General features: G+C 69.1%; 43 protein-coding genes. 27 read left to right on the top strand and 16 right to left on the bottom strand.

Annotation, left to right across the window (positions count from 1 at the left end; all coding sequences use genetic code 11):
- Nucleotides 1–830: YadA family autotransporter adhesin (locus tag ACV22W_RS30140; RefSeq protein WP_448023061.1), on the top strand; the 830-nt coding region annotated here is incomplete at its 5' end.
- A gap of 368 nt (nucleotides 831–1,198) precedes the next feature.
- On the opposite strand, the gene ACV22W_RS30135 is transcribed toward ACV22W_RS30140, so the two are convergent.
- Nucleotides 1,199–1,498 (bottom strand): EamA family transporter, encoded by a 300-nt coding sequence (locus tag ACV22W_RS30135; protein WP_448023060.1) that lies wholly within the window; start codon nucleotides 1,496–1,498, stop codon nucleotides 1,199–1,201.
- 31 nt (nucleotides 1,499–1,529) lie between these two features.
- On the opposite strand from ACV22W_RS30135, the gene ACV22W_RS30130 reads away from it, so the two are divergent.
- The 4 genes from ACV22W_RS30130 to ACV22W_RS30115 all read left to right on the top strand — a co-directional run bounded on the left by ACV22W_RS30130 (nucleotide 1,530) and on the right by ACV22W_RS30115 (nucleotide 6,386).
- Nucleotides 1,530–1,919 (top strand): hypothetical protein, encoded by a 390-nt coding sequence (locus ACV22W_RS30130; RefSeq protein ID WP_448023059.1) that lies wholly within the window; start codon nucleotides 1,530–1,532, stop codon nucleotides 1,917–1,919.
- A gap of 998 nt (nucleotides 1,920–2,917) precedes the next feature.
- Nucleotides 2,918–4,747 carry an acyl-CoA dehydrogenase gene (locus ACV22W_RS30125; RefSeq protein ID WP_448023058.1) on the top strand — a complete coding sequence of 610 codons (1,830 nt, stop codon included), beginning with the start codon at nucleotides 2,918–2,920 and terminating at the stop codon, nucleotides 4,745–4,747.
- 129 nt (nucleotides 4,748–4,876) lie between these two features.
- Nucleotides 4,877–5,857, top strand: a complete 981-nt coding sequence (locus ACV22W_RS30120; protein ID WP_448023057.1) for an NADPH:quinone oxidoreductase family protein — start codon at nucleotides 4,877–4,879, stop codon at nucleotides 5,855–5,857.
- A gap of 85 nt (nucleotides 5,858–5,942) precedes the next feature.
- Entirely contained in the window at nucleotides 5,943–6,386 is a 444-nt protein-coding gene (locus tag ACV22W_RS30115; protein ID WP_448023062.1) for a nuclear transport factor 2 family protein, read from the top strand.
- A gap of 26 nt (nucleotides 6,387–6,412) precedes the next feature.
- On the opposite strand, the gene ACV22W_RS30110 is transcribed toward ACV22W_RS30115, so the two are convergent.
- Both ACV22W_RS30110 and ACV22W_RS30105 read right to left on the bottom strand, forming a co-directional pair.
- Complete coding sequence (locus ACV22W_RS30110) at nucleotides 6,413–7,783, bottom strand: ATP-binding protein (RefSeq protein WP_448023056.1); 1,371 nt, start codon at nucleotides 7,781–7,783, stop codon at nucleotides 6,413–6,415.
- Nucleotides 7,784–8,512: a response regulator gene (locus ACV22W_RS30105; RefSeq protein ID WP_448023055.1), complete on the bottom strand. Its 729-nt coding sequence runs from the start codon at nucleotides 8,510–8,512 to the stop codon at nucleotides 7,784–7,786.
- 245 nt (nucleotides 8,513–8,757) lie between these two features.
- Between ACV22W_RS30105 and ACV22W_RS30100 the strand changes: the two genes are divergently transcribed.
- The gene (locus tag ACV22W_RS30100; RefSeq protein WP_448023054.1) at nucleotides 8,758–9,504 is read left to right on the top strand and encodes a MipA/OmpV family protein; all 747 of its coding nucleotides are present in this window, start codon (nucleotides 8,758–8,760) and stop codon (nucleotides 9,502–9,504) included.
- A 277-nt stretch (nucleotides 9,505–9,781) separates the two neighbouring features.
- Entirely contained in the window at nucleotides 9,782–10,117 is a 336-nt protein-coding gene (locus ACV22W_RS30095) for a hypothetical protein (protein WP_448023053.1), read from the top strand.
- 21 nt (nucleotides 10,118–10,138) lie between these two features.
- Here the strand turns inward: ACV22W_RS30095 and ACV22W_RS30090 are convergent, their stop codons facing one another.
- The 3 genes from ACV22W_RS30090 to ACV22W_RS30080 form a co-directional block, all read right to left on the bottom strand.
- Nucleotides 10,139–11,353 carry a transglycosylase SLT domain-containing protein gene (locus ACV22W_RS30090; RefSeq protein ID WP_448023052.1) on the bottom strand — a complete coding sequence of 405 codons (1,215 nt, stop codon included), beginning with the start codon at nucleotides 11,351–11,353 and terminating at the stop codon, nucleotides 10,139–10,141.
- 421 nt (nucleotides 11,354–11,774) lie between these two features.
- Nucleotides 11,775–12,935: a porin gene (locus tag ACV22W_RS30085; RefSeq protein ID WP_448023051.1), complete on the bottom strand. Its 1,161-nt coding sequence runs from the start codon at nucleotides 12,933–12,935 to the stop codon at nucleotides 11,775–11,777.
- A gap of 140 nt (nucleotides 12,936–13,075) precedes the next feature.
- Nucleotides 13,076–13,342: a hypothetical protein gene (locus ACV22W_RS30080; RefSeq protein WP_448023050.1), complete on the bottom strand. Its 267-nt coding sequence runs from the start codon at nucleotides 13,340–13,342 to the stop codon at nucleotides 13,076–13,078.
- Between the two features lie 12 nt (nucleotides 13,343–13,354).
- Here ACV22W_RS30080 and ACV22W_RS30075 point away from each other — a divergent pair, with 12 nt between their 5' ends.
- Nucleotides 13,355–13,948: a flavin reductase family protein gene (locus ACV22W_RS30075; protein WP_448023049.1), complete on the top strand. Its 594-nt coding sequence runs from the start codon at nucleotides 13,355–13,357 to the stop codon at nucleotides 13,946–13,948.
- Between the two features lie 40 nt (nucleotides 13,949–13,988).
- Here the strand turns inward: ACV22W_RS30075 and ACV22W_RS30070 are convergent, their stop codons facing one another.
- Nucleotides 13,989–14,885, bottom strand: coding sequence for a LysR family transcriptional regulator (locus tag ACV22W_RS30070; protein WP_448023048.1), 897 nt, complete (start codon nucleotides 14,883–14,885; stop codon nucleotides 13,989–13,991).
- A gap of 97 nt (nucleotides 14,886–14,982) precedes the next feature.
- Here ACV22W_RS30070 and ACV22W_RS30065 point away from each other — a divergent pair, with 97 nt between their 5' ends.
- From ACV22W_RS30065 to ACV22W_RS30050, 4 genes are all read left to right on the top strand, one after another.
- A complete protein-coding gene (locus ACV22W_RS30065; protein ID WP_448023047.1) occupies nucleotides 14,983–16,281 on the top strand; it encodes a CitMHS family transporter in 1,299 nt (432 codons plus the stop codon).
- 39 nt (nucleotides 16,282–16,320) lie between these two features.
- A complete protein-coding gene (locus ACV22W_RS30060) occupies nucleotides 16,321–17,682 on the top strand; it encodes an acyclic terpene utilization AtuA family protein (RefSeq protein ID WP_448023046.1) in 1,362 nt (453 codons plus the stop codon).
- Nucleotides 17,682–17,993, top strand: a complete 312-nt coding sequence (locus ACV22W_RS30055) for an AtuA-related protein (RefSeq protein WP_448023045.1) — start codon at nucleotides 17,682–17,684, stop codon at nucleotides 17,991–17,993. Before ACV22W_RS30060 ends, ACV22W_RS30055 begins: the two co-directional genes overlap by 1 nt.
- Before the next feature lie 317 nt (nucleotides 17,994–18,310).
- Nucleotides 18,311–20,140 (top strand): methyl-accepting chemotaxis protein, encoded by a 1,830-nt coding sequence (locus ACV22W_RS30050; protein ID WP_448023044.1) that lies wholly within the window; start codon nucleotides 18,311–18,313, stop codon nucleotides 20,138–20,140.
- Between the two features lie 181 nt (nucleotides 20,141–20,321).
- Here ACV22W_RS30050 and ACV22W_RS30045 read toward each other — a convergent pair whose 3' ends face one another.
- The 3 genes from ACV22W_RS30045 to ACV22W_RS30035 are packed head-to-tail and all read right to left on the bottom strand — an operon-like array spanning nucleotide 20,322 to nucleotide 22,288.
- Nucleotides 20,322–21,251 carry a phosphatidate cytidylyltransferase gene (locus ACV22W_RS30045; protein ID WP_448023043.1) on the bottom strand — a complete coding sequence of 310 codons (930 nt, stop codon included), beginning with the start codon at nucleotides 21,249–21,251 and terminating at the stop codon, nucleotides 20,322–20,324.
- A gap of 36 nt (nucleotides 21,252–21,287) precedes the next feature.
- Nucleotides 21,288–21,920, bottom strand: coding sequence for a lysophospholipid acyltransferase family protein (locus ACV22W_RS30040; protein ID WP_321851001.1), 633 nt, complete (start codon nucleotides 21,918–21,920; stop codon nucleotides 21,288–21,290).
- A complete protein-coding gene (locus ACV22W_RS30035) occupies nucleotides 21,917–22,288 on the bottom strand; it encodes a hypothetical protein (protein ID WP_448023042.1) in 372 nt (123 codons plus the stop codon). The genes ACV22W_RS30040 and ACV22W_RS30035 overlap by 4 nt, the downstream gene beginning before the upstream one ends.
- An 85-nt stretch (nucleotides 22,289–22,373) precedes the next feature.
- Here ACV22W_RS30035 and ACV22W_RS30030 point away from each other — a divergent pair, with 85 nt between their 5' ends.
- From ACV22W_RS30030 to ACV22W_RS30015, 4 genes are all read left to right on the top strand, one after another.
- The gene (locus ACV22W_RS30030) at nucleotides 22,374–22,979 is read left to right on the top strand and encodes a CDP-alcohol phosphatidyltransferase family protein (RefSeq protein WP_448023041.1); all 606 of its coding nucleotides are present in this window, start codon (nucleotides 22,374–22,376) and stop codon (nucleotides 22,977–22,979) included.
- 68 nt (nucleotides 22,980–23,047) lie between these two features.
- On the top strand, nucleotides 23,048–24,817 hold the full coding sequence (locus ACV22W_RS30025; protein ID WP_448023040.1) for a bifunctional alpha/beta hydrolase/class I SAM-dependent methyltransferase: 1,770 nt from the start codon (nucleotides 23,048–23,050) through the stop codon (nucleotides 24,815–24,817).
- Nucleotides 24,814–26,223 carry a phosphatase PAP2/dual specificity phosphatase family protein gene (locus ACV22W_RS30020; protein ID WP_448023039.1) on the top strand — a complete coding sequence of 470 codons (1,410 nt, stop codon included), beginning with the start codon at nucleotides 24,814–24,816 and terminating at the stop codon, nucleotides 26,221–26,223. Before ACV22W_RS30025 ends, ACV22W_RS30020 begins: the two co-directional genes overlap by 4 nt.
- Nucleotides 26,223–26,681: a hypothetical protein gene (locus tag ACV22W_RS30015; RefSeq protein ID WP_448023038.1), complete on the top strand. Its 459-nt coding sequence runs from the start codon at nucleotides 26,223–26,225 to the stop codon at nucleotides 26,679–26,681. Before ACV22W_RS30020 ends, ACV22W_RS30015 begins: the two co-directional genes overlap by 1 nt.
- A gap of 38 nt (nucleotides 26,682–26,719) precedes the next feature.
- Here ACV22W_RS30015 and ACV22W_RS30010 read toward each other — a convergent pair whose 3' ends face one another.
- The gene (locus ACV22W_RS30010) at nucleotides 26,720–27,742 is read right to left on the bottom strand and encodes a diguanylate cyclase domain-containing protein (RefSeq protein ID WP_448023037.1); all 1,023 of its coding nucleotides are present in this window, start codon (nucleotides 27,740–27,742) and stop codon (nucleotides 26,720–26,722) included.
- Between the two features lie 504 nt (nucleotides 27,743–28,246).
- On the opposite strand from ACV22W_RS30010, the gene bcsB reads away from it, so the two are divergent.
- The 9 genes from bcsB (at nucleotide 28,247) to ACV22W_RS29965 (ending at nucleotide 43,217) form a co-directional block, all read left to right on the top strand.
- Complete coding sequence (bcsB, locus tag ACV22W_RS30005) at nucleotides 28,247–30,556, top strand: cellulose biosynthesis cyclic di-GMP-binding regulatory protein BcsB (protein WP_448023036.1); 2,310 nt, start codon at nucleotides 28,247–28,249, stop codon at nucleotides 30,554–30,556.
- A gap of 3 nt (nucleotides 30,557–30,559) precedes the next feature.
- The gene (gene bcsZ, locus ACV22W_RS30000) at nucleotides 30,560–31,780 is read left to right on the top strand and encodes a cellulose synthase complex periplasmic endoglucanase BcsZ (RefSeq protein ID WP_448023035.1); all 1,221 of its coding nucleotides are present in this window, start codon (nucleotides 30,560–30,562) and stop codon (nucleotides 31,778–31,780) included.
- Nucleotides 31,765–35,688, top strand: coding sequence for a cellulose synthase subunit BcsC-related outer membrane protein (locus ACV22W_RS29995; RefSeq protein ID WP_448023034.1), 3,924 nt, complete (start codon nucleotides 31,765–31,767; stop codon nucleotides 35,686–35,688). Before bcsZ ends, ACV22W_RS29995 begins: the two co-directional genes overlap by 16 nt.
- Nucleotides 35,689–35,982: 294 nt before the next feature.
- Nucleotides 35,983–37,938: a cellulose biosynthesis protein BcsE gene (gene bcsE / locus ACV22W_RS29990; RefSeq protein ID WP_448023033.1), complete on the top strand. Its 1,956-nt coding sequence runs from the start codon at nucleotides 35,983–35,985 to the stop codon at nucleotides 37,936–37,938.
- Nucleotides 37,935–38,144 carry a hypothetical protein gene (locus tag ACV22W_RS29985; RefSeq protein ID WP_448023032.1) on the top strand — a complete coding sequence of 70 codons (210 nt, stop codon included), beginning with the start codon at nucleotides 37,935–37,937 and terminating at the stop codon, nucleotides 38,142–38,144. Before bcsE ends, ACV22W_RS29985 begins: the two co-directional genes overlap by 4 nt.
- A complete protein-coding gene (gene bcsQ / locus ACV22W_RS29980) occupies nucleotides 38,141–38,929 on the top strand; it encodes a cellulose biosynthesis protein BcsQ (RefSeq protein WP_448023031.1) in 789 nt (262 codons plus the stop codon). The genes ACV22W_RS29985 and bcsQ overlap by 4 nt, the downstream gene beginning before the upstream one ends.
- On the top strand, nucleotides 38,926–41,463 hold the full coding sequence (gene bcsA, locus ACV22W_RS29975) for a UDP-forming cellulose synthase catalytic subunit (protein WP_448023030.1): 2,538 nt from the start codon (nucleotides 38,926–38,928) through the stop codon (nucleotides 41,461–41,463). Before bcsQ ends, bcsA begins: the two co-directional genes overlap by 4 nt.
- Nucleotides 41,464–41,490: 27 nt before the next feature.
- Nucleotides 41,491–43,041 carry a cellulose biosynthesis protein BcsG gene (gene bcsG / locus ACV22W_RS29970; RefSeq protein ID WP_448023029.1) on the top strand — a complete coding sequence of 517 codons (1,551 nt, stop codon included), beginning with the start codon at nucleotides 41,491–41,493 and terminating at the stop codon, nucleotides 43,039–43,041.
- Nucleotides 43,023–43,217 (top strand): hypothetical protein, encoded by a 195-nt coding sequence (locus tag ACV22W_RS29965; protein WP_059691215.1) that lies wholly within the window; start codon nucleotides 43,023–43,025, stop codon nucleotides 43,215–43,217. Before bcsG ends, ACV22W_RS29965 begins: the two co-directional genes overlap by 19 nt.
- Nucleotides 43,218–43,278: 61 nt before the next feature.
- Here ACV22W_RS29965 and ACV22W_RS29960 read toward each other — a convergent pair whose 3' ends face one another.
- The 4 genes from ACV22W_RS29960 to ACV22W_RS29945 are packed head-to-tail and all read right to left on the bottom strand — an operon-like array spanning nucleotide 43,279 to nucleotide 46,491.
- Nucleotides 43,279–44,163, bottom strand: coding sequence for a pirin family protein (locus ACV22W_RS29960; RefSeq protein WP_448023028.1), 885 nt, complete (start codon nucleotides 44,161–44,163; stop codon nucleotides 43,279–43,281).
- A gap of 24 nt (nucleotides 44,164–44,187) precedes the next feature.
- Nucleotides 44,188–44,580: an OsmC family protein gene (locus ACV22W_RS29955; protein WP_448023027.1), complete on the bottom strand. Its 393-nt coding sequence runs from the start codon at nucleotides 44,578–44,580 to the stop codon at nucleotides 44,188–44,190.
- Nucleotides 44,581–44,639: 59 nt separating this feature from the next.
- On the bottom strand, nucleotides 44,640–46,220 hold the full coding sequence (locus tag ACV22W_RS29950; RefSeq protein WP_448023026.1) for a cation:proton antiporter: 1,581 nt from the start codon (nucleotides 46,218–46,220) through the stop codon (nucleotides 44,640–44,642).
- 10 nt (nucleotides 46,221–46,230) lie between these two features.
- Nucleotides 46,231–46,491 carry a DUF1427 family protein gene (locus tag ACV22W_RS29945; protein WP_448023025.1) on the bottom strand — a complete coding sequence of 87 codons (261 nt, stop codon included), beginning with the start codon at nucleotides 46,489–46,491 and terminating at the stop codon, nucleotides 46,231–46,233.
- A 284-nt stretch (nucleotides 46,492–46,775) separates the two neighbouring features.
- Between ACV22W_RS29945 and ACV22W_RS29940 the strand changes: the two genes are divergently transcribed.
- Nucleotides 46,776–47,462 carry a hydrolase gene (locus ACV22W_RS29940; protein ID WP_448023024.1) on the top strand — a complete coding sequence of 229 codons (687 nt, stop codon included), beginning with the start codon at nucleotides 46,776–46,778 and terminating at the stop codon, nucleotides 47,460–47,462.
- A gap of 18 nt (nucleotides 47,463–47,480) precedes the next feature.
- On the opposite strand, the gene ACV22W_RS29935 is transcribed toward ACV22W_RS29940, so the two are convergent.
- A complete protein-coding gene (locus ACV22W_RS29935) occupies nucleotides 47,481–48,404 on the bottom strand; it encodes a LysR substrate-binding domain-containing protein (protein ID WP_448023023.1) in 924 nt (307 codons plus the stop codon).
- A 113-nt stretch (nucleotides 48,405–48,517) separates the two neighbouring features.
- On the opposite strand from ACV22W_RS29935, the gene ACV22W_RS29930 reads away from it, so the two are divergent.
- Nucleotides 48,518–48,685 (top strand): DUF1427 family protein, encoded by a 168-nt coding sequence (locus ACV22W_RS29930; RefSeq protein WP_059691222.1) that lies wholly within the window; start codon nucleotides 48,518–48,520, stop codon nucleotides 48,683–48,685.
- Nucleotides 48,686–48,829 lie beyond the last annotated feature (144 nt).

Genomic DNA, 48,829 nt, shown 5'->3' with positions numbered 1-48,829 from the left:
ACTATGACGATGCGACGAAGGGAAAGGTGACGCTCGGCGGCTCGGTGGCGGCACCGGTGGTGCTGACGAACGTCGCGAACGGTGTGAACCAGTACGACGCCGTTAACTTCGGGCAATTGTCCGAGCTGAGCGACCGTATCGGCAGCATGGGTGACCGGGTTGTTCTGCTTGAGCAAGGCGGTGCCGGCTCGGGGGGCGACGGCGGCACCATCGTTTCGCCGAATCCGAGCGATGGACGTGGCAACGTGGCGATCGGTTCGGGCGCGAGTATTAGCCCGGGCGCGAGTAATAGCACGGCGGTCGGTGCGACCTCCAACGTCGGCGGAACGGGCGGCACGGCAATCGGTTCGGGCGCGAGCGCTGCGGCGGAAAGCAGCACCGCGATTGGCGAAGGTTCGAGTGTCGCCGGTGCCGCAGTCAAGTCGGTCGCGATCGGCCAGGGCTCGACGGCCACGGAATCGAACACGGTGTCGTTCGGTGCAGCTGGCAGTGAGCGTCGCCTCGTAAATATCGCGGACGGTATCAACGCGACCGATGGCGCGACGAAGGGCCAACTCGACCGCGCGGTCGGCGGTTTGCAAGAGCAGATCAATGACGTGTCCAGGAACGCATACTCGGGTATCGCGGCAGCCACCGCGCTGACGATGATTCCGGGGGTCGATCCAGGGAAGACATTGTCATTCGGAGTCGGCGGTGCGTCCTACAAGGGCTATCAGGCAATGGCCTTGGGCGGTGAAGCTCGCATCACGCAAAACCTGAAGGTGAAGGCTGGCGTGGGCCTCGCCAGCGGCGGCAACACGGTTGGCATGGGCGCATCGTACCAGTGGTAACGCACGGGTTGGGTTTCCCAGTCCGTCCCAAGCCGTTCCGATCTTCCAAACCCCTCATATGGCCTATCGGTCATTTTGTGGGGGAGGCATTTCATAAGGTGACAAAGTCACGGAAATGCCAGTGAAGAAGCGACGGACGGGTACCATCACGGGCAGCGGCCGGAGGGCCGCTGCCTTAACCGGGCCTACCCGTGAAGACGTGTTTGTTTACGCTGGTATGAGTTGGATGGACTTGCCGATCGGGCGCTGAGCACCGATAGCACGGATGTCTATTTCATATGGCATTTGGCATCCGTACGCCGACCGCGCGCCCGTGGACTTCCGTCGAGATGTCGAATTGACGTCCGAACGATAAGTCATCAAAGCGTTCATACGACACGGCGGCCCTGACCGGTAGCCTTCGCCGGGCTGCGCGCCGCGGACGCGCGTGGTTGCCTGCCACGTTGCAGCAGAAACACGCCACCGAGGATTGCGCCCATCGCGAACAGTTCGACTGCGTCAGTCGGTTCCTGCGCGAGCCACGAACCCATCAGCAACGCAACGACCGGCGGAATGTACGTCACGCTGGACGCGGCCACGGCCCTGAGCCGTCCGACGATGAAGTAATAAAGAATGTAAGTGATCCCGGTGCCCGTCAGACCGAGTCCCAGCACGAGGCCGATCAGCACTCGCGCATCGCTGCCGAGAGACGCCGAGATTATGGTCGCCATTGGGCACCGGAGTGATGACGGATGGGAAATCGATTATTCGGTGCTGGAAAAGGCGCCACCACAACAGACGCCGACACAGTCGGCGCCTGACGAAGACAGTATGGAGATGCTGTCCACCCATCCTGCTAAGCCATCGCGCTGGGACGACGATTTCCGCGAACCGGCGCTCGAGGTCGAATGTGATTCGGTGAAGATCCATCACGTGAACTCGGTTGAGGTCAACACAACGCCCTACCTGGTTCACCGTCACCGCTTTGAAATGCGGGAGCCCAAGTTCCAGCCGCTGCACGATGCTCGTAGTCTGCGCATCAGTTATCTCACGCGGGTTTCAATGACGGGAGTAATCTCAGAAACGACCGTTCGCTCAAAGCGACGCTGAACGGCCGGTGCGAGTGGCATCCGTCAGTCGGCCGTCATCGGTTCTGGCCGATGAACATTCGCCGACGCGGACGACTGTCAACGCGTGTGCCCACAGTGCGCCCGGGATGCTCGAAATTTGACGAAAATGGGTGCGAAAGCATAGTCGACTAAGGAATGGCTATCGCTGTAAGTCGTTGAATCGACTACGCTTCCGTCACCGTCAATTCTCGACCGGCCGTTCTTCTAAGCCGTAGGTCACACGTTCGAATCGTGTAGGGCGGGCCAGTCAAATCAAGTACTCGGCTTCGTTTCAGAGTTCTCGTCCAGTCGTGCGTCTTTCCGTGTAGGTGTGGTGTAGGTTTTTCTGTCAACGACGTCTCTGTTCCGGTGTCGGTTGAGAATTGAAAAACAACGTCGGTAACGTCGGACAACTCCCGGCGCCTACATGACTCTTCTCTAACGGTCGGAGAGTTCGCCCATGCTATCGACGCGACCCGCTCGCCATCCGCCACCATCCCCGTAAAACACGAGTGATGCGAAGGGACCAATATGGGCGGATGGACTCGTATCCGGGCGGTCTTGACGGTGGCAGCGGGCGCGTTGGCTGGGCCGGGTGTACGTGCACAACGTCCGCTACGCTGAGCAGCGCGCCAATGCCGATTACGAGAACGCGCTCATCGATCCGCATTGACCGATCTTCGCCTTCACATGCCGTCATCGCCCAGGTTCGCCGTCGGGGCGACTCGCCATTGTCGTTTTAGAACGACCGTGCTAAATTTCCCGCCAGCATTTGTAATCACCGACTCAATCAGCTGGTTCCGGCAACCGGCGCCAACGGGCGCGCCGTCGCGCCGTCCGACAGGAGACAGACGTGATGGAGCATGCATCGATCAAGCGCCCGTGGATCGACCGGGTCGCGGAAGACCGGGTCGCGGAAGACCGGGTCGCGCAAGAGCGGGCCATGCACGAGCACCCGCGGGCGACGCGGGGCGTGCGGGCCGCATGGAGGGCGTCGCGATGAGCCTGCTGATGTCGCGACGCGATCTCGCGTTTCTGCTGTACGACTGGCTCGATGCGGATGCGCTCGCTGCGCTGCCGCGCTATGCGGAGCACAGCCGCGAGACGTTCGATGCGGTGCTCGACACCAGCGAGCGGATCGCGGCCGACCTGTTCGCGCCGCACGCGGCGCGCGGCGACCGTGAGGAGCCGCGGTTCGATGGCGAGCGCGTGACGCTGATTCCCGAGGTCGAGCCGGCGGTGCGGGCCTTCGCCGACGCGGGCCTGATCGCCGCGGGCCAGGACGAGGCATTCGGCGGGATGCGGCTGCCGAAACTCGTCGAAGCCGCATCGTTCCTGTTCTTCCAGGCAGCGAACATCGCGACCGCCGCGTATCCGTTCCTCACCGTCGCGAACGCGAACCTGCTGCTCGCGCACGGCAGCCCCGCGCAGATCGACGCGTTCGCGCGTCCCGAGCTGGAAGGGCGCTTCTTCGGCACGATGTGCCTGTCCGAGCCGCAAGCCGGTTCGTCGCTGTCGGACATCGTCACGCGTGCCGACTTCGACTGCGCATCGCCGCTCGGCCCGCGCTACCGGATCACCGGCAACAAGATGTGGATCTCGGGTGGCGAGCACGAACTGGCGGAGAACATCATTCACCTCGTGCTCGCGAAGATTCCCGACGAGCAGGGGCGGCTGCTGCCCGGCACGCGCGGCATCTCGCTGTTCATCGTCCCCAAGTATCTGCCGGCCGACGACGGCACCGCTCGCGGCGAGCACAACGACGTGGTGCTTGCGGGCCTGAATCACAAGATGGGCTATCGCGGCACGACCAACTGCCTGCTGAACTTCGGCGAAGGCACGCGCCATCGTCCGCAGGGGCGCGCCGGTGCGATCGGCTATCTGGTCGGCGAGCCCAATCACGGCCTCGCTTACATGTTCCACATGATGAACGAGGCGCGCATTGGTGTCGGCGCGGGTGCGGTGGCGCTCGGCTACACCGGTTACCTGCATGCGCTCGACTACGCGCGCAACCGGCCGCAGGGGCGTCCGCTCGGACCGGCCGGCAAGGACGCGGCGGCGCCGCAGGCGCCGATCGTCGCGCACCCGGACGTGCGGCGCATGCTGCTTGCGCAGAAGGCGTACGTCGAAGGCGGCCTCGCGCTGATCCTGTACTGCGCGCGGCTCGTCGACGAAGCGCGCGCGCACGGCGATGCGGCGGTGCGCGCCGAGGCCGCGCGACTGCTCGACATCCTGACGCCGATCGCGAAAAGCTGGCCGTCGCAGTGGTGTCTCACGGCCAACGATCTCGCGATCCAGGTGCATGGCGGCTATGGCTACACGCGCGACTATCCGGTCGAGCGGTTCTATCGCGACAATCGCCTGAACCCGATCCACGAAGGCACGCACGGCATCCAGGCGCTCGACCTGCTGGGCCGCAAGGTGGGTCAGGACGACGGCGCGCTGCTGCGTGCGCTCGATGCGCGCATCGACGCGACGGTCGAACGCGCGCGGGCGGCGGATGGCGACGCACGTGCGCATGCCGACGCGCTGGCGCCGCGCTGGGCGCGGCTCGTCGAAGTCACACGCGCACTGGCCGCGCTCGGCGATCCGCAGGTGCGGCTTGCGAATGCGAGCGTCTATCTGGAGGCGTTCGGCCATCTCGTCGTCGCGTGGCTGTGGCTCGACGTGACGCTCGCCGCGCACGGCCGCGATGACGATTTCCACGACGGCAAGCGAGCCGCCGCGCGGTACTTCTTTCGCTGGGAGCTGCCGAAGGTGGATGCGCAGATCGACCTGCTGTCGAACGTCGATACGACGACGCTCGACATGCGCGACGCGTGGTTCTGAGCGTCGCGCCACACGGATGACGGTGTCGCGGGGCGGGCCGCCTGGCCTGCGCCGCGCGCCAGTCGCGCGGCCCGGACGGCCCGCTGCCGTATCGATGCGCGGTGACGTCGCGCAAGGAGAATGGAGAGCATGAAAGCCCTGTTGTGTACCGCATTCGGCCCGATCGACCGCTTGCGTATCGAGGACGTCGCGATTCCCGAGCCGGCCGTCGGTCAGGTGCGGATCCGCGTGAAGGCGGCGTCGCTCAATTTCCCCGATGCGCTGATCGTCCAGGGGCTGTATCAGGTGAAGCCGGCACTGCCGTTCTCGCCCGGCGCCGAATTCGCCGGCGTGATCGACGCGGTCGGCGACGGCGTGAGCGCGTGGCGGCCGGGCGACGAGGTGGTCGCGTTCACCGGCCACGGCGGCTTCGCCGAGCAGTGCGTGGCCGACGTGCACCAGATCGCCGCGCTGCCGCCGGGGATGACGTTCGAGCAGGGCGCGGCGCTTGTGCTGGCCTACGGCACGTCGCTGCATGCGCTGCAGCAGCGCGCGCGCCTGCAGCAGGGCGAGACGCTGCTGGTGCTGGGCGCGGCCGGCGGTGTCGGGCTCGCCGCGATCGAGATCGCGAAGGCGCTGGGCGCGCGCGTGATCGCGGCCGCGTCGAGCGCGGACAAACTGGCGCTGTGCCGCGAAGCCGGCGCCGACGATACGATCGACTATGCGACCGAGGATCTGCGGCGCCGCGTCGACGAACTGACCGGCGGACGCGGCGCGGACGTCGTCTACGATCCGGTCGGCGGCGCGTACAGCGAGGCCGCGCTGCGCGCGACCGCGTGGCGCGGCCGGTTCCTCGTGGTCGGTTTCGCCGCCGGCGAAATTCCGAAGATCGCGCTGAACCTTGCACTGCTCAAGGAACGCGACATCCTGGGCGTGTTCTGGGGCGACGCGGTGCGGCGCGACCCCACGCAGCATGCGGCGAACATGCGCCAGCTGGCGCAATGGTTCGCGGCCGGCAAGGTACGGCCCGCGATCACCGAGCGCGTGCCGCTCGCGGGTGCGGCCGACGCAATTGCGCGCATGGCGAACCGGCAGGTCAAGGGCAAGGTCGTGATCCTGCCGGACGCGTGATCACGCCGGTGCCGATTCACGCGGCGGTGGCCCGACCGGGCGCCGCCTTCGATCGAGGTTCTTTCGTGTCACGTTACCGGAGTCGCTGACCATGCAACCCCTGTCGAATCTGCAACCCGCCGTCGCGACCTCGCTTGCTGCGTGGCACGCGATGCTCGCCCGCAAGGATTTCAGCGAGCTCGACACGATCGTCCATCCGGACGCCGTGTTCCGTTCGCCGATGGCGTTCAAGCCATACGGGCCGGCGCCCGCGCTGTTGCTCGCGCTGCGCACGGTGCTCACGATCCTCGAGAACTTCGAATATCACCGCACGTTCGCCGACGACGACGGCACGAGCGTCGTGCTGGAATTCAGCGCGACGATCGGCGACAAGCGGCTGAAGGGGATCGACATGATCCGCTTCGACGCCGACGGACGGATCGTCGAATTCGAGGTGATGATCCGTCCGTTCAATGCGCTGCAGGCGCTCGGCGCGGAAATGGGCGCGCGGCTCGGGCAGCAACTGCCGGCATTCAGGACCGGCGGGTGAGGGGGGCGGCGACGCCCCGCCTGCATTCATTGACTCAGTGAAATCGACGATGCGCGGCCGGCCCGGCCGCGTGTCGTGCTCTCCGGTGCGTCGCCGAGGAAGTCCGGCAACGCCCGCGGCGGCAGCGAAATCACGAAGCGTGCGCCGCCGAGCGGCGAATCCTCGAGCAGCACGTCGCCGCCGTGCACGAGCGCGACGCGCCGCACGATCGCGAGCCCGAGCCCGAACCCGCCGGTCTGCCGGTCGCGGCTCGAGTCGAGCCGCTGGAACGGTTCGAACACGCGCGCGCGTTCGGCGACCGGAATGCCGGGACCGTCGTCGTCGACGCTCAACACCAGCGCGCCGGACGCATCGTGCGTCGCGGACAGCACGACCGTGTGCGACGCATAACGTGCGCCGTTGCGGATCAGGTTCAGCAGCGCACGTGCGACGAGCTTCGGATCGCACACGTGCGTGGCCGGGGCGCCGGCCGTCGACACGCCGAGCGTGAGGCCGCGGTCGGCGACGTCGTTCGCGACGTTGCCGGCCACGCTGTCGATCAATGCATCGACGACGACGTCCATCGGCGCGAGCTCGCTTGCGCCTTGTTCGAGCCGCCCGATCGTCAGCAGCTCGGTCACGAGATCGTCGAGTTCGCGCACGTCGCGTCGCAGTTCGTCGCGGCGTTCGCGCATCCGGTCGCTGTCGTCGGAGTCGGCGAGCAGCGCGAGGCCGAATTCGAGACGCGCGAGCGGCGTCTTCAACTCGTGCGAGATGCCGTGCATCATTTCGCGCTGCTGCTTGATCGACGCCTCGATCCGCTCGGCCATGTCGTTGAACTGCTGCGACAGCTCGTAGATGTTCGATCGCCCGGACAGCTTCACGCGCGTCGACAGGTTGCCCGCGCCGAACGCATGCGCGGCGGCCTGCAGCTTGCGCAGGTCGCGCCAGTGATACGAGATCCACAGCGCGACGGCGAACAGCGCGGCGAGTGCGGTCATTCCGTATGCGTAGATCTGGATGTCGAGGTCGGCCGGTGCGATCGGGCGGGCATGCAGGACCGAGCCGTCCGCGAGCGGCATGTAGTAGTTCCTGCGGTCGTAACTGATCGCGATCCGGCCGGCGTCCAGATCACGCAGCGGCGCGCCGCTTAGCTGCGCGCGAGCGTAGTCCATCGTCACGAAACCGAATCGCTCGTTGCCGTGCTGCGCGAGCTCGCGCAGCGCGAGGGAGCGCTTCGCGCCTGGATGACGTTCGAGGTAGTCGTTCAGCACGAACGCGTACGTGGTCAGCGCGTTGCGCTGCGCCTGTGCGACGCGCTCGTAGAAAATTCTGTTGAACGACCATTGAATGAATACGATCGATGCGGCACAGCACAGGATCACGATGAGGTACAGCTTGATCAACGAGCGCAGCATTCAGTCATCCCACGCAGAAGGGCTGAAGAGGTAGCCGCGGCCCCAGATCGTCTTGATCCGTTGCGGCTCCGACGAAGCGTCCTCGAAGCGTCGACGCAGCTTCGAGATGCCCGAGTCGACCGAGCGGTCGATTCCGTCGAATTCGATCCCGCGCAGCTGCTTCAGGATCGCGTCGCGACTGAGCACCGTGCCGGCCGAGCGGGCGAGGATCAGCAGCAGATTGAACTCGGTGGTTTTCAGGTCGACGAGTTCGCCGCGCCACGTGACCGTGCGGTTCGGCGGTGAAATCGCCAGTTCGCCGAACACGAGCTCGTGCGCCGGCATGTCGGCGTGCGGGTCCGATGCCGCGGGCTGCGCGCGACGCAACAGTGCGCGGGCACGCGCCACGAGCACACGCGGCTCGATCGGCTTCGTCACGTAGTCGTCGGCGCCGATTTCGAGACCGGCGACCTGGTCGTAGACGTCGGCGCGCGCGGTGAGGATCAGCACGGGAACGTTGGTGAACGCGCGCATGCGCCGGCAGACTTCCATCCCGTCGAGATGCGGCAGCATCAGGTCGAGTATCACGAGCGCGGGCAGGTGTTCGCGTACCGCGGCGACCGCGAGATCGCCTCGGCGCACGACCGTCACCTCGAACTCGTAGCCGTCGAGGTATTCGCGCACGAGACGCGCGAGACGGTCGTCATCCTCGATCAGCAGCACGCGATGTTTGAGCGGATTGTCGTTCATGGGTCTCCTCGAAATGCACGCGTCGTCCGTCGCGCTGCAGGCGGCACGGCGCGCGTCACGCGAATTCTATCCGCCGTTCCGAAGGCTCGGTGCGACGCACGACAATCGGGAACACTCGAACACAATTGAGCACACATTTTCCGCAGATTCCGGACAGTCGCGCCGAACGGCCGAACCTAGACTTCGAGCTCCTTCACTCTTGTCCAGATATCGTGCGCCCATCCCTCCGCTCCTTGCGCCATTGCATGCCGCTTGCCGGTCTCACGCTTGCCGCCATGGCTCACGCCGAAAACCAGTACGCGATATCGCTCGGTGGCGGCTTCGCACCGCGCTACCAGGGAAGCAACCAGTATCGCGCGGTCGTCGGGCCGTCGTTTTCCGCGATGTTCGGCAATGGCTTTTTCATCGATACCAGCGCCGGCGCCGGCTATCGCCTGAACCTGCCCAACGGTGCGTTCGTGTCGGCTGCGGTGGGCTACGACGCGGGCCGTGCCGACGAAGACCGCTTCGGTCTGTCGGGCTCTGACCACCTGAAGGGTATGGGCCGGGTTCCGGGATCGGTGCTCGTCGGCTTGCGCGCCGGCGTGAAGCTGCTGGATGGCGGCGAACTGAGTATCGCGGTCGACGCGCCCGTCACGCATACGTCGCGCGGCTTGTCCGGCCATGTCGATCTCGCGGTGCCCCTGTTCGAGACCGGACGGCATTCGTTCGTCGCGACGGGCAGCGTGCACGCCGGCACGGGACGCTACATGCAGACGTTCTACGGCGTGACAGACGCGCAGTCGCTGACGAGCGGGTTCAGGCCGTATTCGACGAGCGGCGGGGTCGACAGCGCGACGCTGTCGCTCGCATGGAACTGGGACGTGTCGCGGCACTGGTCGGTACGCGCGACCGGCGGCTTCACGCGCCTGCTCGGGCGTTATGGCGACAGCCCGATCGTGCAGACGCGCAGCAACTACTATGGAATGGCCGGCGCGACGTACAAGTTCTGAACGGGACGCCGGCACGCATCGCGCATGCGGGATGCCGGCGCCGCTGTCACGGTTGCTGCGGATCGCGTGCGGTAACATGCACGCGGGTCCGCGCGACGCCGGGCCAGCGACACAGGTAAGCCGAAGTGGCTTGACCGCGTCGCGCAGTGCCGCCGTTCGCTGGCCTGCATCTGCCGGGATGCGGCTCGTGCCGCGCGCGGAATCGATGACGCACGCAATGCCCGGTGGCTCACATCATGCGTCGCATGAACGGCCGGGCCGCGACAGGGAGAAACCGATGAAGAAAACGATCGCGATGCTCGTGGCACTCGTTGCGAGCGCAACCTTTGCAGGATGTGCGGACATGAACACGAAGCACCCGAACTCCACCGCTGGCGGCGCGGTAATGAATCCGGCGTCGTCGGACGCCGTGGCGGCGTGCAAGGCGGACGCTGCGCCGGACGATGCGCTGATCGGCAAGACCGAGGCCGAGGCGGCCGCGCTGCTCGACGGCTGCCTGTGGCGCGTGCTCGAGCGCGACGGCCGGTCGTTGCCGGGCACGATGGACTACCGCGCGGAGCGCCGCGACCTCGGCATTCGCGACGGCAGGGTGATCTGGGTGCGGCGCGGGTGACGCGGCGGGCCGGCGCGTGCGTTACTTCGAGATGTACCAGAGCGCGTCGGTGCTGACGCGCGCGGCCGGTTTCGCCGCAGCCGGCGCCTGAGGTGTCGCGACGGGGGGCGGCGTGTTCGACGTCACTGCGGTGGGCCAGGTCGCGGGGGGCTGCGACGTGGTCGATGCCGTCGAGGTATTTGCCGTACTCGAGGTCGTTGCCGAACCCGACGTCGATGCCGTATCGATATACCAGAGCGCGTCGGACGATGTGGTGCGCTTGGCCGACGCATCGGCGGTGCGCTTCACCGTCGGCGCCGTCCCTCCCGAACGCGGCGTTCCCGCTCCCGCCCCAGTCTGCGCGGTCGCGCCCGCCGCGCCGCGCTGCGCGCGCGCCTCGAACGGCCCGAGCTGGAAGATTAACGTTTGCGCGGGACGCGTCAGAACGGCATACGGAAACTGCAGCTCCCACGACATCAGCACGCGGCCCGACGACGTCTCGGTGAAGATCGCCGGCACGTGCTTCATGTCGCTGAATTGCACGTAGATTCGCGCGCCGTCGTCGAACACCTGGGTCGGCTTGGCCTGGTCGGCACCCGTGACCGTCCAGCCGAAGTTGTACGTGCCGGCCGGGCCGGCGGGCCCGCCTTGCGGCTGCGGCGGCGGGGCGGCCGGCGCGAGCGTGCGGGCACGCGCGGCCGGCGGCGCCGACACGCTCAGGCTGGCGAACGGGTTGTACGCCTGCACCTGCTGCGGCGGCGTGAAAGAGGGTGGCAGGATGGGCATGGGAGTATCCGGCGAATCCGGCATGGTCCGGATTGCATCATAGACCTTGCGCGCATACGCGAGGCGCTTGTCGGGCGACGCGGAGTTGTACGCGCCGATCGCGTTCCAGTTGGCGCCGAGCTGGCGGATGTTCTGCGACAGGATCCACGCGCCGACGTACGCGTTGGTGCACGCATCGAACAGGCTTTCCCGCGAGATGCCTTCGCGCGCGAGCGTCGGCAGCCAGGTGCTGTTGATCTGCATCAGCCCGATGTCGACGGTGCCGTTCGTGTTGGTGTTGACGGCGTTCGGGTTCATTCCCGATTCGACCTGCGCGATGCCGCGCAGCAGGCTCACGCTCACTTTCTGGAACGTGGCCGCGTCGTCGAGGCAGTCGGCGTGCGCGAACCCGTGCAGCGCGCACGACAGCGCGATCGTCGCGGCGATCTTCGGCGTGGCGAGGTTCATCGAACGGGCAGTCTGACGCGGCATGGCAGGATGGGGCGGAATCCGGCCGCCCGGTGCAAGGAAATTACGCAGACGCGAAGTGTGCCATAGCGCGCAGTCAAATGGCTCGCGTCAAACTTTCCTTTGCATTTGCCGGCGCATGTGCCGCGCATTGTCGTTATCGCCGGTATCGACGCGCAACAGGACGGAATCGGTAAAAAAGACTGCAATCGCGCGCCTGCCGGCAGCCGCTCGGGGTTGCAATACTGACGCCGCGCGTCAGATGCGCCGCGAAGGCCGCATTGGATGGCGCGGCGAAGCGGATGACGAGCGGGGCATCAGGCAGTGCGCGGGCCGCAGAAAACGACGACGGCGGCCGCAGCCGCCGTGTCGATGAATCCCCGATTGCCGAATCCGGTACCGATCGACCAGCCGCGCCATGCCGCGCGCAACCGGCCGGCGTCGATCAGAAGCGGTGGCGCAGGCCGAGGTTGACCATCGTCTGCGAACTCGTGCCCGCATAGCCGTACGAGCCGATCGACGCCTGCGCGGCCATCGACCCGCCGTTGCCGTCGCCCGTCCGGCCGCTCGCGTGCTGATACGCGGCGGTCAGGTACACGTCGGTGCGCTTCGACAGGTTGTAGTCCGCGCCGGCCGACACCTGGTGATAGGTCGCCGACGTATCGCCACCTGAGCGCGTATAGCTGTAGCCGACGCCGACGAGCAGCGCATTGGTCGCCTGGTAGTTCACGAAGCCCTGGCCGGTGTTGTAGTGCTCGTTCGAGTTGAACACCGAGCTCGCGTCGCGGCGGTACTGCGCGTTGCTGTAGCCGAGGCCGAAGGTGAACGGGCCGGCGACGTACTGGCCCGCGATGCGGGCGATGCCGATCGAGTGCGCGCTCGCATAGCCGGTGTTGATCGGGCCGTCGAAGGTGCCGTCCGACGAGCTGGTCCAGCCGTCGCGCAGCCCGTTCGACGCGGGGCCGTTGGTCGCATGGAAGTAGCCGCCCGCGACGCTGAACGGCCCGTTGTTGTACGACACGGCAGCCGAATACGACTGCGCGGCGCCGGTGCTGCCGGCGATGCCGCCGAACGAGTACATCGCCGAGAACTGCAGGCCCGAATACACGGCCGACGTGTACTTCACCGCATTGTCGACGCGGAAGCTGTTGTCGTAGTTGTCGACGTCGCCGGGCGTCGCGAACACGCTGCCGAGATAGTTGTCGGCGGTGATGCCCTGCACGAGGTCGACGAGCGGATCGTACTGGCGGCCGAACGTGAGCGTGCCGTAGCGGTCGCTCGCCAGGCCGACGAACGCTTGCCGGCCGAACAGGCGGTTGCCTTGGCCCTGCCGGCCGTTGCTCGGGTCGAAGCCGTTCTCGATCTGGAACAGCGCTTTCAGCCCGCCGCCGAGATCCTCGGTGCCCTTCACGCCCCAGCGGCTGCCGGCGAGATTGCCCGCGCTGCTGTTGCCGAGCATCCATGCATTGTCCTTGCCCTGCGCGTGATTCACGTACGTGATCGACGTGTCGATCACGCCGTACAGCGTGACGCTCGACTGTGCATGCGCGGCGGGCATCGCCGCGAACGATGCGAGCGAAATCAGCGAGAGGGTCGTGCGTTTCATTTCATCTCCTGGCGATTGACTTGCTTTCTTGAAGCGGATTGGCAGGAGACTACCGAGCCGCCGACGAACGGCAAAAACGAAATTCTCCGATGTGACCTAAAGCAGACAGATGCATGCTGCGGCAAGGTCCATTGAGAGATTCACATTATTGAGAATCGTGCATCAATCGATTTGAATTTCACGATCTTGCGATCGGCGTATTGCCGGATTCGTGATAATTCCGCACGATTTTCAGGCGAATTTCGATGGCGACGCATTCGTCGTCGATTCATCAATTGATTATTTAATGAATTGAAGCGCGCGATGCGGGCACGGTGTGTTATTGCGCGCGGCGCGCTCGCCGTCAGCGGCGATTGGCGCAGGGTGCGAGAATGCGGCCTTCGGCCGGCACGCGTCGTGCCGCTCATCAGGGAACCCGCATGGACAGTCACATCGCTCCGGTGGAGCTGAAGAAAGCCTACCGTCTTCTCAACCACGGGCCGACCGTGCTCGTGTCGGCCCGTCACGACGGCGTCGACAACGTGATGGCCGCCGCGTGGGCCTGCGCGCTCGACTTCCTGCCGCCGAAGCTGACGGTCGTGCTCGACAAGTCGGCGAAGACGCGCGAGCTCGTCGAGCGCAGCGGCACCTTCGTCATCCAGGTGCCGACGGCTGCGCAGTTGCAGCTCACGCATGCGGTCGGCAGCCACAGTCTCGCGGAGCGGCCGGACAAGCTGCGCGAGGCGGGCGTCACGCTGTTCGACGTCGAAGGTCACGACCTGCCGTTCGTCGCCGGCTGTTCGGGCTGGCTCGCATGCAAGCTGATTCCCGAGCCGCACAACCAGCAGACCTACGACCTGTTCATCGGCGAGGTGGTCGGCGCGTGGTCCGACACGCGCGTGTTCCGCGACGGCCACTGGTATTTCGAATCGGCCGATCCGGCGCTGCGCAGCCTGCACTACATCGCGGGCGGCAACTTCTATGCGATCGGCGAATCACTGCACGTCGATCGGGGCCTGCCGGACCCGCAATAAGCGTTCGGCCGGCGGCCGGCCGTCGTCGAGGGCGCGCGGCTCACGCGCGCTTTTTCAGTTCCGCCAGCATCGCGTCGGCGAACGCCTGCGCAACGCGCGACAGCGTGCGCCCGCGCTTCGCGACGAGCGCGATCGGTCGCACGAACGCGGGATCGTCGATCGGCTTCGCGACGAGGTCGGGTTCGGCGCGCACCTCGCGCGCGGTCGCCGGCAGGATCGTCACGCCGAGGCCGCCGCGCACCATCGCGACGGCCGTCATCATGTAGGTCGGTTCGCACGCGATGTCGGGCGTGCAGCCGGCTGCCTCCAGCGCGGCATCGACGACGCCGCGCACGCTCGTGCCCTGCGCGGTCAGCACGAGCGGCACGGCGGCGACGTCCGCGGTGCGCACGCGCCGCTTGCGCGCGAGCGGATGATCCTTCGGGCACACGGCGACGAGCCGGTCGGCGCCCGTGTACAGCACGTCCAGCGACGCGTCGAACGCATCGCCGCCCGTCAGCCCGAGATCGGCTTCCTCGTTGCGCACCAGCGCGGTGACGAGGCTCGCGACGCCGTCGCGAATGTCGAAACCCGCGCGCGGCACGTCGCGCCGGAACGACTGGATCAACTCCGGCAGCATGCTCGACGCAAACGTCGGCAGGCACGCGAGCCGCACCGTGCCGCTCGCGCCTTCGCCGAGCGCACGCGCATCGCGCAGCACGCGCTCCATGTCGTCGAGCGAGCGCTGCAGCAGCGGCAGCAGTTCGTGCCCGGTCTGCGTGAGCGCGACGCTGCGGCTGTTGCGGTCGAACAGCCGCGCGCCGACGATTTCCTCGAGTCGCCGGATCTGCACGGTCAGCGCCGGCTGCGACAGATGCAGCCGCGCGGCGGCGCGCGTGAAGGTGCCGGCGTGCGCGACGGTGACGAACGCGCGAATGTCGCGAAGGTTCAGATCCATAATGGTTCGTGATTGCTGCGATCAAATCATTTCAATTGTGCTATCGCTGCGCCGACCTTACGCTCGTCTCCAACAAAAGACAAGGTAGGAGACACCGATGCTGCCGTTACTCGGGCTGGGCACGATCGTCGTGCTGCTGGCCGCGATTCTGTCCAGACGCATGTCGCCGCTCGTGGCGCTGATCATCGTGCCGATCGCGGCATCGCTCATCGGCGGCTTCGGGCTGCATACCAGCAAATTCGTGATCGACGGGCTGAAGGGCCTCGCGCCCGTGGTCGGGATGTTCGTGTTCGCGATCCTCTATTTCGGGACGATCACCGATGCCGGCATGCTCGACCCGATCATCGACCGCATCCTGCGCGCGGTCGGCACGCGGCCCACGCGGATCGTGATGGGCACGACGCTGCTCGCGCTGCTGATCCATCTCGACGGCTCGGGCGCTGTCTGCTTTCTCGTGACGATTCCCGCGGTGCTGCCGCTGTACGACCGCCTGAAGATGGACCGGCGCGTGCTGGCCGCCGCCGTGTCGATGGCCGCGGGGATCAATTTCCTGCCGTGGACGGGGCCGATGATCCGCGCGTCGGCGTCGCTGCACCTGCCGGTGTCGGCGCTGTTCAATCCGCTGATTCCAGTGCAGGCGATCGGGCTCGTGTTCGTGTTCGGCGTCGCGTACTGGCTCGGGCGGCGCGAGGAGAAGCGGCTCGGCCTGTCGCGCGACGATGCGTCGATTCCGCTGCCGACACGCAACCTGACGCCCGACGAGCAGGCACTGCGCCGGCCGCATCTGTTCTGGTTCAACCTGGTGCTGACGCTCGTCGTGCTCGGCACGATGGTCGTGATGGGCGAGAAGATCCCGCCGGCGATCATGTTCATGGTGGGCCTGTGCGTCGCGCTGATGGTGAACTACCCGGACGTCGACATGCAGAGGAAGCGCATCGATGCGCATGCGCGCGCGGCGCTGATGATGGCCGGCATCCTGCTCGCGGCCGGTGTGTTCACCGGCATCATGCAGGGCAGCGGGATGCTGAAGGCGATGGCGCAGGCGACGGTCGGCTTCGTGCCGCCGTCGATGGCCGGCCACATCCCGGTCGCGCTCGGCCTCGCGTCGATGCCGCTCAGCATGCTGTTCGATCCCGATTCGTTCTACTTCGGCGTGCTGCCCGTGATCGCGGAAGTGGCCGGCCAGTTCGGCGTGCCGGCCGTGCATGTGGGGCAGGCCGCGCTGCTCGGCCAGATGACGACCGGGTTTCCGGTCAGCCCGCTGACGCCCGCGACGTTCCTCGTCGTCGGCCTGTGCGGGATCGAGCTGGCCGAGCACCAGAAATTCACGTTCCCGCTGCTGTTCGGCGCCTCGATCGTGATGACGATCGCGTGCGTCGTGCTGGGCGTTTTCTGATTTTTTCCCGGCGCGCGAGCGCCGGACCACGGTATCGACATGACAGCAAAGCCATCAGACGAACGGCGCGTACGCATCGGCGCGGGCGCCGGCTATTCGGGCGACCGGATCGAGCCCGCGATCGAACTGGCCGAGCACGGGCGGCTCGACTATCTCGTCTTCGAATGCCTGGCCGAGCGCACGATCGCGATCGCCCAGCAGGCGCGGCGCAAGGATCCGTCGCTCGGCTACGATCCGCTGCTCGACGCGCGCATGCATGCGGTGCTGCCGGCGGCCGCGGCCAGGGGCGTGCGGATCGTGTCGAACATGGGCGCGGCGAACCCGCGCGCGGCCGCGCGGCGCACCGCGCAGATCGCGCAGTCGCTCGGCCTCGCGGGGCTGAAGGTCGCGGCGATCGAAGGCGACGACGTGCTCGACGTCGTGCTGCGCGGCACGTTTCGCTTCGAGGAGTCGGGCGACGAGGTCGCCGCGTATCGCGACCGCATCGTGTCCGCGAACGCGTATCTCGGCGCCGCGCCGATCGTCGACGCGCTCGCGGCCGGCGCGGACGTCGTGCTGACCGGGCGCGTCGCCGATCCGTCGCTGTTCGCCGCGCCGCTGATCCACGCGTTCGGCTGGCGAATGGACGACTGGGACACGCTCGGGGCCGCGACGGTCGTCGGCCATCTGCTCGAATGCGCGGGGCAGGTGACGGGCGGCTATTTCGCCGACCCCGGCTACAAGGACGTGCCGAATCTCGCGCGGCTCGGATTCCCGATCGGCGAGGTCGCGGCCGACGGCTCGGCGGTGATCACCAAGGTGCCGCACGCGGGCGGCCGCGTGAGCGCGGCGACCTGCAAGGAACAGCTGCTGTACGAGATTCACGACCCGGCGCGCTATCTGCAGCCCGACGTCGTCGCGGATTTCACGCGCGTGGCCGTCGCGGAGGAGGCGCCGGACCGCGTGCGCGTGACGGGCGGGCGCGGCAGCGCGCGCACCGACACGCTGAAGGTGTCGGTCGCGTATGTCGACGGCCATATCGGCGAAGGGCAGATCTCGTACGGGGGGCCGGGTGCGCTGGCGCGCGCGCGGCTCGCGCTCGACATCGTCCGCGAGCGGCTCGCGATGACCGGCGTGGCGGCGACGGAATTGCGCTTCGACCTGATCGGCGTGGATTCGCTGTACGGCGACGCGACGCCTGCCGTGCGTGGCGAACCGGCCGAAGTCCGCGTGCGGGTGGCCGGTCGTGCGGCGAGCGCCGCCGAGGCCGCGCGGATCGGCAACGAAGTCGAGACGCTTTATACGAACGGCCCGGCCGGCGGTGGCGGCGCGTTCAAGTCGACGCGCGAGGTGATCGCGGTGCAGTCGGTGCTGCTGCCGCGCACGGACGTAACGCCGTCGTTTTCATTCGTGGAGGCATGATGCAACTGCGTGAACTGGCGCATGCGCGCACCGGCGACAAGGGCAATACGCTGAACGTATCGGTCATCTGCCGCGATCCGCGTCACTACGAATACCTGCGCGCGCATCTCGATGCGCCGGCGGTGAAGGCATGGCTCGCGGGCATCGTGCACGGCGATGTGGTGCGCTACGAGCTGCCGGCGCTTGCCGCGTTCAACTTCGTGCTGCGCGATGCGCTCGGCGGGGGCGTCACGCGCTCGCTCGCGCTCGACGCGCACGGCAAGTCGGTCAGCTCGGCGTTGCTGGCGATCGACTTGCCCGATCCGGCGTGACGGCGTGACGGCGTGACGTCGCGACGGTGTGCGCTGTCACCAGGCCGCTCGCTCACCGTCACGTTCGCGCTCACGGAATCGGCAGGTCGCGACGGCGATGCGCGTGGTCGACGCGTGCGCCTGCAATGGCTCCCATTCCGCCGGCGCGTTGAGCCCTCGGCGATATCGATCCGCCAGGCTGCTGCCGGGGGCCTTCCGTTTTTTTTTGAGCGGTCTGACCAGTCGAACCTCAAGTTGCCTCTCGACCGGTCGTTAAACCCGTTTGCGTACTCATTTGACTGTTCGATAACAACGCGCAACCGGAGATCGCCGTCATCATGCTGTCATCAATTCGTGCCCGGATCGTGGCAACCTGCGTCGCCATCGTCGTGACGGCCCTCGCCGTCACGGGCGGGCTGGTGTACGAGGTCGTCAAGCAACACAACGACGAAACCATCGACCAGAACCTGCGTTCGGTCCTCGCCGGCCATGCGCTGGCACTCGACGAGTGGGTCGCGAGCCGCGCGCAGCAGACCCAGGCACTCGCGGATACACTGGCGATCGGCGAAGGCGATCCGCTGCCGGCCCTGACGCTGCTCGGCAAGTCGGGCGGGTTCCAGGTGCTGACGCTCGGCCTGCCGGACCGCACGGCGTTCTCGAACATCCCGCTCGCGTCCGGTTACGATCCGACCGCGCGTCCGTGGTACAAGCAGGCGGTCGAGGCCGGCCGGCTCGTCGTCACCGCGCTGTACCAGGACGCATCGACCGGCAAGCCGGCTTTTGCATTCGCGGTGCCGATCATGCGCGGCGGCGCGCTGAAGGGCGTGCTGGCGGCGAGTCTCTACATGGAACGCGCGAGCGCGATCGTCGCGTCGATGCACCCGACACCGGCGAGTTTCGCGTTTCTCGTCGACCGCGGCGGGCGCCTCATCGCGGGCGCGAAGACCGACCTGATCATGAAGCCGGCCGTGCAGCTGTCGCCGGAGCTGACGCCTGATCGTCTCGCCAGCCTGCAGCGTGCGAGCGAGCCGGTGGCGATCGCGGTGGACGGCGTGACCAAGCTGCTGCGCGCGCAACCGATCGCCGGCACGGACTGGTCGCTCGTGATGGCGCTCGACCGGTCCGACGTGACGGCAGGCATGCGCGCGGTCGCGACGACGACGCTCGTGGCCATCGTCATCGTGGCCTGTATCGCGGCCGCGCTCGTCGGCGCGCTGACGAATGCGGCATTCAAGCGCGTGCTGCTGGTGCGCGATGCACTGACCGACGTCGCGAGCGGCAGCGGTGACCTGACGAAACGGCTGCGGGCGGACGGCAACGACGAGGCTGCGCAGATCGCACGCGCGTTCAATGTGTTTGCGGAAAAGATTTCGGCGATCCTGCTTCAGATTCGCGGGTTCAGTGAATCGGTGAGCGTGGCGAGCGCGGAGATCGCACAGGGCAACCAGGATCTGTCGAGCCGCACCGAGCATGCGGCGTCGAGCCTGCAGGAGACCGCGGCGGCGCTCGAGGAGATTGCCGGCACGGCGCGCAACTCGGCCGATGCGGCGACGCAGGTGAACCGGCTCGCGGAATCCGCGTCAGGCGTCGCGATGCGCGGCGGCGAGGTGGTGAGCCAGGTGGTCGCGACGATGGGCGAGATCACGGCGGCCTCGAACGAGATCTCGAACATCATCGGCGTGATCGACGGCATCGCGTTCCAGACCAACATTCTCGCGTTGAATGCGGCCGTCGAGGCGGCGCGCGCGAACGAGCACGGGCGCGGCTTCGCGGTCGTCGCGGGCGAGGTGCGCACGCTCGCGCAACGCAGCGCGCAGGCGGCCAAGGAAATCAAGCAGCTGATCCAGGCGTCCGTCGACAAGATCGAGGGCGGGTCGGGGCTCGTGCACACGGCGGGCGCGACGATGGACGAGATCGTCGAGGGCGTGCGCGGCATCACGAGCGTGATCGCGGAAATGTCGGTCGCGGCGAACGAGCAGAGCACCGGCCTCGCGCAGGTGAATCAGGCGGTTTCGCAACTCGATCACTCGACGCAGCAGAACGCGGCGCTCGTCGAGGAGTCCGCCGCGGCCGCGGCGCTGTTGCGCGAGCAGGCGGCGCAGCTCGCGCAAACGGTCGGCGAATTCAAGCTCGCGCGTCCGCAAACGGCCGATACGGCACCGGCATGATGCGGCGCACGCAGGGCCGGGTCAGGTCGCGCAGCGTGACCGGTTCGCGGGCGAGGCGCCGCTTGCTGCCGAGCGATTTGCACGACGTTGAACCGCACGCCGTCGTCGACGACGTTGTGCGTCAGATCGAGCGTGCGGTAATCGGGACCGGACGGCGTCGCGCCGTCCCGCCATCCCGGTATCACACGTACACGTAGCGCACGAGGTGGAAGAACACCGGCGCCGCGAAGCAGATCGAGTCGACGCGATCGAGCATCCCGCCGTGGCCCGCGACCATCGAGCCCCAGTCCTTGGTGCCGAGCGAGCGCTTCACGGCCGACAGCACCAGGCCGCCGACGAAGCCCGCGATCACGATCGCGAGCGAGATCCCGAATGCCGCGGCGAAGCTGAACGGCGTCACGCGATACAGCGACGCGCCGCACAGGGTCGCGAGCAGGCCGCCGCCGACGAAGCCCTCGACCGTCTTCGACGGCGACAGGCGCGGCGCGATCTTGCGGCGACCGCACAGCTTGCCGACCACGTACTGCAGCACGTCGCTGATCTGCACGACGAACAGGAAGAAGAACAGCAGCAGCGCGTTCTGCCCGGCGTAGCGCGGGATGTCGAGGATCAGCACGGCCGGCGCATGGCTCAACCCGTACACGCAGACCATCAGCGCCCAGTTGATCTTCGCATTGCGACTCAGGAATTCGCGCGTGTCCTGCGTGAGCGCCGACACCAGCGACATCGCGAAGAACAGGTGCACCGGAACGAAGATCGAATACATGCCGTACCAGTTGATCCCGAGCAGCAGGTACTGCACCGGAATCGCGACGAAGAATGCGATGAAGAGCGTCGTGTGGTCGCTTGGGGTCGTCGGCGTGAGCGTGATGAATTCGCGCAGCGTCAGGTACGACAGCAGCGCGAACACCAGATACGTGACGTTGTTGCCGAGGCTGATCGCGATGACCATGATCGCGATCATCGCCCACCACGCGCGGATGCGCTGGTTCAGGTTGACGATCGTCGCGCTGGTGCCGCCGCTGCGCGCGCCGAGGATCGCGCCGATCACGGTCGCGAGCACCAGCACGCCGGTGACGCCAGCGACCAGTTCCCAGAAGAGAGTTCGCATGGAGAGGTCCGGAAAAGGGAGAGGGGGGCGCCGCGTTCAGCCGGCCGGCCGCTGCGGCGGCGCGAGCGCGACGATCGCGTCGCGCATGCGGGCGAGGAAGGTCGGCTTGTCTTCGCCGGCACCGAGCGCATCGTTCGCGCCGAAGTGCACCTTGCAGATCAGCGGCACGGGCCAGATCGCGCCCTTCGGCATGATGCGCTGCAGGTTCTCGAGATAGACCGGCGCGAGCGCGACCTCCGGAAACTCGGTCGCGAGATGGAACAGGCCGCTCTTGAACGGCTGCGGCAAGACTTCGGCGCCGCGCGTGCCTTCCGGAAAGATGATGATCGAGTGGCCTTGCCGCAGTGCGTCGCGCACCGGGTCCAACGGGTCGCCGCCGCTTTCGCGGTGGCGGTCGATCAGCACGACGTTCAGCAGCTTCTGCGCGATGTGACGCTTCATGTTGCTGCTGTCCCAGTAGTCGCGCGCGGCGACGGGCCGCACGACCGCGCGCACGTCGCGCGGCAGCGCGGCGAGGATCGCGAGCGTGTCGATGTGGCTCGTATGGTTCGAGAAGTAGATCTTCTGCGTCGGGGAAGGCGGCGCCTGATGCCAGACCGGATACGCACCGGCGACGAGCCGCACGATCGACAGCAGGAAATCGCGCTGCCAGACGTTCAGGATGTTCATCGGCGCGGCGCCTCCTGCATGCATGCCCGCGCGGCCGCGCATGCGCGGCGGGCGGAATCCCGGAATGCCGGCGCGGCAGGATGCGCGCCGGACGGCCATTGTTCAAGTTTTTTCAAATTCGTGGCTGCCTGTCGCAGGGCCGCGATAATCGGACGATGCGCCGGCGGGTGTTGCGTCGCGGCGAATTCGCCGTTCGACGGCGTGATAATCGGCTGTTGCACGAGCGCCCGGCACAGTTCGAATGAATTGCTGCGCTCGCGGGCCAGCGGATTATCGCGAGTTTCCATCGAAAACGCCAGATTGCCCGGCGCGGCCGGCGCGGGGCGTGGCTTGACGCGTCGGGGCCGCTCGGCGACGATGGCGACCACCTGTCGAAAGTCTCCGTCGACGGGGGGGCGCCGCCCGGGGCGGGGCAGCCGAAAACGTGTCCGAACGTGAAGAACCAATAAAACGATGAGCCTCTACGCACTCAAACCGAAATTTCAGAATCGTCTGCGTCCGTTCGCGGATTCGCTTGCCGAACGCGGCGTCACCGCCAACCAGGTCACGCTGTTCGCGGCCGGCGGCTCGATCGTCGTCGGCGCGCTCGCGGGGCTCGGCGTGTTCGCCCGCGTGCTGTTCCTGCTCATTCCGATCTGGCTTTTCGTGCGGATGGCGCTCAACGCGATCGACGGCATGCTCGCCCGCGAGCACGGGCAGAAGAGCACGCTCGGCGCGTACCTGAACGAGCTTGGCGACATTGTGTCCGACGTCGCGCTCGTGCTGCCGTTCCTCGCGATTTCGGCGTTCGCCGCGGCGGACGTCTGGCTGTTCGCGCTGACGGCGGTCATCGTCGAATGCGCGGGGCTGATCGGCCCGCTCGCCGGCGCGACGCGCCGCTACGACGGCCCGTTCGGCAAGAGCGACCGCGCGCTCGTGCTCGGCGCGTTCGCGCTGTGGATCGGCTTCGGTCTGCCGGTCGGCAGCGTCGCCGCATGGCTGTGGCGCGTGCTGATCGTGCTGTCGATCGTGACGGTGGTGCGGCGCGTGCAGGCCGGGATCGCCGAAGCGGGCGGCTGACGGCGGTAGTGGGACCGGCGCCGGAGGGCGGCGCCGCATGATTCGAATAACGAAACGAGAGAGATCGCATGAACGCACGCACGGCCCGCGAGGCCGACTTCATCACGCACGACGGCGAAACGCTGTTCTATCGCCACTGGCCCGCGACGGGCCCGCGCTGCCGCGGCGCGATCGTGCTGCTGCATCGCGGCCACGAACATTCGGCGCGCGTCGCGCACCTCATCGACGAGCTCGACCTGCCGGACTTCGCGTTCTTCGCGTGGGATGCGCGCGGCCACGGCCGCTCGCCCGGCGCGCGCGGCTACAGTCCGAGCGCGGCCGCGTCGGTGCGCGACTTGCAGACCTTCGTCGAGCATATCCGCGACACGCACGGCATCGCGATCGAGGACATGGCCGTGGTCGGCCAGAGCGTCGGCGCGGTGCTCGCTGCCACCTGGGTACACGACTACGCGCCGCCGATCCGTTGCCTCGTGGTCGCGTCGCCGGCGTTCCACATCAAGCTTTACGTACCGTTCGCGCGGCCGGGGCTGCGGTTGATGCACAAGCTGCGCGGGCTGTTCTACGTGAGCAGCTACGTGAAACCGAAATTCCTGACGCACGATCCCGAACGGATCGCGAGCTACGCGGCCGATCCGCTGATCACGCGGCCGATCGCCGTGAACATGCTGCTCGATCTGCACGACACCGCGAAGCGGATCGTCGCCGATGCGGCCGCGATCACCGTGCCGACGCAGCTGCTGATCTCGGGCGCCGACTGGGTCGTGCATCGCGGCCCGCAGGACCGCTTCTTCGAGCGGCTCGGCGCCGCGCGCAAGGAGCGCATCGTGCTGCCCGGCTTCTATCACGACACGCTCGGCGAGCGCGACCGCGCGCAGGCGCTCGCACCGCTGCGCGCGTTCGTGCTGCGCGAGTTCGATACGCCGAGCCCGCGCGTGTCACTGGCCGACGCCGACCGGCGCGGCGCATTCCACGACGAATACGCGGCGCTCGGCCGCCCGCCCGCGAACCCGTTCGCACGGGCGTACTGGGCGATCACGCGGGCGGGTCTGAAGGCCGGCGGCGCGCTGTCGGACGGCATCGCGCTCGGGCTGCGGCTCGGCTTCGATTCGGGTTCGACGCTCGACTACGTCTACCGCAACCGCGCGCAGGGCCGGCTCGGCGTCGGCGCGCTGATCGACCGCACCTATCTCGATTCGCCGGGTTGGATCGGCATCCGTCAGCGCAAGGTGCATCTGCAGGAACTGATCGGTGCGGCGATCGGCCGGCTGCGCGGCCACGGCGAACCGGTGCGGATCGTCGACATCGCGGCCGGGCACGGACGCTACGTGCTCGACGCGATCGCGACGGCCGCCGAACGCGACGGCGCGGCGCCCGACGACATCACGCTGCGCGACTACAGCCCGCCGAACGTCGAGGCCGGGCGCGTGCTGATCGCGCAGCGCGGTCTCGAGCCGATCGCGCGCTTCGAGCGCGGCGACGCGTTCGACGAGGCGTCGCTCGCGACGCTCGAGCCGCGTCCGACGCTGGCGATTGTGTCGGGGCTGTATGAACTGTTCGGCGAGAACGCGCTGATCGAACGCTCGCTGCGCGGGCTTGCGCAGGCGGTGCCGCCCGGCGGCTATCTCGTCTATACCGGGCAGCCGTGGCATCCGCAGCTCGAATTCATCGCGCGCGCGCTGAACAATCATCGTGGCGACGCGACCTGGGTGATGCGCCGCCGCTCGCAGGCCGAGATGGACGAGCTCGTCGCGCGCGCGGGCTTTCGCAAGCTCGACCAGCGCATCGACGAGATGGGCATCTTCACGGTCAGCCTCGCGCAGCGGGTCGACGCGTCATGAGCGCGCTCGGCGGCGGCGCGGGCGCGGGCGACAGTCTCGCGGAGTCGGCGGCCGGCGCGCGCGACGCGTCGTTAGCGCTGCGCGTCGGCTGGCTCGCGGCGATGGGCGCGGTGTTCTTCTCCTCGTACGGCTTCGCGAACTGGCTCGCCGCGCGCCGGGCCGTGGTGCCGACCTTCGCGTTCGGCTGGGAACATGCGATTCCGTTCGTGCCATGGACCATCGTGCCGTACTGGTCGATCGACCTGCTGTACGCGCTGTCGTTCTTCTTCTGGACCCGCCGCGACGATCTGCTCGATCACGTGAAGCGGCTATTGACCGTGCAACTGGTGTCGGTCGCGTGCTTCGTCGCGTGGCCGCTGCGCTTCGGCTTCGAGCGGCCCGACGCGGGCGGCGTGGCCGGCGCGCTGTTCACGCTGCTGATGGGGTTCGACAAGCCGTTCAACCAGGCGCCGTCGCTGCACATCGGCCTGCTCGTCGTGCTGTGGGCCGTCTATGCGAAGCAGTTGCGCGGCACGGTCGCTCGGCTCGTGCTGCATCCATGGTTCGCGGCGATCGGCGTGTCGGTGCTGACGACCTACCAGCATCACGCGATCGACGTGCCGACCGGTGCGGCCGTCGGCTGTCTGGCGCTGTTCCTGTTTCCGTTGCGTGATGCCGCCGGGCGACTGCCGGGTGCGACCGGCTCGCCGTCCGCCGCCGGCCGCGCGCTTGCCCGCCGCTATGCGCTCGGCGCGGCGCTGGCCGCGCTGGTGGCGCTTGGCTGCGTGTCGCGCGCGCCGGGCTGGGCGTTGGCGGCCGGGTGGGTCGCGCTGGCACTCGCGTGCGTCGCGTGGATCTACCGGCGCGGCGCGCCCGGTGCGTTCCAGAAGGACGAGGCGGGCCGTTTCCCGGTGTTCATTCGCTGGCTGCTCGCACCGACGATCGCCGGCGCGTTCGTCAACTCACGGATGTGGACGTTCCGGCATCCGGCGCCGGTGCGGATCGACGAGCGCGTGTCGATCGGCCGCACGCCGACCACGCGTGACCTGCGACGCCACGGCTTTTCCGCGCTCGTCGACCTGACGGCCGAGATGCCGCGCCGGACCGCGGCCGACGCGTCGCTCGCGTATGCGTCGGTGCCGCAGCTCGACCTCGTGGCACCCACTGCGGCGCAGCTCGCGGCGGCCGTCGCGGCGCTCGAACGCCTGCACGCCGACGGGCGCGACGTGCTGGTCTGCTGTGCGCTCGGCTACGGGCGCAGCGTGTTGTGCGCGGCTGCCTGGCTCGCCGCGCGGCGGGGGCTCGGCGACGCGCGCGACGCGCTCGCCGCGGTACGGGCGGTGCGGCCGCGCGCGGTATGGTCGGACGACGGCGTGGCCGTGCTGCAGGACTGGATCGACCGTCGCCGCGTGACGGGAGGGGCGTGATGCGCGACCCGTCCGCACCGTTTCGGATCGCTGCCGCGCGCGGGGCGCTCGACGCCGGCGCGCGGGCGATCGCGGCTGCGCTGGCCGCGGCCGGCGCTGGCTGGTGGATCGCGGCGGGCTGGCCGCCGGCGACGATCGCGCGCGTGGTGCTGGCTGTGATCAGCACCGCGTCGGGGATTGCCGCGCTGTGGTACGCGGTGCGCATCGAGATCGACCGGCGGCTGTTCGCCGCCCTCGCGCGCACGGTATCGGGCGATGCGTCGGCCGACGACGGGCTGGCCGCGCTCGATCGCGCGCTTGCCGACCTCGGCTGGATCGACGCAGGCAAGGCCGGACGCGCGCTCGACGCGCGTGTGCGCGGTGCGGTCGGGTTGTGCCGTGCCAGTGTGCTGGTCGCGATCGTGCAGTGGATCGTGGTCGGTTTGGCGATCGCGGCGGGGGCGGTGAGCCATCCGTGAGCGGTCCGGACGGTCGCGGCCCGGGGTGGTCGAGCTGGTTATGCGTGCGCCGCCCGCTGCGTCCGCGTACGCTTCACCTCGTACATCGCCTGGTCCGCATGCTCGATCAGCGCGTTCATGTCTGTGCCGTCGTCAGGCAGCATCGCGACGCCGACACTGACGCCGAGCCGCAGCGGATGCCCGTCGAATTCGAACGGCTCGCCGACCTGCCGGGCGAGCCGTGCGCGTTGCGCGTCGACGTCGTCGCGGCTGCCGACGTTCGGCAGGATCACCGCGAACTCGTCGCCGCCCACGCGCGCGACCGTATCCGAGCGCCGCACGGCGCGCTGCATTCGCGTGGCGATCTCGCGCAGCGCGGCGTCGCCCGCGCGGTGGCCGTAACCGTCGTTGATCGGCTTGAGCCCGTCCATGTCGATGTTGAGGATGCCGAGCCGGCCGTTCGCGCGCAGCGCCGTATGCATCGACTGGCGCAGGCGGTCGTAGAACAGCGCGCGGTTCGGCAGGCCGGTGAGCGCGTCGTGCGTCGCGCGCAGGTACAACTCGTTGGCCTCGTTGCGCGCCGCGTGGAACATCGCGGCGGCGATCAGGTCGGCCGTGAGCCGCAGCGTCCCGGCATCGGCGGCCGAAAAGCCGTCGATGTCCGGCGACATCACCTTCAGCACGCCGACCGTCGTGTCCGCATGCGTGAGCGGCATCACGAGCATCGAGCGCAGCCCGACCCGGCGGCACGCATCGCGGTCGACGCGCGGGTCGGATTCCGAATCCTTGCAGTGCAGCAGTTCGCCGCGCGTCACGCACAGGCCGGACAGGCTGCCCGAACGGCGCAGCCGCAGCCCGAGCATCCCGGCGGCGGAGCCCGACGCGGCGCGGTACACCATGTCGTCGCCTTCGGCGAATTCGACCGCCGCGCCGCTCGCGCCCGTGAGCTGCGGCACCTGCTCGGCCACGTAAGCCATCACGCTGCCGAGGTCGAGGCCGAGTTTCGCGATCTCGGTCTGCGCGGCGATGATGCGCAGCAGCGTGTCGGAGGACGGGGTAGCGGTGTCGACGATTTGATCCAAGTCAGTTTTCCATGAAGAAAGCACAGCACGCGGCCCGGGCTTGCGGTAGCATACGCGCCGCTCACGCGGCAGCGCGTTCCGGGCGGCCCGCAACGGGCCGCCGCCGGCATCCGGCCGGTTTCCCGGGGCGCCGGACCGCCGGTTCGGCAGCGCCGGCAGTATGCCGGTCGGTCCGGCCGGCAGCAACGGTGTAACTCTTGCCATTCCATCGCGACGCGCAGCATTTCCGACCGGATTGAGTTGTTTTTCGCTTCGTCAGCACGAATCAGGGTGAGTTTTGTCTTGATTTTGAGATAGTGTGACGAATGAGCGAGCGCCGGTGCCCGGTGCGCGCTGTCCGACGAATCGGCAGCAAAATGATTCGCCGCGTCGTTTCGATAAATGCATTCAGGCCAGACTTTGAGGGGAAGCAGTGGGGATGTGCACTCACGGGCATAGCTGCTTTGCGCGCGTCGGTTGCGGCGCGCTTGATGACCGGACGATCTTGACGAAGCGGGGCCGCGCATGAAGCCGGCCGCGTCGCTGTTCGTCCTGTCGCTCGCCACGTTCGGCGCGTTCCACGCGGCCGCGCTGTCGGCCGCGCCCATGCCGGCTGCGGCCGCTTCGGCGACCGCCGGCAGCACGGCCGTGACGGCGCCCGCCAGCGGCGCGGCCGTGCCGAGCGTCGCCAGCACGGCGTCCGCCGGCCAGCCCGCGACGACCGTGCACCTGCCGTTCGCGTCGCTCGGCGCGTTCGATCCGGTCCACCTGCGCGGCGCCGACGACGCGCGCACGATCAATGCGGGCGTGCGGCTCGACCGCGTGGTCACCGGCGCGCGGCTGCGCCTGACTTACGCGTATTCGCCGGCGCTGGTCTTCCCGATGTCGCACCTGAAGGTGTCGATGAACGGCGAGGTGGTCGCGACCGTCCCGTTCGACGCGACGCGCGCGGGCCGTACGGTCACGCAGGATATCCCGATCGATCCACGCTACTTCTCCGATTTCAACCAGATCGGCCTGCGCCTGATCGCGCACTACTCGCTCGACCACTGCGAGGACCCGTCGAGCTCGGCGCTGTGGGCCGACGTGAGCCCGACGAGCGAACTGATCCTCGACGAGTCGCCGGTGCGCCTGCCGAACGATCTCGCGCTGCTGCCCGCGCCGTTCTTCGACCGGCGCGACAACGGGCTCCTGCGGCTGCCGTTCGTGCTGCCGGCGTCGCCCGACTCGGCGACGCTGCGCAGCGCCGGCGTGCTCGCGTCGTGGTTCGGCGCGCAGGCCGACTACCGGCAGGCGCGCTTCCCGGTTGCGGCGACGCTCCCGGCCGACGACCAGGCGGTCGTGGTCGGCACGGCCGCGACCTTGCCGGTCGGCCTCGCGCTGCCGTCGGTCAATGGCCCGCTGCTCGCCGTCGCCGACAACCCGGCCGCGCCGGGCCGCAAGCTGCTGATCGTGACGGGCCGCACGGCCGCCGAGGTCGACGACGCGGTCGCGGCGCTCGTGCTCGGCCGCGCGGCGCTGTCGGGCCCGGCGGCGACGGTCGCGCACGTGGATCTCGGCGCACCGCGCAAGCCGTACGACGCACCGCGCTGGCTGCCGGTGAACCGGCCGATCACGTTCCGCGAATTGGTGTCGGATCCGCGCGAACTCGAAGTGCGCGGCACGTCGCCCGACGCGATCCGGCTGAACCTGCGCGTGCCGGCCGATCTGCATTCGTGGAACGGCTCGGGCGTGCCGATCACGCTGCGCTACCGCTACACGGCGCCGACCGTGCAGGACAATTCGACGCTCGCCGTCGAGATCAACGAACAGCTCGTGAAGTCGTACCGGCTCGGGCCGGCCCATGCGGAAGACGCGCGCGGGCGCATGCAGCTGCCGCTGCTGTCGGTGCCGGAAGGGCGCGTGACGAGCGATGTCGACATTCCGGCGTTCCGCGTCGGCAGCGGCAACCAGCTGCAGTTCCGCTTCACGCTCGATTCGCAGAAGACGGGGCTCTGCTCGAGCACCGCGACCGAGCCGCAGCGCGCGGCGATCGATCCGGATTCGACGATCGACTTCTCGCACTTCGTTCATTACGCGCAATTGCCGAACCTCGCGTTCTTCGCGAACAGCGGTTTCCCGTTCACGCGCTTCGCCGACCTGTCGCAGACGGCTGTCGTGATGCCGGACCGGCCGTCGCCGCAGGAGCTGGAAGCCTACCTGACGATGCTCGGCCACATGGGGCAGTGGACCGGCTTCCCGGCGCTGCGCGTCCAGGTCGCGCGGCCCGGCGACGTCGCCGCGCTCGCGGGCCGCAAGGACCTGCTCGTGATCGACGGCTCGCCTGCGTCGCCGCTGCTGTCGCACTGGCGCGCGGCGTTGCCGCTGTCGATCGACCAGCAGGCCGGCACGGGCGCGACGCGTGTCGCGTTCTCGGTGAAGGAGCGCTGGCGCAACGGCGTCGGCATGGCCGACGGCGGCGCGCATATCGAACAGACGGGATCGCTCGCGGCGCTGGCCGGGTTCGAGCTGCCGGGCAGCCATGGCCGCAGCGTCGTGGCGCTGACGGCGACCGACCAGACGCGTCTGGCCGATCTGCTCGACGTATTCGAGAAGCCGGGCCTCGTGTCGCAGCTGCAGGGCGACCTCGCGCTGGTTCGGCCGGGGCAGGTCGACAGCCTGCGCGTCGGCGAGCCGTACGTGGTCGGCTTCGTGCCGTGGTACGCGCGCGTCTGGACGCAAGCGGCGCGGCACCCGGTGGTGCTCGGCGCGGTTGGCGTCGTCGCGGGGCTGCTGCTCGCGCTCGGCGTGTTCAGCGTGCTGCAGAGAATCGCCGCGCGCCGACGGGGGATGTAACGGATGGCGTGGGCATTCGCAAGGCGACGGGCAACGCAGCCGGCGCGGCGGGTCGGCACGGCGCTCGTGCTGACCGCCGCGGCCGTGTGCGCGGCGACGGGGGCCGCCGGGCGCGCGCAGGCCGCGCAAGGCAGCGCGGCCGACGTGCGGTGCGGCGCGGCGTGGCCGCGCTGGGACGCGTTCAAGCGCGATTTCGTGTCGGCCGACGGCCGGGTGATCGACGTCGGATCGGCGGATTCGCGCACGGTATCGGAGGGGCAGGCGTATGGACTGTTCTTCGCGCTCGTCGCGAATGACCGGCACACGTTCGACACGATCCTCGCATGGACCGAGAACAACCTCGCGCAGGGCGACCTGAGCGCCCGTCTGCCGGCGTGGCTGTGGGGCCGCGCGCCGGACGGCGCGTGGCGCGTGCTCGACGCGAACGCGGCGTCCGATGCCGACCTGTGGATCGCGTACACGCTCGTCGAAGCCGGACGGCTGTGGCACGAGCGCAGCTATACGGCGCGCGGCGCACTGCTCGCGAAGCGCGTGCTCGACGACGAGACGGCCAGCGTTCCGGGCCTCGGCCTCACGCTGCTGCCCGGGCCGACCGGATTCAGGCTGGCCGATGGTCGATGGCGCGTGAACCCGAGCTATTCGCCGCCGCAGGTGATCCGCGGGCTCGCCGCGCGGCTGCCGGACGATCGCCGCTGGGCCGCGCTCGCGGCCAGCACCGGCCGCGTGCTGCTCGACACCGCGCCGAAGGGCTTTGCGCCGGACTGGGCGTTGTATCGCGCCGGCGCCGGCTTCGCGCCCGATCCGCAGACCCACGCGGAAAGCGCCTACAACGCGATACGCGTGTATTTGTGGGCCGGCATGCTCGATCGCGCCGATCCGCTCGCCGCGCCGCTGCTCGCGCGCTTCGCGCCGTTCGCCGATTACATCGCCGCGCATGGCGCGCCGCCGGAGAAGGTCGATACGACGACCGGCGTCGCGGGGCCGAACGACGGCAACGGCGGCTTCTCGGCGGCGGCCGTGCCGTTCCTCGACGCGCGCGGCCAGCATGCGCTCGCCGATGCGCAGGCGGCCCGTGTCGACGCGCTCGCGCGCCAGTCGGCGCCCGGCTACTACACGAGCGTGCTGACGCTGTTCGGCCTCGGCTGGCGCGAGGGCCGTTACCGGTTCGGCGCGGACGGGGCGCTCGATGCGCGCTGGGAGGGCCGTTCATGCGCGGCCCGATGAAGCAAAGCGCGCGGCGTGTCGCGGGGTTTGCGTGGCTCGCGTCGTCGGTCTCCGCGGCGGCGCCGGCCGCCGTCGCCGTCGCGGCGACGCAACCCGTCGCGCCGAATGCCGTGTCGGCGCCGGCCTCGGCCGCGTCACCCGACGCGCGGCGTCAGCTCGCGACCGCCCGCATGTGGGGTGCCAAGCATCGTGACGACCTCGCGCGCGATGCCCTGCGCAAAGGGCTCCTGATCGCGCCGGACGATCCCGAACTGCTCGCGGAACAGGTGCGCGTGCTGTTGCGGCTCGGCGATGCGCAAGGCGCGCAGGCCACGCTGGCGCGCCTGCAGGCGCGCGCGCCCGCGGCGCCCGACGCGCGCCGCGCGGCCGACGAATACCGCGTCGCGACGAGCGGCCGCGGCGAGATGGCGCAGATCCGCCTGCTCGCGCGCAGCGGCCGCGCCGACGAGGCGGCCCGCCGGATCGTCGCGCTGTTTCCGAACGGCGCGCCGTCCGGTGCGCTGGGCGCCGAGTATTACCAGATCGTCGCGAACGCGCCGGGCGGCCGCGAACCGGCGATCGCCGCGCTGCGCCGCGCGGTCGCGGCCGATCCGCAGGATTCCAACGCGGCGCTGGCACTCGCGCGGCTCCTGAACCAGCGCGACGACACGCGTGCGGAGGCGAACCGCATCGCGTGGTCGCTCGCGAAGCGGCCCGACGCCGATCATACGGAAGCGATGGCCGTGTGGCGGCGCGTGCTGCAGTCCGCCGGCACCGATCCCGCCTATCTCGACGCGTTGCATGCCTATCTCGGGCTCGTGCCGGACGACACCGAATTCCGCGATCGCGCCGCCGCGCTCGAGCGGCAGCGCGACGCGCAGCGGCTGCTCGAGCGCGATCCGGGCTACATCGCGCAACAGCGCGGCCTGCAGGCGCTCGCGCGCGGCGACCTGGCCGGCGCCGATCCGCTGCTCGCGCGCGCCGCGCAGGCGCGCGCCGGCGACGCCGATGCGGTCGGCGGACTCGGCCTGCTGCGCCTGCGCGAAGGCCGGCACGACGAAGCGCGCGCGCTGTTCACGCGCGCCGCGGCGCTGTCGACCGACCAGCGCGGCAAGTGGCAGAGCCTTGCGCGCACCGCGCAGTTCTGGGGGCTGATCGCGCAGGGGCGCGCGGCGGCGTCGGCCGGACGGCCGCAGGATGCCGAGCGCGCGGCGCGCGCCGCGCTCGCGATGCAGCCCGACAGCCCGGACGCGAAGCTCCAGCTTGCCGATGCGCTGCTCGCGCAGCGTGACTGGGCGCGCGCGGAGCCGTTGCTCCGCGAACTCCTCGCCGCACGTTCGCCGAATCTGACGGCGGTGCGCGGCACGGCGACGCTGTACGAGAACACCGGCCGCGCGGATCGCATCGGCCCGCTGCTCGATGCGCTGCAGAGCCGCGTGACGGGCCGCGACGACCGCCGCGCGCTCGATGGGCTGCGCGCCGACTTGCTCGCGAGCGAGGCGCGCGCGCTTGCGGACAAGGGCGATCGCGGGCCGGCCGCGCAACGCTACGAGGCGGCGGTGCGCGCGGCGCCCGATGCGCCGTGGACGCGTTTCGCGCTTGCGCGGCTGTATCGCGACATGGGGCTGCCGCAGCTCGGCCGCACGGTGATGGACGACGGGCTCGCGCAAAGCGACACGCCCGAGATGCGCTATGCGACCGCGCTGTATCGCAACTCGCTCGACGACATCGCGGGCGCACAGGCCGCGCTCGCGGGCGTCGACGATGCGCAACGTTCGGACGGCATGCGTGCGCTCGCACGCAAGCTCGACGCGGAAAATTCGCTGGCCGGCGCGCGCGGCGCGCTCGGCCGTGGCGATCGTGCGGCCTTCACCGCGTCGCTCGCGCATGCGCAGGCGAGCGCGCCGGACGATCCCGACATGCTGGCCGCGGTCGGCGCGCAGTGGATCGACGCGGGCGAACCCGAGCGCGGCCTCGCGCCGTTGCGCGACTGGATCGCCGCGCATCCGCGCGAGGCCGATCCCGACGTGCGGTTGCGCTACGGCGACCTGCTCGGCAGCGCGGGGCGCGACGACGCGCTCGCCGCGTGGCTCGACGCGCTGCGCCGCGAGCCGGCGCTGACGCCGGCACAGACCGCGCGGATCGAGGATCAGTCGCTGCGGCTCGTGCTGCGGCAGACGGACGACGCGATCGCGCAACGGGAATATGCGCGCGCCCGCGCGCTGCTCGATCGGGCGAGCCCGGCCGGCCGCGCGGACAAGCGCTACGCACTCGAACTGGCCGACCTCGAACGCGCGCAGGGCCGTTACGACGCGGCACGCGCCGCGCTCGCGCCGGTCGTCGCGCGCACGCCGGACGATGCCGATACGCAGCTCGCGCTCGCGCGTATCGACGAGGACAGCGGCCACCGCGCGGCCGCGCTCGCACGCGTGCAGGCCGTGCTCGCGCGCACGCCGGACGACGACGTCGATACGCGTCTGTCGGTCGCGCGCCGGCTGAACGCGCTGCGCCGCCCGGACGAAGCCGCGCAGGTGATCGACCCGCTGCAGGCCGCGTACCCGGCGCGTGCCGACGTGACGGTCGCGGCGGGGCGCGTGGCCGAGGCGCAGGGCCGCTACGACGATGCCGCATCGCTGTACCGGCTGTCGCTGTCGCAGGAGCGCACGAGCGGCGTGAGCCCGGGCCGCGACGGTCGCACGCCCGCGCAGGCCGCGTTCGCGGATCTCGCGCAGCGGCGCGATCCCGAGATCGAGATCGGCTGGCTGCCCGCGTACAAGTCGGGTGACGAAGGGATTTCCGCGTACCGCGCGCAGCAGGTGCCGATCTACATGCAGATGCCAGTGCGCTACGACGGGCATGCGTTCCTGCAGCTCGACACCGTGCATCTGGACGCCGGCACGCTCGATACGAGCGACCCGAATGCATATTCGCTGAAGACGTTCGGGACCTACGCGGCGCTCAACACGCCGATCGGGCTGCCCGCGCCGTTCGCCGCGAATCCGTCGGCCGCCGCGTCGATCGCGCATCCGCCGGGCGACCTGCATCAGCCGATGACGGGTGTCGCGCTCGGCGCCGGCTATCGCACGGATGCATGGCGCGTCGATCTCGGCACGTCGCCGCTCGGCTTTCCGGTGCATTACCTGGTCGGCGGCGTACGTTACCGATTCGACGCGGGGCCGGCGAGCTTCACCATAAACGCGTCGCGCCGGCCGGAGACGAGCAGCGTGCTGTCGTATGCGGGGATGCGCGACCCGTGGACCGGAGCCGTATGGGGCGGCGTGCGTCGCGATGGCGTGAACCTGCGCGCGGCGGTCGACGTCGGGCGCGTGAACCTGTTCGCCGAACTCGGCGCGGGCGTGCTGTCCGGCCGCAACGTCGAGCGCAACGCGGAAGTCACGCTGCGCTCCGGCTTCACGGTGCCCGTGTACGAACGCGCGACGATGAAGGTGAGCACGGGGCTCGTCGGCAATGCGTGGCACTACGCGCAGAACCTGCGTTTCTACACGTACGGGCAGGGCGGTTACTACAGCCCGCAGCGCTACCTGTCGCTCGGCGTGCCGATCGAATGGGCGGGGCGGCGCGACGCGCTGTCGTGGGATCTGACCGTCACGGCCGGGATCTCGAACAGCTACGAAAAGGATTCGCTGTTCTACCCGACCTTCGCGAACCAGCGCGCCGCGCAGGAGGCGGCGGGGCTCGTCTACACGGGCAGTTCGACGCGCGGCGTGTCGTTCTCGTACGGTGTGAACGGCATCGTCGAATATCGCGTGAATCCGCACCTGAGCGTCGGCGCGCAACTGCACGTCGACCGGTCGCACGACTATGCGCCGAGTTCGGCGCTCGTGTACCTGCGCTATGCGTTCGACGCACGCGCGGAGCGCAGTTGGCTCGTCACGCCGACGCCGGTGCGGCTTTATTCGGATTACTAGGGGCTGCTTGCATATGGAACGTACATGCGAATGCCCGAAATCGCCTGCAGGGCAAGAAGTGAGGAGCGCCGTTTGGCCGAGCCAAACAAGCGACGAGCGACGCCGCCATGCGGGCGATTTCGGGCGTTCCCCTGGAACGACTTTTTGGTTTGGGGTTGCCACGAGAACGGCCGCTCGCCGCGTTGCGCTCCTTGCGAATACGGCCAGTATTCGCGGCGTCCCACGCCTCGCGAGCGGCCGTTCTCGTGGCAACGCGTGTGCGTTCCATATGCAAGCAGACCCTGGGGGAAGCGCGTGAATACGGAAATCGATGCAACCCGTCCCGCGCTCGGCGCCGCCGGCCTGCTGGGCCGTCTGCGCGCGCTGCTGCGCACCGGGCCGGCCGGTGGCCGCGCCGGCCCGCTGAGCCGGCTCGCGATCGACGGGCTGCCCGATACGTGGACGCAGCTGGAAGCGGGCGGCCTCTACGCGATCTATGCCGCTGCCGGCACGCCGGCGTGCGACGCGCTGGTGTGGGAAAGCGCGCGGCAGTCGCGCACGCGCGACGTGACGGTCGTGCTGTCGCGCGACGCGTCGCGCGTCGCCGCGCAGATGGAGTCGCGCGGTTTCGCGGGCGGCGCGCAGCCGGCCGGCTGGCCGCGCAACCTGAACGTGTTGGCGATGCCGCCCGCGCACGAGCAGGCCGATGGCGATGCCGCGCGCGAACCCGCTGCGCCGCGCCGTGCGGCGGCCGGTCCGTTCGCGCGGCTCACGGGTGGCTTGCGCGCGATGAAGCGCTTCGGCTTTCGCGCGCGCTCGCTGTATTTCATCGAAGGCGCGCAGCGCTGGTTCAGCTGGGACGATCCGGCGGCACTCGCGGAAGAGGCACACGCGCTCGCCGACTGGTGCCGCACGCACCGGATCGCGCTGGTGCTGCTGGTCGATCCGGAGATCGTGCGCACCGGCGCCGACCTGGATACCGACGATCCGCCGCTCGTGCGCGATGCGAATCGCGCGCCGCGCAGCGGCTTTCACGGGGTGTGCTCGGGCGTCGCGCAGCTGCAGCGTACGCACGGCGAACTGCTGTGGGTTGTCGATTTCTGGCGCGCCGGCGACACGCTCGCGGCCGGTGAAGTGCGGCCGCTGCGTTTCGCGCCGAGCGGCCGGCTCGCGGCGATCGTCGACGGCGGCGCCGCCGAGCCGTCGCGCCGGATGAAGCTCGCGACCGACGAGGATCGCGTCGTCGTCAGCCGCGCGGTGCTCGACGAAACGAGCCGCGTACCCGCCGGCTGGGAAATCGTCGACGACAACGCGGCGGTCGTCGCCGCCTGTGCGCGTGCGCAGGCCGCGACCGCGGTTCTGGCGTTCCGCACGCACGCGCAGCTCGAGGCGCTGTGCGCGGCCGTTCACACACTGCGCCGGCAATCCGGCGGCGCACTGAAGATCGCCGTCGTCGAGCGCGGCGAGGTGCTGCGCCAGCAGTTCGAGATGCTCGTGCTGAGCGTCGGTGCAAACCGCGTCGTCGCGCGCGACCTGCCGGCGTCGCGGATTCACGCGGCCGTGAACGCGCTGCGCGGACAGCTCTATGCGCGGCCCGTCGCGGCCGACTATCGTGCGGCGCTCGCGGCCGCGCTCGGCGATTCGGTGCTGGGCTATCTGCCGGTCGGCGCCTTCTGCCTGCGGATTCGCGCGGTGCTCGATCGCGGCGCCGTGCTGGCGTTGCCGCATACGCTCGCGAAGATCGCGTTGCTGCCCGGCATGTCGCACGTCGATGCGCTGCGGCACTGTCGGCCGCGCCGCGCGGGCGACGTCGTGACCGCCGATGCCGGACACCTGTACGTGTTCCTGTTCGCGTGCGAGCCGGCCGATGCCGATGACGCGCTTGCGCGAATCTTCGACGTGCCGGTCGACACGCTGTCCGATCGCGTCGTGTGTCTCGGGCAGGGCAGTATCGACACCGAGCTCGATGCGCTGAAGGCCGAGAACCGGCGCGCGCCGATCGCCGACTACAGCGACCTGTTCGCGACGGCGAAACCGGCCGGTGCGGCGCGCGCGCCGATCGAACGCGCGGAGGATGTCGCGCCGCTCGCCGAACCGGACGCTGAAGTCGCAGCGGCCGGGACGGTCGACGCGCATGCCGATGCGACGCCGCACGCCGGCGATGCAGCGCCGGCCGCCGATGCACGGGCACCGTCCGCCGAATTTCCCGTCGCGCGCACGCGCGGCGCCGTCCGCAGCGCGATGCCGCTGCGCAAGCAGGAGGGCGCATGATCGCCGAACTCGTCATCGGATTCGTCGTCGGCATCGCGATCGCGGTGCCGGTGTGGATCGTCGCGCAGCACCTGGGTCTCGGCCGCGGTTTTCATGCGCCGCGCGGGTTGCACCGGCGCGACGCGGTGCCGTGCGAACTCGTGCCGGTCGCGCTGCGCGGGCGCCTGCTGCCCGAAGCCGGCCGTACCGGCGAGGCCGCGTCATGAAGACGATTGCCGTCACGTCGACGACCGGCGGCGCGGGCCGCACGACGCTCGCCGCCGCGCTCGCGGTGCTGCTCGCGCGCCGCGGCCGGCCGGTCGTCGCGGTCGAGTTCGACGCGCAGAACCTGATGGGCGCGACGCTCGGTCTCGACACGCTGGCCGAGCACGGGCTCGCGCACAGCCTGCTCGGTGACGCCGGCGACGCCGCGCCATGGCACGCGCATACGTGGCGCAATGCCGACGGCGTGCTGTTCGTGCCGTATGGCCAGGTCGACGCAGCGGGCGCCGCCGCCTGCGATGCGCGGCTCGCGGCCGATCCGGCCTGGCTGTCGCGCGCGCTCGACGAGATCGCGCTGCCGGCAGACGGCGTCGTGCTGGTCGACACCGCGCGCTATCCGTCGCCGCAGGCCGAACAGGCGATTCGCCGTGCCGACCTGACGCTCGTCGTCGTGCCGCCCGAACCGGCCGCGTGCGCGACGGTCGCCGCGCGCCTCGACGCGCTGCGGGCCGGCGGCGGCGACCTGCGGATCGTCGTGAACCGGCTGAACCCGGCGCGCGACATGCAGCGCGATGCGCTCGCGATGCTGCGCGCGGTCGCGGGGCCGGCGTCGATGCTCGAACAGCGGATTCACGTCGATGCGGCCGTGCCCGAGACGCTCGCGCGCGGCACCTGGATCTTCGACGACGCGCCGTATTCGCAGGCGGCGCACGACCTCAACGGTGTCGCCAACTGGGTGGATACGTGGCTCGCGGCGGCCGCGGCCGGCCGCACGGGAGCGCGGCAATGAAGGCCGCGTTCGCGTCGCGCTGGCGCGCCGCAGCTCAGCGTGCGATCGACTGGTGCGCGCGCGGGATCGGGTTGCCGGCCCAGCGCACGCTGCTCGACTGGCTCGTGCGGCTGTTCTTCCATGCACCGCCGCCCGGCCGGCCCGATCCCGTGCGCCGCCGGGCGCGCGTTGCCTTCCTGTGGCTCGCGCAGGAGTGGGGCGTGCTGCAGCCGCTGAGCCCGCGCGAATGGTTGTGGCGCGCGATCGTGCGCGCGCCGCGCCCGGCCGACGAGCGGCCCGCGCGCGATCCGCTCGCATGGTTCGACACGTTCGTCGTGCCGGTCTACGTCGCGGCGCGCGCGCTCGGCGCCCGCCTCGACGCGCTGCTCGGGCGCCTGCCGTGGGCGCGCTGGGGCGGCTGGCTCGACGCGCGCGCGCACGGCGTCGGCCGGCACCGCTGGCTCGCGCCGCTGCTGCTGATCGCCGGTGCGCTGATGTGGGCCGCGGCGGGTATGTCGCCGCTGATGCCCGGCGCGCAGTTCGCGTTCTTCGCGATCGTCGCGGTGCTGGCGCTGGCGCTGCGCCGCCTGCCGGGCCATCTGCCGACGCTCGCGCTGGCGTCGCTCGCGCTGCTCGCCACGGTTCGCTACGTATGGTGGCGCACGACCCAGACGCTCGATTTCCGCAGCCCCGTCGAGGCGTTTGCCGGCTACCTGTTGTACGGTGCCGAAGCCTACACGTGGATGATCCTTCTGCTCGGCTTCATCCAGACCGCATGGCCGCTCGACCGGCCGATCGTGCCGTTGCCCGACGATCCCGACAGCTGGCCGAGCGTCGACATTTATATCCCGACCTACAACGAGCCGCTGTCAGTCGTGAAGCCGACCGTGTTCGCGTCGCAGAGCATCGACTGGCCGACCGCCAAGCTGCGCGTGTACCTGCTCGACGATGGCCGCCGCCCCGAGTTCGAGGCGTTCGCGCGGGAAGCGGGAATCGGCTACCTGACGCGCGACGACAATCGCCACGCGAAGGCCGGCAACATCAACCGCGCGCTGCCGAAGACGCACGGCGAATACATCGCGATCTTCGACTGCGATCACGTGCCGACGCGCTCGTTCCTGCAGACCACGATGGGCGTGTTCCTGCGCGACCCGAAATGCGCGCTGGTGCAGACGCCGCACCATTTCTTCTCGCCCGATCCGTTCGAGCGCAACCTCGGCACGTTCCGCGAGATCCCGAACGAGGGCAACCTGTTCTACGGGCTCGTGCAGTCGGGCAACGACCTGTGGAACGCGACGTTCTTCTGCGGATCGTGCGCGGTGCTCAAGCGCAGCGCGCTGGAAGAGGTGGGCGGCGTCGCCGTCGAGACGGTCACCGAGGACGCGCACACCGCGCTCAAGCTGCATCGCCGCGGCTACACGTCGGCTTACCTGCCGACCGTGCAGGCGGCCGGCCTCGCGACCGAGAGCCTCGCGGGCCACGTGAAGCAGCGCACGCGCTGGGCGCGCGGGATGGCGCAGATCTTCCGCATCGACAATCCGTTCCTCGGGCGCGGGCTCGGCTTCATCCAGCGGATCTGCTACGGCAATGCGATGCTGCATTTCTTCTACGGGATCCCGCGGCTCGTGTTCCTGACGATCCCGCTCGCCTACCTGTTCTTCCACCTGTACTTCATCAATGCGTCGTCGATCGCGCTCGCGAGCTACGTGATCCCGTACCTGGTGCTCGCGAACGTCGCGAATTCGCGGATGCAGGGGCGTTATCGCCATTCGTTCTGGGCCGAGGTCTATGAATCGGTGCTCGCGTGGTACATCGCGCTGCCGACCACCGTCGCGTTCTTCAGCCCGAAGCACGGCAAGTTCAACGTGACCGACAAGGGCGGCAAGATCGACGAAGGCTACGTCGACTGGTCGACGTCGAAGCCGTACCTCGTGCTGTTCGCGCTGAACGTGCTCGCGATCGCGGCCGGCCTGTGGCGGCTCGTGGCCGATCAGGGCGACGAGGCGTCGACGATCCTGATCACGCTCGGCTGGACCGTCTACAACCTCGCGATGCTCGGCGCCGCGCTGGCCGTCGCGCGCGAGACCAAACAGGTGCGCGTCACGCACCGGATCGCGATGCGTGTGCCGGCGACGCTGCTGCTCGCCGACGGGTCGACGGCCGCTTGCTTCACGAGCGACTACTCGACCGGCGGCCTCGGCCTCGAAGCGGTGCCGGGGCTGTCGCTCGCCGTCGGCGACACGCTGACGGTGTGCGTGACGCGTGGCGACCGGCCGTTCCCGTTCCCGGTGCGCGTGAGCCGCGTGACGCCGACGCACGTCGGCGTGAGCTTCGACGCGCTGACGCTCGAGCAGGAGCGCCAGCTCGTGCAGTGCACGTTCGGCCGCGCGGACGCGTGGCTCGACTGGCACGCCAGCGCGCGCGCGGACACGCCGCTGCGCGGGCTGAAGGAAGTGCTGCGCGTGGGCCTGGACGGTTACGTACGAATGTGGAAGGGCGCGGCGCGCGGCGTGCAGTCGATGCTGGCGCCGAAGCTCGATCGGGCGCGCGACTGACGCGGCGCCCATCACGGAGTGGTTTAGATGACGTTCTGGAATCTGTATTTCATCCTGAAGTTCGCGCTGTTCGCGACCGGCCACCTGCAGCCGCTGTGGCTCGCGAACCTCGCGTTCGCGCTGGCGCTCGCGGCGAGCGCGCCGATCCGGCGGCGCGCGTGGCGCATCGTGCGGCAGCTCGTCGCGATCGCGATCGCGGTGCCGCTCCTCGCGCGCGAAATGCATGCGCCGCCGCTCGCGCGCCTCGCCGAAGTCGCGCGCGAAGTCGGCACGTTTCGCCTCGACTACTGGATGGAGTTGCTGCCGCGCCTGTTGCCGCCCGTGCTGGTGCTGACGGTCGCGGGCGTGCTGATCGTCTATTTCGTCGTCAATCGCTGGGTACGTGTTGCGACCTTCGTGCTCGCCGTGCTGATCGTGATGCCGCTGTGGCAGGCCGGTAACGGGCTGATGGCGCGCGTTGCCGCGCCGCTTCCGCAGGCCAACGCGACGGGTGCGCGCGCGGGTCAGCCCGAGGATCACAACGCGGCACTCGCGACGTTCCGCGCGCAGGAATCGCAGCGCCAGGTCGCGTTCGGTCATCTCGGCAACGACCCGGCCGCGCAGTTCGACGTGATCGTGCTGCACGTCTGCTCGCTGTCGTGGGACGACCTCGACGCCGCGAAGGTACGCAACCACCCGATGCTGAGTCACTTCGACTACCTGTTCAACAATTTCAGCACGGCCGCGAGCTACAGCGGCCCGGCCGCGATCCGCGTGCTGCGCGCGAGCTGCGGGCAGGAAGCGCATGCGGACCTGTACAAACCGGCGCCGCAGCAGTGCCATCTGTTCTCGCAACTCGCGTCCGCCGGCTACACGGTTCAGTCGCTGCTGAACCACGACGGCCACTTCGACAACTTCCTGCAGGTCATTCACGACAATATCGGCGTGCCCGACGCGCCGATGATCTCGAACGCCGCCGCCCCGGTCGCGATGCATGCGTTCGACGGCTCGGCGATCAAGGACGATTACGGCACGCTCGCGAACTGGTACGCGCAGCGCGCATCGGTGCCGGGCCCGGTCGCGCTGTACTACAACACGATCAGCCTGCACGACGGCAACCGCGTGGTGGGCAGTGCGCTGACCAGCATCGATTCGTATCCGCAGCGCGCGACCAAGCTGATGAACGACTTCGACAGGCTCGCCGACCTGATCGCGCAGTCGGGCCGGCGCGCGGTGATCGTGTTCGTGCCCGAGCACGGCGCCGCGCTGCGCGGCGACAAGAACCAGGTCGCGGGCCTGCGCGAGATTCCGACGCCGCGCATCGTTCACGGGCCGGTCGGCGTGCGGCTCGTCGGCTTCACCGGCAATCACGGCACGACGACGGTGATCGACCAGCCGACGAGCTTTCTCGCGCTCGCGCAGCTGCTGTCGAACCTCGTGTCGAACAGCCCGTTCAAGCCGGGCGTGACACTTGCACAATATGCGGCCGACCTGCCGCGCACGCGGATGGTCGGCGAGAACGAAGGCACGGTGACGATACAGACGAGCGCCGGCTATGCGGTCAAGACTCCGGACGGCGTATGGATCGACGAACAGTAAACATCGGTGAAGGCGACGACGATCGCCTGTCGCAACCGAACGACGTGCTCGGCCTCGCGCGGCACTTGCCCGCGCTGGACCCGGCCCGTTACGTCGACGAGCAGGCGCGGCGCGCGTTCGTCGAATCGCTCGACCGCTGGCCGGTGCTCGCGAAGCTGATGGGATTGAAGCGGTAAACGCAACGCGGCCGGCGTGAATGCCGGCCGCGTTGCATCGATGATGCCGACTGCAGCCGGCTTACTGCGCGCGGCGCGCCGGCTGGCGCGTCCACTCGTTTTCCTCGCCCGGCACCTTGCCGAAGGTCTGCGCGGCCCACGCGTCGCGGGCCGCCTCGATTTTCGCGCGCTCGCTCGACACGAAATTCCATTCGATGAACCGCTCGCCCGGCAGGTGCGCGCCGCCGAGCAGCATCACGCGCGCGCCGTTCTCGCTGGCGAGCGCGCCGTTCGCGCCGGGTTCGAGCACGGCCATCGTCGCCGGTGCGAGCGGCGTGCCGTCGATCGTGAGGTCGCCGTCGACGAGATACACGCCGCGCTCGTCGTGTTCCGCATCGAGCGCGAGTTGCCCGCCCGCGGCGAATTCCGCATACGCATAGAGCGTCGGCGAGAACACGGCGACCGGCGACGTGAGCCCGAATGCGGTGCCCGCGATCACGCGCACGCTCGCGCCGTCGCGCGTGAACGACGGCAGCGTGTCGGCCGCGTGATGCACGAACGCGGGCGCGGTGTCCTCGTGCTCGACCGGCAGCGCGACCCAGGTCTGGATTCCATGCACGGGCTGTTCATGCGGGCGGTCCTCGTCGGGCGAGCGCTCCGAGTGGACGATGCCGCGCCCGGCCGTCATCCAGTTCACGTCGCCGGGCACGATCTTCTGCCGGAAGCCGAGGCTGTCGTGATGCATCAGTGTGCCGTCGAACAGGTAGGTGACGGTCGCGAGGCCGATGTGCGGATGCGGCAACACGTCGATTCCGCTGCCGGCCGGCAGCACGGCCGGCCCCATTTCGTCGAAGAAGATGAACGGCCCGACGAGGCGCGCGGCGCGCGCGGGCAGCACGCGGCGCACGACGAGGTTGCCGATGTCGCTCTCGCGCGGCGTGAGCAGGGTCTTGATCGATGCGGACATGGTGGGTTTCTCGGTGTCGGTGAGTCAGGCGATGGCCGTATCGATCGTGACCGGATGCGTGAGGATCTTGTGCACCGGGCACGCGTTCGCGATCTGCAGCAGGCGCTCGCGCTGCTCGTCGGTCAGATCGCCGTCGAGCGTGATGCGGCGCATGATCGTGCTGCCCGCGCTGCCCGATTCGTGCGCGAGCTTCACGTGGACTTCGGCGAGCGGCCAGCCCTTGCGTTGCGCATACATCTTCAGCGTGATCGCGGTGCAGGCGCCGAGGCTCGACAGCAGCAGCGCGACGGGCGTCGGTGCGGTATCGCCGCCGCCGAGCGACGCCGGTTCGTCGGCGCGCCACTGATGCACGCCGTCGGTGAAATGGACCAGGTAATCGACGGAGCTGATGCTCGCTTCGACGGTCAGTTCGCTCATTGCAATTCCATGTGGGGAAGGGGGGCGGGCCGGCCGGGCATGGCCGGGCCGGCGAGGTGTTACGGTTCGAGCAGGCGCTGCAGCCGCAGTTCCTCGAAATCCAGCTCGGATTCTATGCGGTGCAGCGCCGCGTCGTCGACCCGGCCGTCGCGATGCAGCTCGAGTAGCGCGTCGCGCGACACGCCGACCAGTTCCAGCTCGACGCGCAGCATCCGCGCGCGCACGTCCGCCGGTTCGGCGCCGTCGCGGTGCGCGCGTTCGTTGAACGCGACGCGGCTGCGGTATTCGGTCAGCAGCCGGTCGAGCGATGCGCGTTCGAGGCCCGAGCCGCGCTGTTCGCGAGCATCGAGCTCGGCGAGCGCCGCACCGAACGTGTAGGCGCGCACCGCATGCTCGGACATCGTGTGCCGCGCGGCCGGGCGCAGCTTCAGCACGCGGATCAGCGGCGCGAGCGTGCCGCCTTGTACGACCAGCGTCGCGATGATCAGCAGGAACGTGCTGAACAGGATCAGGTCGCGGCCGGGGAAGTTGTTCGGCAGCGCGATCGCGGCCGCGAGGCTCACGACGCCGCGCATGCCGGACCAGCCGAGCACGACGGCCTCGCGCCACGACCACGGCGCGTGGCCCGCGCGCGGCGCGCGCAGGCGTCCCGGCAGCCACATCGCGACGAACACCCAGACGACGCGCGCGGCGATCGCGGCGGCCGTCGCCGGCAGCGCGACACGCAGGCCGGCCATCAGCACCGCGCCTTCGTGGTTCACGCGCGCGAGGATCGCGTGCAGCGCGAGGCCGATCAGGATGAACACGAGCGCGTCGAGCACGAACACGATCGCTTCCCAGGTCGCCTTCGCCTTGATCCGCATGTCGGCGTCGAACACGCGATGCTGGCGCACGCCGAGCACGAGGCCGCACGTCACGACCGACAGCACGCCCGAGCCATGCACGGCTTCCGCGATCCCGTAGCTGCCCCACGCCATCGCGAAGGTCACGACGATGCCGAGCATCGGCTCGCGCAGGCGCTGCAGCACCCAGCACATCGCATGACCGCATGCGAGACCGACCGCGATGCCGATCAGCGTGAGCGAGAAGAACAGGCCGGTGGCGCTCGCGGTCGTGATCGTGACGGCGAGCGCGGCCGACACGGCCATCTGATACAGCAGCAGGCCCGACGCATCGTTGACGAGGCTTTCGCCTTCGAGCACCGCGACGAGCCGGGCGGGCAGCGGATGGCGCTGCAGGATCGCCTTCGCGGCGACCGCGTCGGGCGGCGACACGATCGCGCCGAGCGTGAAGCACGCCGCCCACGGCAGCGCCGGATTGACCGCATGCACGGCGAGCGCGACCGCGACCGTCGTGAACGCCACCGCGCCGAGCGCGAGCGACGCGATCGACCCGAGCTCGTGCCGGAATTCCTTCCACGCCGTATAGAAACCGCTCGACATCAGCAGCGGCGGCAACACGGCGGCAAGCAGCAGCGCCGGGTCCATGTCGGGCACGCGCTTGCCGGCGACGGCTACCACGCAGCCGCCGAGCAGCAGCACGACGGCCGGTGGAATCGAGATCCGCTCCGCAAGCCACGTGAGCGCGCCCGCGCCGCAGATCAACAGCAGCAGGTAATGAAACAGTTCGACGTTGGTCATGAGCCTTGCATCACGACGGTTTGCGGTCGTTCGTGGCACCGCCCGGCAGCGCGCCGAACATGTGCTGGCTGCATTGCGCATCGCGCCACGCGGTATTCAGCCGGTAGCCCGAAAGCATCCGGCGCGCGAGGGGCAGGATCTGTTCGCCGGCCAGCATGCCGAGCAGGCCGAGGAGCGCGATGATCGGCGGTGCCGGCGAATTCACGCCGAGCGCGCCGTAGATGACGCCGGCGAGGATGCCTGCGAACAGCGACAGAAAATACGGTTTCATGACGAAAATCGCTCCGTGATAGGCTGATCGGGGGCGAAGGGCGCGCCTTCAACGTGCTGGAAGCGTATCGGGTTTACGTGTGGAACAAAAGGGCGGATAGCCCTCTGAGAGCCTGCTCTTTCGGAATTCGATCGATTCCATTTCTTGGATGTTCGAGCCACGGCTTTTCCGATTAAATGGCTGCAACCGGAAGACGCAGATCCGGGGTAACGCACTGTCGGCTCCTCCCGGTTCCCGATCGAGGCAAGCCTCAAACGTTTCCTGTCCCAAGGATGATTCGCGCCATGAGCAACCCGAAGCTTGAAGTCCTCACTCCCCAGAACAGCCAGTTGATCTTCATCGACCAGCAGCCGCAGATGGCATTCGGCGTGCAGTCGATCGATCGCCAGACGTTGAGGAACAACGTCGTCGGGCTGGCCAAGGCCGCGAAGGCATTCAACATCCCGACCACGATCACGACCGTCGAAAGCGACAGTTTCTCGGGTTACACCTACCCCGAACTGCTCGACGTGTTTCCGGAACAGAAGACGCTCGAACGCACGTCGATGAACTCGTGGGACGACCAGAAGGTGCGCGACGCGCTGGCCGCGAACGGGCGGAAGAAGGTCATCGTGTCGGGCCTGTGGACGGAAGTCTGCAATACGACGTTCGCGCTCAGCGCGATGCTCGAAGGTGACTACGAAATCTACATGGTGGCCGACGCATCGGGCGGCACGTCGAAGGACGCGCACGATTTCGCGATGCAGCGGATGATCCAGGCCGGCGTCGTGCCCGTCACCTGGCAGCAGGTCGCGCTCGAGTGGCAGCGCGACTGGGCGCGCCGCGACACCTACGACGCCGTGATGGCGGTCGCGAAGGAGCATTCGGGCGCGTACGGCATGGGCGTCGACTACGCGTACACGATGGTCCACAAGGCCGCGCAGCGCACCGCGACGCCGCACGAGTCGATTCCGGCCGTCCCGGCGAAGTAACGGGCACGGGCCGCCCGTTCAGACGGGCGGCAGTGCCCACGGCGCGTGCGACAGATGTTCGACGAGGAACTCGAGCAGCGCCGTCACGCGCGCGGCACGCAGCATGCCGGGCGGCGTGACGAGATTGACGTTGATGTCGGCGATTTTCCAGTCGTGCATGACTTCCTCGAGCTCGCCGCTTTGCAGCGCATCCCACACCAGGAACGTCGGCTGCAGCGCGAGACCGTGGCCTGCCAGAAGCGCGGGGCCGATGACGTCGGCGTTGTTGGTGCGGACGCGGCCGCGCACGGGTATGCCGATTTCATCGTTCGACGCCGTGTGGCGAAAGCGCCAGTAGTCGGGCGTCGGGATGTTCGTGTAGGTCAGGCACACGTGCTGGTCGAGTTCGCTCGGATGGGTTGGCCGGCCATGCCGATCGAGATACGCGGGCGATGCGACGAGCGGCCGTCGCACCGCGCACAGACGACGCGCGCGCAGCGAGGAATCGCTCAGCTCGGCGATCCGGATCGCGACATCGAAACCGCCCGAGACGATGTCGACGAAATGGTCGGTCAGCACGAGATCGATGTCGACGCGCGGGTGGCGTTCGAGAAACGCGGGCAGCACCGGCGCCAGGTGGTGCAGCCCGAACGACATCGGCGCGTTCACGCGCACGAGGCCATGCGGTTCGAGCGCGTGCGCGGATGCCTCGTCCTCGATCAGCTCGGCGTCGGCGAGCAGCCGGATCGCGCGATCGCGCAGCAGTTCGCCGGTCGGCGTGAGCGACAGCTTGCGCGACGTGCGGTACAGCAGCATCGCGCCGAGCCGCTTTTCGAGGCGTGCGATCGCTTTCGACACGGTCGGTTGCGAGATGCCGAGCAGATCGGCAGCCTTGGCGAACGAACCGGTCTCGGCGACGCGCGCGAAGATGGCCCAGGCTTCGAGATCGGGAAGATGTTGCATGGCGGGAGAGCGTGGCGGCGAAGTGAAGCGAACGGGGCGGAAACGGTTCGGGCTGTCGGCGCAAGGCGCCCGGGCGGCAATGCGGCACATTCTAATTCAGTCGGGAAGGGCGTATGGAATCGTATCTGGCTTCATTGGGCGCCGGCGTGTTGATCGGCGTGGTGTACAGCGTGATCAAGGTGCGCTCGCCCGCACCGCCGCTGATCGCGCTGGTCGGGCTGGCCGGCATGCTGATCGGCGTGGCGGCCGTCGCACCGGTCCGTCACTGGCTCGGTTTCTGATTGCATCGAGGACATATTGATGAGCACGACCGACACTCAACCGGATCTGATCCTGCACAACGGGCGCATCACGACCCTCGACCGCACGAACCCCGTCGCGACCTCCGTCGCGATCAAGGACGGCCGCTTCGTCGCGGTCGGCCA

The sequence above is a fragment of the Burkholderia sp. AW49-1 genome, assembly GCF_053427845.1.
This window is presented reverse-complemented; position numbering and strand designations above follow the sequence as displayed.

Excerpts from the sequence above, each read along its gene's own strand:
- ACV22W_RS29955 (WP_448023027.1), bottom strand. The coding sequence starts at position 44,580 with ATGAGCGAACTGACCGTCGAAGCGAGCATCAGCTCCGTCGATTACCTG.
- ACV22W_RS30130 (WP_448023059.1), top strand. The coding sequence starts at position 1,530 with ATGGTCGCCATTGGGCACCGGAGTGATGACGGATGGGAAATCGATTAT.
- ACV22W_RS29950 (WP_448023026.1), bottom strand. The coding sequence starts at position 46,220 with ATGACCAACGTCGAACTGTTTCATTACCTGCTGCTGTTGATCTGCGGC.
- bcsA (WP_448023030.1), top strand. The coding sequence starts at position 38,926 with ATGAAGGCCGCGTTCGCGTCGCGCTGGCGCGCCGCAGCTCAGCGTGCG.
- ACV22W_RS29935 (WP_448023023.1), bottom strand. The coding sequence starts at position 48,404 with ATGCAACATCTTCCCGATCTCGAAGCCTGGGCCATCTTCGCGCGCGTC.
- ACV22W_RS30020 (WP_448023039.1), top strand. The coding sequence starts at position 24,814 with ATGAGCGCGCTCGGCGGCGGCGCGGGCGCGGGCGACAGTCTCGCGGAG.
- ACV22W_RS30070 (WP_448023048.1), bottom strand. The coding sequence starts at position 14,885 with ATGGATCTGAACCTTCGCGACATTCGCGCGTTCGTCACCGTCGCGCAC.
- ACV22W_RS30095 (WP_448023053.1), top strand. The coding sequence starts at position 9,782 with ATGAAGAAAACGATCGCGATGCTCGTGGCACTCGTTGCGAGCGCAACC.
- ACV22W_RS30015 (WP_448023038.1), top strand. The coding sequence starts at position 26,223 with ATGCGCGACCCGTCCGCACCGTTTCGGATCGCTGCCGCGCGCGGGGCG.
- ACV22W_RS29930 (WP_059691222.1), top strand. The coding sequence starts at position 48,518 with ATGGAATCGTATCTGGCTTCATTGGGCGCCGGCGTGTTGATCGGCGTG.
- ACV22W_RS30090 (WP_448023052.1), bottom strand. The coding sequence starts at position 11,353 with ATGCCGCGTCAGACTGCCCGTTCGATGAACCTCGCCACGCCGAAGATC.
- ACV22W_RS29960 (WP_448023028.1), bottom strand. The coding sequence starts at position 44,163 with ATGTCCGCATCGATCAAGACCCTGCTCACGCCGCGCGAGAGCGACATC.
- ACV22W_RS30100 (WP_448023054.1), top strand. The coding sequence starts at position 8,758 with ATGCCGCTTGCCGGTCTCACGCTTGCCGCCATGGCTCACGCCGAAAAC.
- ACV22W_RS30065 (WP_448023047.1), top strand. The coding sequence starts at position 14,983 with ATGCTGCCGTTACTCGGGCTGGGCACGATCGTCGTGCTGCTGGCCGCG.
- ACV22W_RS30050 (WP_448023044.1), top strand. The coding sequence starts at position 18,311 with ATGCTGTCATCAATTCGTGCCCGGATCGTGGCAACCTGCGTCGCCATC.
- bcsQ (WP_448023031.1), top strand. The coding sequence starts at position 38,141 with ATGAAGACGATTGCCGTCACGTCGACGACCGGCGGCGCGGGCCGCACG.
- bcsZ (WP_448023035.1), top strand. The coding sequence starts at position 30,560 with ATGGCGTGGGCATTCGCAAGGCGACGGGCAACGCAGCCGGCGCGGCGG.
- ACV22W_RS29945 (WP_448023025.1), bottom strand. The coding sequence starts at position 46,491 with ATGAAACCGTATTTTCTGTCGCTGTTCGCAGGCATCCTCGCCGGCGTC.
- ACV22W_RS30030 (WP_448023041.1), top strand. The coding sequence starts at position 22,374 with ATGAGCCTCTACGCACTCAAACCGAAATTTCAGAATCGTCTGCGTCCG.
- ACV22W_RS30060 (WP_448023046.1), top strand. The coding sequence starts at position 16,321 with ATGACAGCAAAGCCATCAGACGAACGGCGCGTACGCATCGGCGCGGGC.
- ACV22W_RS30055 (WP_448023045.1), top strand. The coding sequence starts at position 17,682 with ATGCAACTGCGTGAACTGGCGCATGCGCGCACCGGCGACAAGGGCAAT.
- ACV22W_RS30080 (WP_448023050.1), bottom strand. The coding sequence starts at position 13,342 with ATGAGCGGCACGACGCGTGCCGGCCGAAGGCCGCATTCTCGCACCCTG.
- bcsB (WP_448023036.1), top strand. The coding sequence starts at position 28,247 with ATGAAGCCGGCCGCGTCGCTGTTCGTCCTGTCGCTCGCCACGTTCGGC.
- ACV22W_RS29965 (WP_059691215.1), top strand. The coding sequence starts at position 43,023 with ATGGATCGACGAACAGTAAACATCGGTGAAGGCGACGACGATCGCCTG.
- ACV22W_RS30025 (WP_448023040.1), top strand. The coding sequence starts at position 23,048 with ATGAACGCACGCACGGCCCGCGAGGCCGACTTCATCACGCACGACGGC.
- ACV22W_RS30105 (WP_448023055.1), bottom strand. The coding sequence starts at position 8,512 with ATGAACGACAATCCGCTCAAACATCGCGTGCTGCTGATCGAGGATGAC.
- ACV22W_RS30110 (WP_448023056.1), bottom strand. The coding sequence starts at position 7,783 with ATGCTGCGCTCGTTGATCAAGCTGTACCTCATCGTGATCCTGTGCTGT.
- ACV22W_RS30075 (WP_448023049.1), top strand. The coding sequence starts at position 13,355 with ATGGACAGTCACATCGCTCCGGTGGAGCTGAAGAAAGCCTACCGTCTT.
- bcsG (WP_448023029.1), top strand. The coding sequence starts at position 41,491 with ATGACGTTCTGGAATCTGTATTTCATCCTGAAGTTCGCGCTGTTCGCG.
- ACV22W_RS29995 (WP_448023034.1), top strand. The coding sequence starts at position 31,765 with ATGCGCGGCCCGATGAAGCAAAGCGCGCGGCGTGTCGCGGGGTTTGCG.
- ACV22W_RS30040 (WP_321851001.1), bottom strand. The coding sequence starts at position 21,920 with ATGAACATCCTGAACGTCTGGCAGCGCGATTTCCTGCTGTCGATCGTG.
- ACV22W_RS30085 (WP_448023051.1), bottom strand. The coding sequence starts at position 12,935 with ATGAAACGCACGACCCTCTCGCTGATTTCGCTCGCATCGTTCGCGGCG.
- ACV22W_RS30125 (WP_448023058.1), top strand. The coding sequence starts at position 2,918 with ATGAGCCTGCTGATGTCGCGACGCGATCTCGCGTTTCTGCTGTACGAC.
- ACV22W_RS30045 (WP_448023043.1), bottom strand. The coding sequence starts at position 21,251 with ATGCGAACTCTCTTCTGGGAACTGGTCGCTGGCGTCACCGGCGTGCTG.
- ACV22W_RS29940 (WP_448023024.1), top strand. The coding sequence starts at position 46,776 with ATGAGCAACCCGAAGCTTGAAGTCCTCACTCCCCAGAACAGCCAGTTG.
- ACV22W_RS30120 (WP_448023057.1), top strand. The coding sequence starts at position 4,877 with ATGAAAGCCCTGTTGTGTACCGCATTCGGCCCGATCGACCGCTTGCGT.
- ACV22W_RS29985 (WP_448023032.1), top strand. The coding sequence starts at position 37,935 with ATGATCGCCGAACTCGTCATCGGATTCGTCGTCGGCATCGCGATCGCG.